Raw genomic sequence first — 43,958 nt, forward strand, 5'->3', positions numbered from 1 at the left:
CCGGGGCAGCGGAAACAGGCAGACAGGAGCGGCCGTTTGCTGCGCCATGACTGTATCACTTTCGGGTATTTCCGCTCCATTCCTCTTCCGGTCCGTCCAAAGCCGCTTCCGCCGCTTCGCGGTATATGGGTTTCAGCCTTTTGGCCTTTGCTGGCGACACAGCGCAAACTGTTGCGGATTTGGCGGGTGATGCACAATTGTACTCCGGTTTGCGGAAAGATACTGCGAACGGCTTCGTCAAAACCGGCCAAACCGTCTGCGCAGGCTATTAGCATGTCTTTGATGCCGCGGTTGTTCAGGCCGGTCAATACTTCCAACCAATAACGCGCGCCTTCGCTTTCGGACAGGTAAAGACCGGGCAGTTCTTTACAGCGGTCCGAATTTAGACCGGGTACGGTGTAAGCGGCTGTGCCGGCGTAGCGGCCTTTTACAGCGGGCGGCATCGGGCCGGATGAAGGGATATAGCGCATCCAACGGGCGTTGCCGCCATTGGCGTATCTTTCACTCATTGGATGTCAGATGACAGTAAATATAAACCTTACCATAGGGGGTTTAGGGGATTGACACAGATTTTTGAACAGTACCGAAAGAGCTGATATTCAAGATCTAATTGAAGGTGCCGGTCATACGATTTTTTGGTTACCGCCTTATCGTCCTGACTTTAACCCTGTTGAAAAATATTGGGCTCGGATTAAGAAAATACGTCAGGATTGGCGGCTTGACTGCATCGATACCCTTTTCTTTTACTTTATGCGGATTTGTACTGTTTTTTAATTTCTTTTACTATAAAGACAACAAAGCCGCCCAAAATATCTCATAAACCGGTAAGGCTTTACGCAAGTGTTTTTTGATATTTCCCCATGTCTTTTCAATCGGATTTAAATCAGGAGAATAAGGCGGCAGGGGAAGAATGATGTGTCCGAACGATTGGGCCGGTTCTTGCAAGCTGCCCATGCAGGGAAAGCGGGCATTGTCCATGATGGTGACGGTCTGTTCAGTGGTGCGGCGGCGGGCCTTCCGGTTAATGCTTGCCGTTTTTTCCAAACAGACAAGGTTGGGCGGTGCTTTTGTATGCTTCGGTAACTTTATGAATGTCTCCACATCGTTTCCGCCCATTCATGGCGCTTTGGCTGGGCTCAAGGGAATGTGCCGTCTATTTGTCTTAAATCCGGCGGGGTATGTCGGAGGGGAGTTATGGGATTTTGATTTCAACTTAAATCTGGTATATTTGATGTGGTGTGGAAAAATGATTGATACGGACATAAAAAACCCGCTTATCAAAAGCGGGCCGGAATAGTGTAAATCAACCTTTACGAGCAGGTAATTTTTCTTTAATACGGGCTGCTTTACCGGTCAGGCCACGTAAGTAGTACAGTTTTGCACGACGAACGTCACCACGACGTTTTACTTCGATTTTTTCAACGTTTGGAGAGTACAGTTGGAAAGTACGCTCAACGCCTTCGCCGCTAGAAATTTTGCGGACGATGAAGTTGCTGTTCAAGCCGCGGTTACGACGTGCAATGACTACGCCTTCGTAAGCTTGCAGACGGCTACGGGTACCCTCTACCACACGTACGGACACGACTACGGTGTCACCCGGTGCGAACTCAGGGATTTCTTTGTTCAAACGAGCAATTTCTTCTTGCTCTAACTGTTGAATCAGGTTCATTGTTTTTCCTAGGTTATGATTGGATTTTCCGTTGCTCTGCCAAGATTTCTTGTAAGAGGCGGGTTTCCTTTGGGATTAAACTGCGCTTTTCCAGAAGATCAGGTCTGCGCGCTAAAGTGCGTTGTAGCGATTGTTTCAACCGCCACTCGGCAATCAATGCATGGTTACCCGAACGTAAAACATCCGGCACGCCCATGCCTTGAAATTCTAAAGGCTTGGTGTAGTGCGGGCAGTCTAACAAGCCGTCTGAAAACGAATCCTGCTCGGCAGACTGAATATCGCCCAATACACCGGGGATAAATCTTAATACGGCATCCATCAGAATCATCGCCGGTAATTCCCCTCCGGAAACGACAAAGTCGCCCATGCTGATTTCTTCATCGACGCTGTATTGCAGCAGACGCTCGTCAATGCCTTCATAGCGGCCGCACAATAAAATCAGGTTATCCGATTGCGACAATTCAATCGCTTTTTGATGGTTGAACAATGCGCCTTGCGGGCTGAGGTAAATCACTTTGTTACGGCCTTGACTGTTTTTTTTCGCTTCATCAATCGCGGCCTGCAACGGAGGTGCCTGCAAAATCATACCCGGACCGCCGCCGAAAGGACGACCATCAATGTAGCCGAGTTTGTTGTCGGCAAACTGACGTGGATTAATGGCTTGAAACTGCCAGAGGTTTTGTTTTCTTGCCCGACCGGTCACGCCGCATTCGGTGATGCTCTCAAACATTTCCGGAAACAGGGTGATGCTTTGAATCAGCATCAGTAATCCAATCCCCAGTCAACGCTAATGGTTTGCTGTTCGCTATCCACGTTTCCGATGTATTGGGAAACAAATGGAATCAGTTTTTGGCCGTATTCGCCGTGAATGACCAAAATATCGTTGGCACCGGTTTCCATCAGGTTTTGGACGGTACCTAAAGTCAAACCTTCTTGGTTGATGACCGTCATGCCGATCAAATCCACCCAGTAGAATTCGTCTTCTTCGGCAGGAACAAATTCGGAGCGGGGGATTTCGATGGTATAGCCGCGCAGCGAAAACGCTTGGTCACGGTCGTCAATACCTTCGAATTTGACCTGTAATTCACCGCCAACGGCTTTGCCGGCTTCGATAATGACGGTAAAGGCTTCGCTGTCTTTGCGTAACTGCCATTGTGGGTAGTCCAGCAAGGAGTCGGTGTGTTCGGTGTTGGCGGCGATTTTCAGCCAGCCTTTGATGCCGAATACCCCTTTAATGTAGCCCATGGCTACCCATTGTTGCGTGTCTGTCATGGCAATATGCGGCTGGTTAGGCAGCAGCTTTTTGTTCCTTAACCAGTTTGGCAACGGCGTCGCTCAATTGCGCGCCTTGTCCGATCCAGTGGTTCAGGCGGTCAGCTTCCAAACGTACGCGTTCTTGTTTTTCGTTGGCAACAGGGTTGTAGAAGCCAACGCGTTCGATGAAACGGCCGTCACGGCGGTTACGTGAATCGGCAACCACGATGTTGAAGAAAGGGCGGTGTTTAGAGCCACTGCGAGCCAAACGGATAACTACCATTTTTGAATCCTTTTGATAAATTCGGAGGAAATGAAATATAGAAACTGTTTATTTTAGGTTAATTTGTGATGTTTAGGCAAGTATTTATTGCCTAAACTTCTAGTTCTCTTTTTCTGCTGTCGGCAAAAGGTTCAGTTTGGCTTGATAGAGATTTTTATCCTGCTCCGATTCAATCAGGCTGAAGCCTGATTTTTCGGCTAATTTCAGCATGGCGGTGTTTTCTTTTAGGATTTCTGCGCTCATGCTTTGGTAACCTTGTTGTGTTGCTAATTGGATAATCAGCTGCATCATTTCGCCGGACAAACCACTGCCGCGGGTGTCTTCGGAAAGGGTGATGCCGAATTCGCATTCGTCACGGTTAAGGCGGCTGAAACGGCTGACGGCGACAATCAGGCCGTCTGAATTTTCGGCAATCCATGCACCTTCGCTGTGGTAGTCTAGTTTGCTGAAGCGGGCAAGCGTAGGTTGCGGCAGTTGGTTGGTTTGTGTCATGAAGCGGGTGTAACGCGATTGCGGCGAGAGTCGGCGGACAAATTGTTGTTTGGCTTCGGCATCTTCGGGTTCGAACGGACGGATAAACACGGTCTGCCCGTTTTTCAGGCGGATTTCGCCGGGATAATCGGTCGGGTAGGGGGCGAGTACGTTTTCTGCTGGTTTCGGTTTGCCGGTATTGTTTTTTTGGTGCCAAAATTCGGCGGCGGCTTCGCTGGTGGTACGGATAAATTCACTGGCGCGTGCGTTGCTGTGGCGCAGGAGTTCGGCGGCGGCCTGCATTCTGAGGTTGAAACTGCCGGTTTGCGAATGGCTTGGTTTTTCTGCTTTTTTTTCAGGCGGCTTGCTGTTTTTATGGGAAGCGGACAATGGTTTGGCAGGCAGTTTGAAATTGCTGCTGATTTGGTTACTGCTGATGTTCAGAATGATTTCACCGTTGAAGATGTCAGGGTTTTGCGCCAAGGCGTTCATGCTGTGGATGAATTGCTCGATGGCATCCTGATAGCGGTTCAAATCGGCAAAACGCAGCAGCCTTGCGGTATCGAGTGTAGTAAATGGCGGCAGCACGACAATGGTGCGGTTTAAGTCGGTGACACTGATGATGACGCCGTATTGGGGATGCTGTCTGAATGCTAATTTTGTCAAAGGGTAAGTATTGCCGTTTTGATAGTCAGGCAGATGCAGTGCGGCCGCCAGGCGTTTTGCATCGCTTTGTTCGGCGGCTTCAGCAACGGCTGCGCTATCTATGTTTTTCAGACGGCCTGATTTTGCCGGTGCGATTTCATTTTGAACTTGCTGCAATCGGGCGGCTATATTTCGTAAATATAGGGTTTGCAAGGCTTGCTCTGGATTGGGGAAATGCAGCAGGCCGTCTGAAATGCTGCTGCTGATAAGCAAAGGTTTGTCGGTTTGTCGTGCCAGATGATTCAGCATTTTGCCGATGGCGGTTTCATTGTGTTCGGCACTCGGTGTGATCACGGCAAGTAAGGCTTGGGTGTAGTTTTGCTGCAATTGTTGCGCGGCTGTGCTGCGGTAATGTGCGGCAGTGGGCATGCTGCCGAGATAACCTTCTTGCAGGCTTGGTTTTTCAGACGGCAGGGTCAGTTGAATACCCAGTTTGGCGGCGGCAGGTTGCAACCAGCCGACAGGGGTGTTGCCTAGCGCGGTGAGTTGGTTGTTCGGCTTGATTTCGGACAAACAGGCATGCAGCGCGGCGGCCAATTCGTTGTGATTGAGTGTTAATAAGAAGTTGCAATGGTGGCTCAGACTTTCCAGAATGGCACGTTCGGTATCATCCACCGCATGGGTGCAATACACGATAATCGGTGTGTGGCGGGCAAAATGGCGGATGGCGCTAAAGAGTTTGCGCTGGTTTTCGGCCGGATTGTGATGCACTACGGCGATACGCGTGTGCCGGTTGTGGCCGAAGCGGTTAATCCAGTCGGAGGCAGAAGTGGGGCTGAGGTTGTAATTCAGGCTGATGTGGCGTGAAACGCCTTGCCGCATGTGGCGCAGCATGGCATTAATTTCGCTGCTGACGGCTGCTTGTCCGGTTAACAGGGCGACATGGCCGGCCGGAAAATCAGACAGTAGGCTGATGTTCAAGCCTTGAGCTGGCAATTGGATACCGGCAGGGCTGCATACACTGATGTTTAGCTTTGGGTCGTGATGCTTTTGAATGGCTTGCCGGGTGGTTTGCCAGTCTTCTTCACTCAGACTTTCCCAATCTTGAATCAAAATCAGGTGGTGAAGTTGTTTTTTTCGGCAGGCTTTAAACAGTGATTCGTAGCTGTCGGGAGGGGTAACGGCAATCACCAAATCGGCTTGCCCTTCGATTTTACTCAGATTCGTGTAGGCCGCCAAGCCGGCCACGGTTTTGTGGCGTAAATTGACTGGTGTGATTTTGCCTTGGAACGGAGAACTGATGAGCGTGGTCAGGATGCGTTCTCCCAAACTGTGCGGACGCTCGCTGGCACCAACTAAGATAATGTGCTGCGGCATGAAAAAATAGCCGGGCATGGGCTGTGTATTCATAATCGCTCTTTCGTTTGCCATCATTATAACTCAAGACGAAAAGGCTGAGACCTTTGCAGAATTCCCATTTGGGGTGCATTTCTTCGCGCCGCGCTTCTCGAACGCTTGCCTATCTATATGATATAGCTGCATGTTCTGCGATGCGCCTGTTTTAAATGGGGTTCAAATCTGAGGTTTTGCAAAAGTCTAATGCGTAGAAAATTCCAGCGGTTATATACTTTTTGTTTTTTTTTGTTTGAAGATCGGTTTCGGGATTGCCGAGTGTTGCCAAAAATGCCGGAAGGAACGGCAAAGCAGCATGGTTTTGAGAATATCCAAAAATCCTAAAACAATCGTTTCAGCAAAAAAACAAAAGCTGTTCTGTATAAAAAGTGTCAACAGTTCGACTTTTTCAACATCTCCTGCCGTCTGAAAGGCAAGTGTATTTTCAGACGGCCTTTGCCGGTTTATCCCGGTGCGGCGTTTTTGTCTTTTTCGTTGGAAGGTTTGGTTTTCGGAAAAATGAAACGCATGTTCAAACCGTTGGGTTTGATGTTTTCAGCGATGATTTTGCCGTTGTGCTGCCCGACGATATGTTTGGCCAAAGCCAAACCTAGGCCGGTACCCGGTTTGTGGGCGCTGGAGTCGGCACGGTAAAATGCGGTGAAGATATGCGGCAATTGTATTTCATTTACGCCGGGGCCGTTGTCGGTGACGTTGATAATCCAGTTTTTGCTGTCTTGGCCGATATTGATTTTGATGTCGCTGCCTTTCGGACTGTAATTCATGGCGTTACGAATCACGTTGTCAAAAGCACGGTATAAATAACTTTCATTGGCTGAAATGGTGGCAGTTTCAGGGATTTTGTCCTGAATCTGTAAAGTAACGGACTGATGGTTTTGTTGTGCCACACTTTGGCTGTCTTCCACCAAATTGCTCAAAAACGGAATCAGCTTCAGGTTTTCTTTCTCCAGCGGCATGTTGGAAGTTTCCAGACGCGACAGGGTAAGTAGCTCGCCGACCAAGGTATCTATGCGGGTCAGCTCGCCTTCCAAACGTTTCAGGTATTGCTCTTGCTTTTGCGGCTGCGCTTGAATCAGGCCGACAATAGCCTGCATGCGGGCAAGCGGAGAACGCATTTCGTGCGAAACGTGATGCAGCAAGTGGCGTTCTTTGGCAACCAGTTTTTGTAGTTTTTCCGCCATTTTGTCGAATTGCTGCGCCAGATGGGACAATTCGTCGTCACGGTTGTCAACTTGTTGCGAAATACGGGTTTCCAAGTCACCATTGGCGATTCGGTTCATGCCGTTGCCCAAAATACGGATGGGCTGGGTGATGTTGGATGCCAATATATAGGCGGTCAGTAAGCCGGCAAGAATGATGAAGGACAGGATAATGAATTCGTGCCAAATCGGCGGCAGCGACAAACCGGGAATAAACAAAGGACTTGGTAGACGCTGGGCCTGTTGGTTGTCCCAGCCGCGTACAAAAAAGAGATACTCTTCGCCGAAGCGGTCGTATTCGATGTGTGCCAAATCGGATTGCGGGTTATTGATGGCAAAGGCGCGGGCGCGTTCGACCATTTTGCTGTCGATGTCGCGGTAGAGGATATCGCGTTTGTTGTCGCCGAGAATGACAAATACGCTGTTGGAAACAGGACTGTCTTGCCATTCTATCAAAATTTCGCGTGCACCGGCATCGCCGCGTGAACGGAATGCGGAGACGATGCTGTTCATCAATGTCGTTTCGATGGTACGGCGTTGATTAAACTGGTTTTCGGCCAAAGTGTTTTGCATCAGCCAAAATGAAAAACTCGCCACAAAGATTGCACAGATAATTACTGCGCAAAATGTGGCGAATATGCGTTGAAACAGTTTCATGAGGCTGGATCTTAGTTTTTAACAAACAAATAGCCTAAGCCGCGCACGGTTTGAATCAGTGATGCATCACCCAATTTGTGGCGGATGCTCGAAATGTGTACGTCAATGCTGCGGTCGAATTTGGCCAGTTTGCGGTCTAATGCTTCTACAGACAAGGTTTCTTTGCTGACTACTTGGCCGGCATGGCGCATCAAGACTTCCAACAGGTTGAATTCGGTGCTGGTCAATTCTAAAGGTGTGTCTTTGATGGCGGCTTGACGTTTGGCCGGATATAGAACGACATCGCTCACGGCAATGCTGTTCGGGGTGTTGCTCTGTTCGGCATTGTTTTGTGCGCGGCGCAGGATGGCGTTGATACGGGCCAGCAATTCACGCGGGGTGCAGGGTTTCGGTACATAGTCGTCGGCGCCCATTTCCAAGCCGATAATGCGGTCGATGTCGTCGCCTTTGGCGGTCAGCATGATAACCGGCACGGTGCTTTGGGTGCGGACGTTTTTCAAAACGTCCAAGCCGTTCATTTTCGGCATCATGGAATCCAATACGACCACGTCGTATTGACCCGATAAGATTTCCTGCACGCCGGCTTCTCCATCCGAAACGCTTTGTACGTTCAGGCCTTCGGCAGTCAGGTATTCGGTTAACAGTTCGGTCAATAAAGCGTCGTCATCTACCAGTAGTACGCGGCTCATGAGAATTCCTTTTCGGTGGTTGTATGCGCTGCCTTTGTTTGGTTGTCAACAAAAGCAGTGAATCAAGAATAGCGCTTATCTTAACACGCATTGCATTATTGTTGATAGCTTCTTTTTCTATGCTTTTGCGCTTTTTTGCAATGAATGTAAAGGCTTTTACATTTCAGACGGCCTTGGTGGATCAATGGGTCGAAACCTTTGTAAAATCCCCGTCTTTGGCTTATTTTTTCGCGCTGCGCTTCCTGAACGCTTGCCTGGCTATGGATATATCTTCGCATTATGTGATGCTGACGCTTCGAACTGCACTCGAATCTGAGGTTTTACAAAGGTTTCTGGCTGTCTGAAAGGTGCGGACAGAGACTAATTCGCCTGGCCGCAAGGTTTGACAGTGCTGTGTTTCGGGTCGGCCTGGAAGGTTTTGCAGACAGACAAGAGCGTAGGCAGCAGCGGTTGGAATACTTTGTGTGCACGGATTTTGCCCTCGTAAAACGACATCATATACGGATAGTAGTGATACACGGCCTGCATCCATTGTTCGCCGGCCTGCGTGTTGCCTTGGCGGTAACGGTACAGGCCGACTTGATGTGCGTTGGCATAAGGGCGGTAAGTCAGTGCATTCAGTGCGGCTTTTTCTGCCCAAGGCCGGATAACCGGATCGGTCGGATCGGCTCGGCGCGTCAGGCTCAGTTCGGCATAGTAGCGCAGCATGGGCTGCTGCCCGGCTATGCGTTCGAGTCCGGCGGCTTTACGGCCGGACTCGGCGGCAGTTTCGGTTTTCGGCTGGCGGCTGTAATTGATTAAGTCGGTGTATGCCCAGCCTAAATTCAAGATGCCGCCAATCAGCAAAATGGCCGCCAAACCGCCTGAGAAATTACGGCGTTTGGCTTGAACGGGGCCGTCTGAAATATCGTGATAACGCGCAGGCGACAGTGATGCCATTAAACCGAACGGTACAAGGAAATAAATATACCAAAGCGGGTATTCCAACATGCTGTGACACAGCGATACGGTTATCAAAGCCAATAGCAGCAATGAAGCCGCATGATAAGGACGTACTAGCATGCGCCAAACGGCCGCCAGCAGACAAAGTGCAACCAGCAAGGTGCCGATGATGCCGACTTCTGCCAAAAGCTGCATGACGATATTGTGTGAATGGGTGAATAGGACGCTGAGAATGTTGTTTATAAAATATTGCTCGTTGGCATTGATTAAAAAGCTTTGTAAAGCGTAGCTGTTCCAACCGTGGCCGAGTAGGGGTGCGGATTGGAATGCAATCCATGCTTTGCGCCATTCTATTTGGCGCAATGAGCCTTCAAAACTGCTGTTGCTGGCGCGTTCGACAGCTGTTTCATAATTTGCATTGCTGAACCATTCAAGCAACATGCCCATTGAAAATTGAAATAACACCACGCAAGTGATCGCAAATGCCACAATGCCGAGCAAACGGTTGGCTTTGCGGCCGACCAACACGCGCCAAAACAGCAGCAGCACACTGACACCGATGACGTAAGTGAGGATGGTGCGCGAATTGACCAAACCGAGTATGCCGGTTACGAACACTACCAAAATCACGCCCAGCCAATCGGGCATTTTGCGTGCAGCCCACAAATAAGCGGCGCACAATACACCCCACATCAAATAATGGCCGAGATGATTGCGCTGGCCGAGTTGGCCGCTGACATTATTGCGGCCACCATAAGCCAAAATGCCTTTGAAGATTTCTTCGCCCGCCCAGCCTTTAAACTGCATAAAGGCAATCACTGCCTGAATCAGCGTGCCGAACAGCAGCGACCATGCGAACACGGTGACAATGCGTTCCTGACCGTATTCCGCTATCCAGCCGCGTACTGCCCAAGCCGCCAAGGCTAGAATGACAAACGTCCACGCCACCATGTCGTTCATGCCCGGATAAGTCAGGTCCAAGACACGCGCTTGCAGCCACCAAAAGGCGGCCAGCACTAGAAAAGCAGTACCGGCGGCAGGCAAACGTACATTGAGCAAACCGTAGCAAGCTGTTGCCAACACGAACACTACCGCGCCCAATAATGACCCTGCTTCCAAATAAAAGCTAGATAAAGGCCCGACACGGTAAAGCGACACAAACGGCGCAATGCCTATCCACAAAAAAGCCAGCCATACCGGCAGCAGGCGGACATTCCATTCGTTTTGCAGGCCGTCTGAAAAATGCTGGGACATCAGGCCACCGCCTTTCGTTGTGCATCTTTAATGAAAAACAAACAGGCAATAAAAAATACTACGCAGCATACCGCTGTTAACGCCGCACACATGCGGCTGGCAGGAACGGCATCGAAAATCCGCATGAACGCTTCGGCAAAATAAATCAGAATCAGCATACAGCCGTATTGGTAGGTATAAACCCTGCCTTTCAAAATACCGGCCAGCGGCAGACACAGAGGCAGGGCTTTTAATGCCAGCCACGAACCGCCAGGCCGCAGCGGTGCGATCCATAATTCCCATGACACGCACATGATAATCAGTACAATCAAACTGACTGACGCGGCATAATGAGACCAATGTTTGGATGAATTGTCCATGTTCCAACCACTTTAAAGCAATAGGGTAATCTAAAATCAGCTTGCCGTCAGACTGTACAAGGCCGTCTGAAAGGTCTGTGGTTTGCCTTCAGACGGCCTTTGCGATCTTTAAATATAGCGAATTATCTGAAATCAAAACGGTTGACTCGCTTTGTCGTACTGCCTGCGGCTCTCTGCCTTGTCTTGATTCGGACTTAATCCGCCATGCTAAAATCCCGGCCGATAAATTAATTTTCGCCAGCAGCCTCAATTTGGGCAGGGGATTGTGCTTCACCGCCTGAGCCGCCGCGTTTAATCGGTTTGGTAAGGCGGCTGAACAAAATGCCTGCTTCATACAGAATAATCAGCGGCACAGCCAGCAAAATCTGCGAAAGCACATCAGGCGGCGTGATGATGGCGGCAATCACGAATGCGCCCACAATCACATAAGGGCGCGCGAGTTTGAGTTGCGCCGTATTGACGATGCCCATGCGTGTCAGTAAAACCACGACTACCGGCACTTCAAACGTGGTGCCGAATGCGACGAACATTCCCAAGATAAACGACAGGTATTTGTCGATGTCGGTTGCCATATTCACGCCGACGGGGGTAACACTGGCCAAAAATTGGAAAATCACTGGAAAGACCAAGTAATAGGCAAAGGCCATGCCGACGAAAAACAGGATAAAACTGGACAACACCAAGGGTGTAATCAATCGCTTTTCATTTTGATACAGCGCCGGCGCGACAAAAGCCCAAACCTGATAAAGCGTGTGTGGCAGCGAAAGCAGAAAAGCCGCCATCAGCGTCACTTTCACCGGTACGAAAAACGGTGCAATCACATCGGTCGCGATCATGTTGGTGTCTTTGGGCAGGCTGGCCATCAGCGGCTGTGCGACAAATGAATACAGGGTTTGCGAAAACGGCATCAGCGCCAAAAAGCAGACCAATAGGCCGATGATGATCCACATCAGTCGGCGGCGCAGCTCAAGCAGGTGCTCGATTAACGGCTGGGTCGTAGGTTCGGATGGTTGGATGGGCGTATCAGACACCGTTTACTCACTTTTATGTTTTACGGACACGAAGTTTCGGTTTGGCTCGGAATTTCGGACGCATATCGCGTTTGCGCTGCATGGCCTGTTTGCGCAGGGTGGCGGTATGCATGCCGAGGGAGTAGGTAGGTGCAGTTTCCACATAGCTGACTTCCGGCGCTTGATACGGCGTGGTGGCCGAAGTCAGGTAATCGTGCCATAATTTATCGGCATCGGCGGCATCATCGTCTTGCGCTGTTTCCGTAAGGTCGGGCGCAGGTTGAGCGATTGGCTGGCCGTTTTCATCCGGAATTTCAACCGGCTCGGCGTTTGGATTCGCAATGTCGTCTTTGATTTCGGACAGTAAAATACCGTTTTCACCAACTTTGAAATCGTCAGGCACACGCTGCTCAGGCAGTCTTTCCCAAGGCTTGAGACTGTCTGAAACCGTATTCAGACTGTTTTGTGCTTCGTTACCGACTTCCTTCATTTCATGGTGTAACTGATCGGCTGCCGATTCAAATTCCTGCTTGGCTTTGCGCAACTCTTCCAGCTCAATTTGCACGCTGAGCTCCTGCTTGACGTTGCTGACCAAGTGCTGCAGTTTGCCGACCAATTGGCCGGCCGTGCGCGCGGCTTTGGGCAGACGTTCGGGTCCCAGCACAATCAACGCAATGATGCCGAGCAGTAGGAGTTCGCTTAAACCGAAATCAAACATGGATTAAGCTTTGTCTTCTTTTTTGTGCTCGATGACTTCGTCTTTGCCGGCTCTTTCGTCACCTTCGTTCAAACCTTTTTTAAAGTCGTGTACCGCACCGCCCAAGTCTTTGCCGACGTTGCGCAGTTTTTTGGTGCCGAACACCAAAACGACGATGACCAATACGATAAGCCAGTGCCAGATAGAAAAACTACCCATGGTGAATTCCTTTGATTTTTTCAGATGGTTAAGTTCAGTATTGTCGAGATTGTGCAGGGCTGCCCATGATGTGGATATGCAGGTGGAATACTTCCTGCCCGCCACCTTTGCCCGTGTTGATTAGGGTTTTGAAACCGTTGGTCAAACCCGCTTCTTGCGCGATTTTCGGCACTTTCAGCATCATTTTGCCCAACAGTGTTTCATGTTCGGCTGCAGCGTGTGCCAGCGAGTCGAAATGCAGTTTCGGAATCAGCAAGAGATGCACGGGTGCAGATGGGTTGATGTCTTTGAAGCACAACATATCGGCATCTTCATAGACGCTGGCGGAAGGGATTTGTTTATCCACGATTTTACAGAAAATGCAGTCGCTCACGGTATCACTCCAATGCGGCTGTCTGAAATTTCAGACGGCATGAAATCGAACAAGGCTGATTGTAATACAGTTTCAGCTGTCTTTGCGAGCGGCTTTTTCAACTAACCCTGACAAACCTTGACGGCGTGCAAGTTCGGCTACGACATCTTCGACACGCAAACCGTGGTGCGCCAGCAAAACCATGCTGTGAAACCACAAATCGGCGGTTTCGTAAACCAAGTGTTCCGCTTCGCCGTCTTTGGACGCCATCAACACTTCGCCCGCTTCTTCGATGACTTTTTTCAGGATTTTGTCTTTGCCATTATGCAAAAGCTGTGCGACATAAGATTCTTCGGGATTTTGACCCTTGCGCGAGTCAATCACGTTTTGAATTTCGCTTAATACGCTGCTGTTCATAAGGATTCCGTTCTGATGGGGGAATGGGGTAGGCCGTCTGAAATGCTCAGACGGCCTGCAAACTCGTCAATCGTCTGCCGCAGGCATTATTGCTGGTTGTGGCCGTAAATTTCGTTTTCGTCTTTCAACACGGCATCGGCGGTTTGCCATTGCCCGCCGTCCCATTTTTGGTAAAAACAGCTTTCGCGGCCGGTGTGGCAGGCAATACCGCCGTGTTGTTCGACCAACATTACAATTGCATCGCCGTCGCAATCCAGGCGCAGTTCGCGGACTTTTTGCGTGTGGCCGGATTCTTCGCCTTTCATCCATTGTTTTTGGCGGCTGCGGCTGTAATAGTGGGCAAAACCGGTTTCGGCGGTTTTGGCTATGGCTTCGGCGTTCATCCATGCCACCATCAACACGCGGCTGCTTTGCCAATCTTGGGCGATGGCGCACACCAAGCCTTTTTCGTCGAATTTGACGGCGGAAAGTAGTTTTTTTGTGTTCATGCCGGAATGTCCTGACAGGCCGTCTGAAAGTCTGTAGCAAGTTTTCAGACGGCCTGAAAAAATTATTTCAAAAAGGCCAACACCACGGCGGCTAAAGTCATGGCAAACAGGATTTTGCGCAGGGTTTCGGGTTGCAGCTTGATGGCGGTTTTCACGCCCAAACGCGCGCCCAGCGCGCTGGATAAAGCCAGCACCAAACCCACATCCCACATCACTTGGCCGCGAGCGACGAAAATTGCTAACGCTACGGCGGTGAAGCCCAAGGTACAGCATACTTTCAGCGCATTAGCGCGCACCAAGTCGTATTTCAGCAAACCGGCCAGCGCGGGCAGAAGCAAAAAGCCTGCCGCCGCTTGCACAAAACCGCCGTACATACCGACCAAAAACAAAGCGTAACGCGAATTGGGTTTGTCGGCAACCCGAATCGGCTGCGTACCGGGCTTGCGCAGCAATAGATTCGGTTTGAACGCCACTACTGCCGCGACGCCGAGCATGGTCAGCAGCAATAAAGGTTTCAAAATATCCATGGGCGCAAAAGAAGCAAATAAGGCACCGGCTATGCCGCCGAACATCATCGGTACCATAATGCCGCGCAAATCGTAGGTGGGCAGCTTGCCTGCTTTGTGAAAACCGTGGGTGCCGGATACGGATTGCAGCAACACGCTGACGCGGTTGGTGCCGTTGGCAACATCGGCCGGCACACCGAACATCATCAACATCGGCAAAATCAGGTTTGAGCCGCCACCCGCCATCATGTTGATGATGCCGGCAACGATGCCTAAAAAGCCGATGAGCAGATATTGCCCGATGGTGAAATCAATTTCCATAAGCTTGGTGTGGTGTGTGTTTTAAATTTCAAACTGAATGGGGTAAATGGCTGAAACTTTTTGCTTTTTGAGTTGGGGTAAGGAGCGGCGGTATGAACAGCCAACATCATACCGTGTTCAGACCGCCTTTGTCTGCCAATACCAACAGGCCGTCTGAAATCTTACAGCCGCACTTCAATTCCTGCCGCCCGCATCGCCAGCTTGGCTTCGTGAATGCTGGCTTCGCCAAAGTGGAAAATACTCGCCGCTAACACGGCATCGGCTTTGCCTTCTTTCACACCGTCGATTAAGTGTTGCACATTGCCCACGCCGCCGGAGGCAATTACCGGAATATCCACGACTTCGGAAATGGCACGGGTGAGCGGCAGGTTGAAGCCGATTTTGGTGCCGTCGCGATCCATGCTGGTGAGCAGGATTTCGCCGGCACCGCGTTTCTGCATTTCAACCGCCCATTCCACTGCATCCAAGCCGGTCGGTTTTCGGCCGCCGTGGGTGAAAATTTCCCAACGTGTGTTTTCGGGGTTGACCGCTTTGGCGTCGATAGCAACCACAATCGCTTGTGAGCCGAAAAAGCCGCTGGCTTCGTTGACCAAATCAGGATTGGTAACGGCAGCGGTATTGATGCTGGCTTTGTCGGCACCGGCATTGAGCAGGCGGCGCACATCGGCCACCGAACGCACGCCGCCGCCGACGGTGAGCGGAATAAACACTTGCGAGGCGACTTCTTCAGTCACATGCAAAATGGTGTCGCGGTTGTCGGAAGAGGCGGTGATGTCGAGAAAGGTCAGCTCGTCGGCACCTTCGTCGTTGTAGCGTTTGGCCACGTCAACGGGGTTGCCTGCGTCACGCAAGCCGAGAAAGTTTACGCCTTTGACAACGCGGCCGTTGTCAACGTCCAAACAGGGGATAATGCGTTTTGCCAATGCCATTTAAAAAGGTTCCTATAAATTAAAAGCAGTTGCGGTGTGCGCAACAGCTTTGAGGCCGTCTGAAAACGTTTTAATTTTCAGACGGCCTTTGTTTAACTCAGCCAGCCGTTGACCCAATCGGGCAGATATTGCAGCAGCTGGAAATAGCCGATACCTGCGATAGGAGCCATCACCAGCGTAGTCATGAAGCCGTTGCTGAAACGGTTGACCATCATGAATACGGCGGCGACATAAACCCACAAAATACCGTTGAGTGCCGCCCAATAGCCGTCGATTTCCGGCATGGCAAAAGCGATCAGCTGCCGTATGATGGCGGCAAGGATGGTAAACCACAGACTTTCAGTCAGCGGATAAATGTCGCGGTTGGCAGACCAAATCAACCAAAAAGCTAATACGAATGCTTCCAGCATGTTTAAACCTCTAAGTGAATTAATAAAACGGCTTTGTCTGTATGGCTTTATGTCACGGCAAAGCAATGAAATTTTTACAGAGCAGCAGCCGGAACCGGCCGAGCCCTGATTTGTGTTGGTGAAAAATCAATTAAACCAGTGAATCGGCAAGCTGTTGCGCTTCGGTGAAAGCAATGTTGCCTTCGTAAATCGCACGGCCGGTAATCGCGCCGGTTACGCCGCTTCTTTCTACCGCACACAAGGCGCGTATGTCGTTCAAATCAGTCAGACCGCCGGATGCTATTACCGGAATTTTAATGGATTCGGCCAGCTTGACGGTGGCATCGATGTTCACGCCGCTCATCATACCGTCGCGACCGATGTCGGTGTAGATAATACTGTTGACACCGTCGTCTTCAAATTGTTTCGCCAAATCAATTACGTGATGTTCGGTCACGGTTGCCCAGCCGTCGATTGCCACCATGCCTTCCTTGGCATCGAGGCCGACGATGATTCGGCCGGGGAATGCTTTGCAGGCTTCGCGCACAAACTCGGGATTTTTCACGGCTGCGGTACCGATGATGATGTCGGTCAAGCCCAAATCCAGATATTTTTCGATGGTGGCCGAATCACGGATGCCGCCACCGAGCTGCACGGGAATGTGTTGCGCCACAGCAGCCAAAATTTCTTTAATCGCCGGGAAGTTTTTCGGTTCGCCCGCAAAGGCCCCGTTCAAATCCACCAAATGCAGTCGGCGCGCGCCTTGTTTGAGCCAATGTTCGGCAGTTTGCGCCGGTGTGTCGGAGAATACGGTAGCCTTATCCATCAAGCCTTGTTTCAGGCGCACGCATTGGCCGTCTTTCAAATCAATTGCAGGAATTAATAACATAGCGTTTCCAAAGTTGGTTTCAGACGGCCTTTCAAGCACCAGGCCATCTGAAAAGAGAAAATCATGATATGTAAATCATTTTACATAATTTAGCAAATTTTAGCATATCTGTCCGGATTCGACACGGTTTGTTTTACGCCAAACGTTTACGGCTTCCAGTTTAAAAAATTGCGTAACAGCAACAAGCCGCCGTCGTGGCTTTTTTCGGTGTGGAATTGGGTGGCAAACACATTATCTTTGCCGATAATGCAGGCAAATTCCTGCGGATATTCGCTGGTGCCCAATATGATATCGTTGTTTTGTGGTGCGAAGTAATAGCTGTGTACGAAGTAAAAACGCGTATCTTGCGCGATGCCGGCAAACAAAGGATGGCTTTGGGTTTGATGTACGGCATTCCAGCCCATGTGCGGCACTTTTAATTTGTCGCCGTTAGCGTCATGGCGGTTGGCGGCAAAGCGTTTTACATCACCGGTAAACCAGCCTAAACCTGCGGTGTCGCCTTCTTCGCTGTAGTCGAACAATAATTGTGCGCCGACGCAAATGCCAAAAAACGGCTTATTCTCCAGGCCGTCTGAAACCGTTTCGCCCAAGCCGCTTTGCTGCAATGCGTTCATGCAGTCGGGCATGGCACCTTGGCCGGGGAAAATGATTTTGTCGGCGGCCAAGACTTCATCCGGTTTGTCGGTCAGAAAAATATCAGCCTGCAAACCGGCTAATTTTTGCGCGGCTTGCACGGATTTCAGCACTGAGTGCAAATTACCCATGCCGTAATCGACAACAGCTAGCTTCATGTTGATCCTTATTAATATGCATATCGTCGTACTGGGTGGTATTGTAGCAAAAAATCAGCGCGCTTTTGTTGACAATTTGAAACAAACTAACAAAAAACATCTTGAAAAAAATGATGGGTTTCAGACGGCCTTATTTGTTTATACATATCGAAACAACCACACGCAATCAGAAACAATTATGCTCAAACTATCCATGCTCAACCTTGTGCCCTTGCGCAAGGGCCAAACCCAAAAAGAAGCCATCGGATCTATGCTGACGCTGGTGCAGACTGGCGAGCGTGTCGGTTACGAACGTTATTGGGTTGCCAGACACCATAATATATCCAACCTGCTCAGTTTGGCCACGCAATTGCTGGTCAGCCATATTTTAGCCAACACGCAAACCATCCGTGTCAGTACCGGCGGCGTCATGCTGCCCAACTGCAGCCCGTTGGTCGCGGCCGAATAATACGGCACCTTGGCGACCATGTGCGGCGACCGCATTGACTTAGGTGTGGCCGCCCCCGGGCACTAACCCGCGTACCGTCATGGCCTTGCGCCGCAATGTGCAAAACATGTCGGTAAACTTCCCGCACGACATCCAAACCATCCAACGCCATTTCGGCAGCACAGGCGAGCAGGGCCACGTTAAAGCCTATTTGGCGATGGATAAAAACCTACCGCTCTATATTCTCGGTTCCAGCATCGAAAGCGCGTATCTCACTGCCAAATTTAGTATGCCGTATGTGTTCGCCAGCCACTTTGCTCCGCGCATGATGGAAATGGCAGTAAAAATATACCCCAACGGCTTTAAACCATCGAAATATTTAGACAAACTCGAAGTCATCATCTGAGTCAACATCGCCGCCGCCGGCGCCAGCGACGGAGCACATTTGCTGCATACCTCGCAACAATAACAGTTTCTCGGTGTGGTCAGCGGACAAATGAAGCCGCTGCAACTGCCGGTCGAAGACATGTCGACCATTTGGAGTTATGATCAAGAATTAGCTGTGAAACAAATGCCGGTCGAAGACATCGTCGGCAGCAAAGAGAGCGTGCGCGAGCAACTGCTCAATCTGCAAGCACGTGTTCAGGCTGATGATATTATGGCGTTGAACTATATATTTACGGCGAAGCCAAACAAGCTAACCTGTTTGAAATGTTAAAAGAAATTACCGATACGCTGTAAAGGCTGGTTAACAAAACAAGCCGTCTGAAAGAAAATACTTTCAGACGGCTTTGATGATTATTAAGCCTTACAAAATCTCATACACGAAGAAAATCAGCGTGTGCAGGATAAACAATGGCGACAGGATACCGAACGACCACACCATATAGCCGAAGAAGCTCGGCATTTTCACGCCGCGTTGTTCGGCAATGGCTTTGACCATGAAGTTCGGTGCGTTACCGATGTAAGTCAATGCACCCATAAATACCGAACCCATCGAAATAGCCAGCAGGGTATGGAACAGGGGGCCTGCCATCAAAGATTGCGCATCGCCACCTGCCATGTTGAAGAATACCAGGTAGGTCGGGGCGTTATCCAAGAAGCCCGATAATACGCCGGTCATCCAGAAATACATGGTATTGAGCGGTTCTCCGGCGGCGTTGTGGACCATCGATACCACGCCGCGCAAGGCTCCGTTTTCACCGGCTTTTAAAATGGCTAATACCGGTGCGATGGTAATGAAGATGCCGGCAAACAGTTTGCCCACCTCGGTAATCGGTTCCCAGTTGAATTCATTACCGGCACGCACTTGCTTCGGTGTGATGAGCAGAGAAACTACTGCCAAAGACAGCAAAATTATATCGCGCACCAAATTTGGCAATAAGTAATGGCTGCCAAAGATTTCAAAGCCGGGATGATCCGGTTTCCAAATGCCCGACATCAATACTGCGCCAACTACGCCCAACAGCAGAATAAAATTCACTTTGCCGAAAATCTGCAGCCTGCTGTCTGGAGACGGGTCGTGCGGCACGATTTCATCGTCTTTTGAATACAGGTGGCGGTCTAGGAAGTAGAACACGGTCAAGAGAATCACCACACTGATGAGCACTGGCGGCAACATGTGAACCACCGTCCACATAAAGTCAACGCCCTTCAAGAAACCTAAGAATAAAGGCGGGTCACCCAATGGGGTCAGACCGCCGCCGATATTGGCCACTAAGAAGATAAAGAACACGACCACGTGCACTTTATGCTTGCGGTTGTCATTGGCTTTTAACAGCGGACGAATGAGCAACATGGCTGCACCGGTGGTACCCATAACCGAAGCCAACACGGCACCGATGGCAAGCAGGGTGGTATTGAGTTTGGCCGAGCCGTGCAAGTTGCCCCAAACTAAAATGCCGCCTGAAATGGTGTACAAAGCAAACAGCAACAAGATAAACGGAATGTACTCTTCCACCATGGCGTGTACTACGACTTGAATACCGGCAGTGAAGCCGAAATAGAGTACAAACGGAACTAAAAAGAGCACCGTCCAAAAAGCGGTGATTTTACCGAAATGATGATGCCAGATTTTCGGCAACAGTAAAGGACCTAAGGCGATGGATAGCAGAATGGCTGCGAAGGGCAAACCCCAAAGCAGACTCAGCGAGTCGCCGCTGAAGTTGGCGGCTTGGGCAAACGCCGGCATCATCAGCATGGATAGGGAGAAAAGAGGTAGGCGCATATGTTTCCTTTTTCTTATCGTGGTAAAACCTCAGGGCCGTCTGAAAAATGTACGACACTGCGCGTTAAGCTTTAAAGCTTGTCGCAAACGATTGTAAAGGAAAATAGTTCTGGAAACTAGACTAAGAGTATCAGGCTGAATCAAATAAATGCGCTAAAAATTTTGCGGCAGATTGGACGCATTTTTGATATTTAAATAAAAATTATTTAAAACAGTAGCTTAATTAAATAATAAAAGACTATCGAAAAATATTAACAAATTGCTTTTAACGCTTTTTTGCATCAATCAGCCTTGAGGCCGTCTGAAAGTAAGCCGGCTATGCTTCCGGCAGGCGAATCATCCAAACCGCCACACAGGCGCAAAAGGTTGATGAAATCGCGCCAACCCACCAGCGTTCGGGAAATTGCCAGAATAAAAACAAACAAGAAAACGTCATCATGCTCACGGCCAATACTTTGGCTTTGCGCGGCACGGCGTGGTTGTGTTCCCATTTTTGCACCATCGGGCCGAAGTAGCGATGCCGGTGCAGCCAGCGGTGAAAACGCGGTGATGCTTTTGCCCAGCAGGCTGCCGCCAGTAAAACAAACGGCGTGGTCGGCAGAATCGGCAGAAATATACCGAGTATGCCCAACGTCAATGCCAGCGCGCCGCAAAGCCAGAAAAAATAACGGGTAATCATGGTGTTATTCAGGTTTTTGAAATGGGCAGCACGGGATATCCAATTGATTCCAACCTTCTTGTCCCATGTCTTCCAATAAAGCAATATTACGCTCAAAAATCGCCGCTGCCTCGGGAAATGCTTCGGTGGCTTTGGCGATGCTGTCTTCCCGAATCAGATGCAGCGTCGGGTAAGGGGAGCGGTTGGTGTAATTGCTGATGTCGTCGGCTTCAGTGCCGGCAAATTGAAAATCCGGGTGAAACGGCGCAATCTGAACCACCCCTTGCAGTTGGTTATCCGCGACTGCTTCGTCGGCAATATCGAGCATCTCGTTAAACAGCAAAAAATCGCCGAATAAGGTCGGATGCACCAATAAAGTAGTTTCCAATTCGTCGGCAGATGTCTCCCCCAAATACTGCAACTCTCGGTCCAAATCTTCCAGAAAGCCGTCTAAATGCGTGGTTTCGCTAACCACAATGCGCATGCGGTCTTTCACATACGGCGCTTTAGCAAACGGGCAGAGACTGAGACCGATCACGGCTTTTTCCAGCCATTGCTTGGTGTGGCCGATAACGGTTTGGGTTGCCGGAATATTCATCAGATTTCAATTTATTTAAGAGTAATTCTCAGTTATTATAGCAAATAACAAGGCTGTCTGAAGTAATTTCAGGCGGCCTTGTTATATTTGGTGCAAAGGATCAGTCAAAAGAAAAGGCTAATCCTGCTGCAAATGTGACAGCGGCAGGGCAGTGGTGTTTTTGATTTCTTTTAACACAAAGCTTGATTGTGCGTCTTGTACGCCATGATGGGACAATAAGGTATCCAATACAAAATGGGAGAATGCATTCATGTCAGTGAAAAACGCATGCAGCAGATAATCGGTTTCGCCGGTGAGTGCGAAGCAGCTCAACACTTCCGGCCAATTCTGCACGGCTCGGGAAAAATCGTCACGCGCATCGGCGGCTTTGCTTATGGAGACGCGGATAAATGCTTGCAAACCCAGCTCGACGGTAACGGGTGACAATAAAGCTGCATATTTGCGGATGATACCGGCATCTTCCAATTGTTTCAGACGGCGTAAGCATGGGGAGGGGGAAAGGGCGACGCGCTCGGAAAGCTCGACGTTGGTCAGTCGGCCGTTTTCCTGCAAAACCTGTAAAATTTTAAGGTCTGTTTTATCCAAAGTAATTTGAGCCATTATATTATCTCCCTTTATTTCGTGCGGCCTGAGTGTTAAAAAAATGAAGGATAACAGTTTTTTATAATCTTAAGCTAAGTAAACTTAACATACAACAGTTCAATAAATAATCTTTAGAAAAATAATCTGTGTTAAAAACGGAGATTTAAGCTAAATTAATTTGTTAATGCTATTAATATTTTAATATTAATAGGCTGTTTAAAAATAATTCCAAAGACTGCTTGCCCAAAAAAAAGATTCACGCCATAATCAGAAAACGTGCAGGAGAGCGCTGCTTCTCAACTATAAGTAGCCACCGAAGGCGCAGACGCCCTTAAATCGCTCAGGTAAAAGGACTGCCCGTTGAAATAAAACATCTGGAGAGAGGCATGATGCCACATCATGCCCACCGAAGGGGAGAAGGCCGTCTGAACCGCCATTCAGACACCCGTTGCCAAGTGGCACGCAATGAGCAGATTGCGGTCGAAACGACACGGTGCCGAAAATCTCAGGTTCAAGGACAGATAGGGCCATTCGTGCAGATAAAAACAGCAACGCACCGATGGCAACGATATATACCCAATATATACCCGGAGAACTTGATATGACTGCCCTGAACGTCACCCCTTTTCATCAAAACCATGTGGAAGCAGGCGGCAAGCTGGTTGATTTTGCCGGTTGGGAATTGCCTGTAAATTATGGTTCGCAAATCGCCGAACACGAAGCCGTACGCACTGATGCCGGTATGTTCGACGTATCCCATATGTTGGTTACCGATGCGGCCGGAGAACAAGCCAAAGCCTTTTTCCGCAAACTGTTAGCTAATGATGTCGATAAATTAGCCTTTGTCGGCAAAGCCTTATATTCTGCCTTACTCAATGACAACGGTGGTGTCATCGACGACTTAATCGTCTATCGCATGAACGAAGCAGAAACGCAATACCGCATTGTTTCCAATGGCGCGACCCGCGAAAAAGACTTTGCCCAATTCCAGAAAATCGGCCAGGATTTCGGTGTGAACTTGATGCCGCGTACCGATTTGGCGATGTTGGCCGTACAAGGTCCGAAAGCCGTAGCGAAATTATCAACCGTCAAACCCGAATGGGCGGAGCAAATCAGTGCACTCAAGCCATTCCAAGGATATGATTTCGGCGGCAATTGGTTTGTCGCCCGTACAGGCTACACCGGCGAAGACGGTGTGGAAGTGATTTTGCCGGCAACCGAGGCATACGAATTTTTCAAAGTCTTGCAAGCGGCAGGCGTGCAGCCTTGCGGTTTGGGCGCGCGCGACACCTTGCGCATGGAAGCCGGCATGAACCTTTACGGCAACGATATGGATGACGGCACAAGCCCGCTCGAAGCCGGTATGGGCTGGACGGTGGATTTGAAAGACGAAGCCCGTGATTTCGTCGGTAAAGCCGCGCTGGTTGCGTTGAAAGGAAAAGGTGTGGCAGTGAAACAAGTCGGCTTGCTGTTAGATAAAGGCGGCGTGTTGCGTGCGGGCATGGAAGTCGTGACCGGTAAAGGCCAAGGCATCACTACCAGCGGCGTATTCTCACCAAGCCTGAAACAATCCATCGCCATTGCCCGTGTGCCGAAAGATTTTGACAGTGATGTGGCTAAGGTGTTGATTCGAGGTAAAGAAGTGGACGTGCGTGTGCTGAAGTTGCCGTTTGTGCGCAATGGTCAGAAACAATTTGACTGATGGTTTATCAGACGGCCTAAAAATCAATAAGCCGTCTGAAACGATAAAATAGCCCGTTTAAATTGATTGAAACTGCTAACTTTTGACAAGACGGCAGCCTATCCCCGTCCTGCGGGCGGGAAAAGAATAAGGGAAGGCGATTTTGTTACTTTAAGGGATTTTTACAAAGGTAAGTTTTACAAACATAAAAATTTCAGATAAGCAAAGCCGCTTCCGAACAAAATATTTTTCAGACAGCATGTAAAAGGCCGTTTGAAAGCCCATTAAACCCAATAACAAACCCTATCCTTTGAGGAGTTTTTCATGAACAATATCCCAGCAGAATTGAAATATGTTGTCAGCCACGAATGGCTGCGCACTGAAGCAGACGGCACGGTAACTGTCGGCATTACCCATCACGCACAAGAATTGTTGGGCGATATTGTGTTTATTGAGTTGCCGGAAGTCGGCGTAAACCTGGCGGCTGAAGAGCAAGCCGGTGTGGTAGAGTCAGTGAAAGCCGCATCTGACGTGTATGCGCCGATTGCAGGTGAAATTGTGGCCGTGAACGACGATTTGCCGGGCGCACCGGAAACCGCCAACAGAGACCCATACGGCGAAGGCTGGTTCTTCAAAATCAAACCCGCTAATCCCGCCGATTTGGATGGTTTGCTGACTGCCGACCAATACGCTGATGAAGTGGACTAATCTGCCGTAAAAGGCCGTCTGAAAAAGATGATTCGTTTTCAGACGGCCTTTATGCTTTGAAGAATACACATGAATTATTGCGAATTTGTCCATAATCTGCCGCCCGATACCGATGACCCGAACAAATATTATCACGACCACCAGTACGGTTTTCCGGTTGACGACGATAATGCCTTATTCGGCAGGTTGGTTTTGGAAATCAACCAAGCAGGTTTGAGTTGGACGCTGATGCTGAAAAAGCAAAACGCGTTTCAGACGGCCTATGCCGGTTTCGATATTGCCAAAGTGGCAGCGTTTGATGATGAGGATGTTCAAAGGCTGCTCAGTGATGCCGGCATTGTGCGCAACCGCCTGAAAATTAACGCGGTCATTCGGAATGCGCGTACGATTTTGCGTTTGCAGGCCGAATACGGTTCGTTTAAAAACTGGCTTGATGTCCATCATCCCCGCGATAAAGCGGCTTGGGTAAAACAGTTTAAACAGCATTTTAAATTTGTCGGCGGTGAGATTGTCGGCGAATTTTTGATGAGTACGGGTTATTTGAAAGGTGCGCATAACGAGCGTTGCCCGGTTTATCAGAAGACCTTGGCGGCATGGGCGAAGCGGGCGGAGGCTGTCTGCAAGGTTAGGGTAGGAGGTGATGGATTACCTGCGGCTTTGCACTGAATATGAAAGCAGATACAAAACAATCCTGAGGCCATTTGTAACTTACACAAAGTAATCTTTACGCAACCTGTTGCCGGAAGTTTGCTGATTATCGTGACGGTGCCGTTTGTGTTTGGCCGGCTGATGCCGGGTATCTTTGATTCAGTGGCCGTTCTGAAAGGGTTCTGCCACGCAACAGCTGGTTGATATGGATGCAGTTGCCGCAAGGTATAGCCGGTTAGATGAATCATGGCGGCGCAGGTAGGTCGGATTCTTGAATCCGACACTTGCTTAAAAAGCCATGAGACCGTTTAAGTTCAAATTAAAGTTGCCCTTGCGGGCGAAGGTAGGATACGGCGCATCCGACCTGTCCCGTGTGTTTGTTTTTGAGTTAATCAGCCATAGGGTGCTGATTGATAAAACGGATTATGCGGCATTGCAGCCGTTGCAGCAGACTGCGATAGCAATACCTTATTCTACAGAAAATCAGCCGGCAGCCTTTGGTTTTACTGCTTGAAAATGTAACGGGTAAAACGGCCGTACCCGGCCGGCTCCATATCTGCTTGCCAGAACATAAAAGATTTTCCATGCAGCCTGCCAATTCGGAGCCTTATGGCTGCTGACGATTTGCTGTTTGTCGGTAACGGACGAATGATTGGGGCGGAGTGTGGCGGTACCTCAGCAACGATAATATGAAAATGAACAATCTTTTAAAAACCGCTGTTTTGCTGACCGGGATGTCTGCCTTTTTACAGGTATATTCCGTGCAGGCGGTTTTACCGGTTTTGATGGCGGATTTGCAGGCCACGGCGGTGCAGGCAGGTTTGTCGGTGGGGGCGACGGTGTTGGGCGTGGCCTTGATGTCACCGTTTATGGGTATGTTGTCGGATGCCTTCGGGCGCAAGTTGTTTGTGGTCGGGTCGTTGATTTATCTGGCTTTGCCGACCATGCTGCTGGCGTGGTCGCCGAATATTGAAATGTTTACGCTGTTGCGCTTTTTGCAGGGCCTGGCAGTGCCGGGGATTACGGTGGTGCTGATTGCTTAATCGGCGAAGAGTTTACCCAAAGCGAAGTCGTGCAGTTAATGACGATGTATGTGTCGGGCACGGTGTTGGGTGGGTTTCTCGGCCGTTTCCTGTTGGGGCATTTGGCCGATTGGTTTGACTGGCACACGGCATTTTATGTGATGGCGGTATTGAGTTTAGCTTGCGCGGTGTTTGTGTGGCAGCAGTTACCCAAATCGCAGAATTTTGTGCCCAAACCGAATTTTCAGACGGCCTTGAATACGTTGAAGTCGCATTTGCATAACCGCTATGTATTTGCCGCATGTTCGTTGGGTGGCTGTGTGCTGTTTTCTTTGGTCGGCTGCTTTACCTACATTAACCTGCATTTGGCGGATGCGCCCTATCATTTGGGCAGCAGCGCGTTGGCGAATATTTTTGCCGTGTATTTGATCGGCATGGTAATTACACCTTTGTCGGCCAGGCTGATGACGCATTTGGGCAGTGTGAAAATGATTTTGCTGGCGGCAGGCGTGTCGGTGATGGGGGTATTGCTGACTTTGTCGGCCGGTTTGCCGTTGATTATCGTCGGGTTGGTGTTGATGTCGTCAGGCATGTTCATCACGCAGGCAGCGACCATCAATTATATTGCTGCCAATGTCAAAGAAGGCCGTTCGCTGGCTTCTGGCTTGTATTACATGGCGTATTACAGCGGCGGTACGTTTGGCGCGTGGTTGTGCGGTTTGGCGTTTAAGGCCGCCGATTGGTACGGTGTGGTGTGGGCATTGCTGGCGGTGCAGGTGCTGGCCATCGGCATTGTGTTCAAAGGTATGGCAAACAGGCCGTCTGAAACCGCTGCTTGATTGAATCAAATGAATACCGCTAGGCAGTATCTGTAAAAACAATGAATAATGAATTAAAACAATAATGAATGTATTAGAACCCAATATACGCTTCCTTTCTTCTTTGCTGGTCATCGGCGTGTTGTTTGCCGTGTTGCTGCATACGGTAGAGCATATGCGTTTGGCCGCTGCTTTTGGGATGCACATATGTCGTCCCGCGAAAGGGTGGAACAAGCCATGACGTTGCGCTGTTTGTAGGTGTTGCTCGCTTGCGGCTTGGTGACCGGTGTCGGCTGGTAATGGTGACTGTTATTGCAAACCGTTGGTGGAATTGAAAAAAGCCTTGCAAGGCGGAGCCACACCTTTTCGTGCGAACACTTGGCACGCTTTGTTGCAAATTGTCACTTTAGGTATGGGTTCGCTTTTTGGGGCGAGAGGTGGTGCCGCGTGCAATGATCGTGGCTGTGGCGGAAAATGGTCAGGCTACCGAGGTTTATCGGTAGACGAAAGCCGCGTGTTTCGCCTTGATTGGTGCGGTGTCGATATATTACCTGGCCATATTGGGAAACGGCAAGGCGGCAACCAATTGAATTTTGCTGCTTTGATTGACTGCGAATACGTCACGGGCTTGCTGGCGGCAAAATGGCTGGCGGTGATTTTAGAGATGTTGGCTGATGTCTATGGAGGCAGACTGCCCCTTTGATGATGTTGGGTGGCTGAGCTTGCTGTTTGCTGTGGCATGGAATATGTATTTTCCCATGGTGCCATTGGGTATGGCGGTGTTTTTGGGTTTATCGTAAAAGATGGTGTTGAAGACGCTGGTGTTATGCTGGAAGTGTCCCGTTTCCAACGGCTTATTTGGATGCCCTTGTGTGTGCATGGTGGGTGGGTTGTTTGTGTATCAAATATTGCAAAGAAAAGTATAGTAGATTAAATATTTTTCAGAGGCTTGTGCTGATAGTAAGGCCGTCTGAACGCTGATTGACGGGCTTTTATGCCTGCCTGTTTAAAAGGAGTAAATAGATGAAATTAAACGAATTATTCGATAAAAGCGAATTTTCCGCGCGCCACATCAGCTTTCTTGACCAAGAAGCGCTGTTGGCTGCCCTCGGCGAAAAAAGCATGGCGGATTTTGTGAATCACACCGTGCCGCAATCTATCCGTATGCCGTCTGAACTTGATTTGCCCGATGCGCTGACCGAAGCCGAAGCATTGGATAAAATCAAATCAATCGCGGCGAAAAACAAAATCAACAAATCCTATATCGGCTTGGGTTATTACCCGACCCGTCTGCCGAATGTGATTGTGCGCAACGTCTTGGAAAATCCGGGTTGGTACACCGCCTATACGCCTTATCAGGCGGAAATCGCGCAAGGACGCTTGCAGGCTTTGTTGAATTTTCAGCAGGTGTGTATTGATTTGAGCGGCTTTGAAGCCGCCGGTGCGTCTTTGCTGGACGAAGCCACCGCTGCCGCCGAAGCAATGGCGATGGCCAAACGCGTGGGCAAATCCAAATCCAAACGTTTTTTTGTGGACGAGCGGGTGTATCCGCAAACGCTGGACGTCATGAAAACGCGTGCCAAGTATTTTGATTTTGAATTGGTAATCGGCGATTTTGCGACAGCGGCCGACGGCGGATATTTCGGCGCTTTATTGCAATATGTCGGCAGAGACGGCGATGTAGTTGATTTGACCGATGTTATCGACCGTCTGAAAGAAACAGGGGTGATTGTGGCGGTGGCGGCCGATGTGATGAGCTTGGTATTGCTCAAATCGCCTGCTGAAATGGGTGCCGACATTGCTTTGGGCAACACGCAGCGTTTCGGCGTGCCGATGGGTTTCGGTGGCCCGCACGCGGCTTATTTTGCCTTTAAAGACGAGTTCAAACGCTCCGCCCCCGGCCGCATTATCGGCGTATCGAAAGATGCTTCAGGCAAACCGGCCTTACGCATGGCCTTGTCAACCCGCGAGCAGCACATCCGCCGCGAAAAAGCCACGTCCAACATCTGTACCGCGCAAGCGTTGCTGGCAAATTTGGCCGGCATGTATGCGGTTTATCACGGCCCGGAAGGCGTAAAACGCATTGCGCAACGCATTCACGCGCTGGCTTCTGCCTTTGCTGATGCCTTGGTTTCAGACGGCATTGAAGTCGTGCATGAAACCTTCTTCGATACCGTTTTGGTTGGATGCGGTGATAAAGCGGCTGAAATTTATCAAAATGCCTTAAACGCCGGCTACAACCTACGCCGTGTCGGTGAAACCCGAATCGCGGTCGCTTTCAGCGAAGAATCCACAGTCGGCGAGTTGGCAGTATTGGCGGCTTTGTTTACCGGCAAAACCGCTGTGGATTGCAGCGGCGAAGTGGCAGGCCGCCTGAAAAAAAGCCTGTTGCGCAAAGATGACATTCTCACGCACGAAGTATTCAACCGCTACCACACCGAACACGAAATGCTGCGCTACCTGAAAAAATTGGAAGAGCGCGATTTGGCGATGAACCGCAGCATGATTTCCCTCGGCAGCTGCACCATGAAGCTCAACGCCACCAGTGAGATGATACCGATTACTTGGCCGGAATTTGCCAACCTGCATCCGTTTGCGCCGACCGAGCAAACCGAAGGTTACCGCGAATTGCTCCAAGGTTTGCAAACCCGGCTTGAAGCGATTACTGGTTTTGATACCGTCAGCCTGCAGCCGAATTCCGGTGCGTCGGGCGAATATACCGGCTTATTGGCCATCCGCCGCTACCACGAAGCCAACGGCGACACCGAACGCAACGTCTGCCTGATTCCGCAATCGGCACACGGCACCAATCCGGCTACCGCCGCCATGCTCGGCATGAAAATCATCGCGGTCAAAACCGATGAAAACGGTAATGTCGATGTGGCCGATTTGCAGGAAAAAGCCGAACAGCACAAAGACCATTTGGGGGCGCTGATGATTACCTATCCGTCCACCCACGGCGTGTACGAAGAAGGCATCCGCGACATTTGCCGAATCATTCACGATAACGGCGGCCAAGTGTATATGGATGGTGCCAACATGAACGCGCAAGTCGGTATCATGCAGCCGGCCGAAGTGGGTGCGGACGTGTTGCACATGAACCTGCACAAAACCTTCTGTATTCCGCACGGCGGCGGCGGCCCAGGCATGGGGCCGATTGGACTGAAAGCCCATTTGGCACCGTTTGCGCCAAGCCACGTTGTCGCCCCTGTTGAAGGCGCAACGGAAGGCATGGGTGCCGTATCCGCCGCACCGTATGGTTCGGCCGGCATTTTGCCGATTACATGGATGTACGTCACCATGATGGGCAAACAAGGCATGCGTCAGGCCACCGAATGGGCGTTGCTCAATGCCAACTACGTCGCCCGGGCCTTAAGCGGAGATTATCCGATTCTCTACACCGGCAAAAACGGCCGCGTGGCACACGAGTGCATCGTCGATTTGCGTCCGCTAAAAGCCGAAAGCGGCATTACCGAAACCGATATCGCCAAACGCCTGATGGATTATGGCTTTCACGCACCGACTGTATCTTTCCCCGTGGCCGGGACGTTGATGATTGAGCCGACCGAATCGGAAAGCAAAGCCGAACTCGACCGCTTCATCGCCGCACTCAAAGCCATCAAACAGGAAGTGTTGAAAGTGCAAAACGGCGAATGGCCGAAAGACGACAACCCGTTGGTAAACGCGCCGCATACGTCGTTTAACGTTACCGTCGGAGAATGGATGCATCCATACAGCCGCGAAGAAGCAGTGTTCCCGCTGCCGTATGTGCGCGAAAACAAATTCTGGCCGAGCGTAGGCCGCGTGGACGATGTCTATGGCGACCGCAATTTGGTTTGTTCTTGTCCGCCGATGGAGGTGTATGAAGATTGATTCGGGTAGGGCGGTTGTGAATCCGCTGCTTTAAATTGAGATGAAAGGCCGTCTGAAAGAATCTGTTTCAGACAGCCTTTAAAGGCTTATAGAGGCAGTTAATATTACTCATCAAGTCCCGTTTCATTCAGTCCAGAGATTGAAGAATTGAGAATGTTATCGGAGCTTTGTTCAATGGCAGGCATTTTGGAGTCGGTTACTATGATAGGAAGTTTCAGTACGGTCTTAGGTTATATGGGTCTTGTTGTTTTATATATGTATTAGATAATTTTTATTTTGGCGGCATCACTTCTTGATTGTTTAAGGGTTGAGATTATAATTTTTGTTCGAAAAAAATCAGAGATATAGTTATAAAGGCCGGCAGATTTGCATTTGAAGTGCAACTTTCATGAACAAAAAAGCCGGTATGCGGTGGCATACAGCCTTCCTGACAAGAAAGATACACACCTGCCCCAAGACCAACGGTACCATATCCGGCACCATCTCAACCAGCAAAGCCCCGCAGAAATTGCCAGAGCACTCAACCGCAGCAAAAACAGCATTATTCGGGAAATCAAACGACACCAAGGCAAAGATGGCGTATACAAAGCCGGTGGAGCACAAAACCGTTACACCGCCCAAAAGCAGCAAAAGCGAAAGCCTTACAAACTGACCGAAAGCCTCACAGAATACATCAATATCCTGTTCATCCTGAAACTCAGCCCCGAGCAGATTTTCGGATATCTGAAAAAGCATCACCATATCAAAACGGCACCACAGCATCATCTACTGCTATATACACGCAGATGTAGGCCAAATAGCCGGTGGAAATAAAGGCACCGTCCCCAAAAGTCCAATACGCCTAGCTGGAACGCGTCGCCGTTGCTTTTTACTACGCCTTTATCGAAAGATGCAGCCCGGACGGTACACTTCGACAACACCTGCGCATTTGCAGCAAACTCTACCGAAAAACGTATAGCAGCAAAAAACAGGTGCGCGTCAAAGTACCTGACCGGGTCGGTATCAGATACCGTACGGCCATTGTTGGAGAACGCATAAACGCATTTTCCCGGTTTGTAAAAAACCTAGAAGCAGCGCAGTTCAAGATACTTTGAATCACAGACCAAGAATAAAACACTTGGCTATGAAACACCAAATGTTTTATTCTTGAGAAAGTTTAAACCCTGCTTCCAAGTGTTGCTTTCCAAATGCGAATCTAAGGGTCTTTTGTCTTTTCAATTAATAAGTTTTACAATATGTGCCGAACCAAAAACCATTAAACCGAAAAGGACGCAAACATGGCACAATTTTTCGCCATCCATTCCGACAACCCGCAAGACCGTTTGATTAGGCAGGCCGCCGACATCGTGCGCAACGGCGGTGTGATTGTTTACCCCACCGATTCCTGCTATGCGCTTGGCTGTCGGCTTGGCGACAAAAATGCGATGGAAAAAATCCTGCATATCCGAAAAATCGACCAAAAACACCACCTTACCTTAATGTGTGGCGATTTGAGCGAGTTAGGCATATACGCCAAAGTCGACAACAGCCAGTTCCGCCAACTTAAAGCTGCCACCCCGGGCAGCTACACCTTTATTCTCGGCGCCACCAAAGAAGTACCCAACCGCACCATGCACCCCAAACGCAAAACCATTGGACTGCGCGTGCCCGATAATCAAATTGCCTTGGCCTTGCTGCAAGAATTGGGCGAACCGCTGCTGAGCTGCACTTTAATGCTGCCAGAAGATGACGAACCGCTGACCGATCCCTACGAAATCCGCGACCGTTTGGAACACAGCGTGGATTTGGTGATTGACGGCGGCTGGTGCGGCACCGAGCCGACCACAGTTATTGATATGACTGACGGGACGGAATTGATTCGTGAAGGCAAAGGCGACAAGACTTTGTTTGGTTTGTAAAACACAAAAAGTAAAGGCCGTCTGAAATATTGCAAGCGTTCCAGTTCGGCAAAAAAGTGTATCTGGCGCAGGAAAACGTGAAAGATGTGCAGGTCGATTGGAAGCTGTGCCGCTATACATTCGGAGATGTGTTCAGGTAATGAAGAACGAGGGGCTTTTTGACGAAAAACCACGAAATATAGCGGATTAACTTAAACATGGACACACAAGGCAGGTCGGCTACTCCGTATCCGGACTTTGCCCGTAAGGGCAAACTTTACCTTGAATTTAAAAGGTTTCCTGGCTTTTTAAGCAAATGTCGGATTCAAGAATCCAGCCACCCAATATGGTCGTTGTTCATTCACGCAACCATAGCAAAAGAAACAGTTTGGGCCGTCTGAAAATAGCGGTGTTTCAGACGGCCTAGTTATCTGTCCCACTGCCTTGAATCCATACTTTTGTACCCATATCTACAAAATCTGTTATATTTTTGGCTGTTCGGCATTTCAGACAGCCTGTGTTAGGGAAAACGTTGTTTCCGAAGGAAACAACGTTTCTGCGGAGCGAAAACCATGTTTCAGAATTTTAATTTAGGTATTTTTTTACTGGCGGTGCTGCCGGTGCTGTTGGCGATTACGGTACACGAAGCAGCACACGGCTATGCGGCGCGTTATTGGGGCGATCATACCGCCGAGCAAATGGGCAGGCTGACGCTGAATCCTTTGGCGCATATTGATTTGATTGGTACGGTGTTGGTGCCGGCGGTGTTGTTTTTTACTACCGGATTCATGTTCGGATGGGCGAAACCGGTACCAGTAATTTCACGTAATTTCCGCCATGCCCGTTTAGGTATGCGCACGGTGGCGATTGCCGGCCCGCTGTCCAACCTTGTGATGGCGTTCGGGTGGGGGCTGGTGGCGGTGGCAGCGGTGCATGCGCCTGAATCTTATCAATATCCGATGTCGAAAATGGCGCAATACGGCATTTCCGTCAATGCGGTATTGTTCGTGTTGAACATGCTGCCGGTTCCGCCTTTGGATGGCAGTCGCTTTGTCGACAGCTTCCTGCCTGCGAAACAATCCATGCAATACCGTAAGCTCGAACCTTACGGCACTTGGATTATCCTGATTTTGTTGGTGACCGGCGTTTTATGGTTGGTTATCGGGCCGATGGTCAATCTGATTATGTCGTTAGTGGCGGGGTTTGCAGGGTTGCTTCTGTAAGCCGTTGACAGACAGAGTGAGACCTTGGCAAAATCTCAGGTTTGAGTACGGTTCAAAGCACCGCATTGTAGAACGCGTAGACAGATGATACAGATGGGTAAGCGTTCGGGCAGTGCGGTGCGAAAAGGTGTCGCGGCAACCTCCGCCATTTCTACCTTATAGCCTTGCGATTTTAAAAAAAGCACACCCTGCTTTATTCCTCGCTATTCCTAAATAATATACCTTCTTCAAAAAAATTATGCTTTTCTTGAATTACCTTATCACGTAACACGTCTACTAATTTTCCTGTGTCTTCTTGAGTTTGCTCAGACGAATAAGAAATACTGCACGTTGGTAACGCTCAAGATGGGGTGTTGGTAAATGTCACAGGCCGTCTAAGATGTTCAGACGGCCTGATTGCATTAGAAATCAAAACTGATTTGTCCGGCAGGCGGAGAATCGGCAGGGGTGGGCAAGTCGGGTTTGCGGTTGCGGATTTTGCTTTTGCGCATACTCAGCAGGCGCATGACTTGGTGTTTTTGGTCGTCGTTCATCTGCTGCCAGTAAAGCCGCTCTTCACGACTGCGCAGGCAGCCTTTGCAATAGCCTTTGGTATTGGCTTCACATACGCCGATACAGGGGCTGGGAATAGTGAAGAAGTCGGGTTGCTGCATGATGGGGGACGAAGTATCGTTTTTCTGTCATAGTAGGGCTTTATGTTTGTAAAGTCAATGAGATATAGAGAAGCCGTCTGAAAATACGCTTGAAGCCAAGCGGAGTTTTCAGACGGCCTTGCTATGGGTATAGACGGTTAAACGGTTTGCGAATATTTCGCCGTGGTTTCCTTATGGCGCAAATGGTAGTCGAACACCATGGCGATGTTGCGAATCAGAAAGCGGCCTTTGGGGGTGACGGTCAGGCCGTGCAGTTTCAGGCGCAGCAAGCCCAGTTTGGCCAGATGCTGCAAGTCGGCCAATTCGTCGGCAAAATATTGGCGGAACGGAATACCGAACACACTTTCGTAAATTTGGAAATCTAATGAGAAGCGGCACATCAAATCTTGAATGATGTTGCGGCGCAATAAGTCGTCTTGGTTCAATTGATAGCCGCGCATAATCGGCAGACGGCCTTCGTCGATGGCGGCATAGTAGGCTTTGATGTCGCGCTCATTTTGGGTGTATGTGCTGCCGATTTTGCCGATGCCGGATACTCCGACGGCCAATAAATCGCAATCGGCATAGGTTGAGTAACCTTGGAAATTTCGTTGCAGCCAGCCTTCTTTAAGGGCGGTGGAAAGCTCGTCGTCGGGTTTGGCAAAATGATCCATGCCGATAAACACATAGCCGCGGTCGGTCAGAGTGTGCACACAGTATTGCAGCATATCGAGTTTCTCTTCGCTGTCCGGAACAGCATTGGTGTCGATGCGGCGTTGTGGTTTGAAAATATGCGGCAGGTGGGCGTAGTGATATAAGGCCAAGCGGTCAGGGCCGAGGCTTAACACGGTATCGATGGTGGCTTTCATGCTTTCAACCGATTGATGCGGCAGGCCGTAAATCAAGTCCACGCTGACAGATTTGAAACCGGCTTCGCGTGCGGCAGCAATTACTTCTCTGGTTTCTTCAAAGCTCTGGATGCGGTTGACCGCTTCTTGAACTTTCGAGTCAAAATCCTGAATGCCCACACTCATGCGGTTGAAACCGAGTTCGCCCAGTTTGTGTACCGTTTCACGGCTGACTTTGCGGGGGTCGATTTCGATGGAGTATTCGCCGTTGGACGTGAGTTGGAAATGTTTGCGGATCATCTCAAAAACGCGTTCGAGCTGGTCGTCGCTCAAGAAAGTTGGTGTGCCGCCGCCGAAATGGAGCTGTGCCAACTGATGGCGGCCGTTGAGATGCGGTGCGAGCAATTCCATTTCGCGCTTGAGATACTCAATATAGGCATCGGCACGGGTTTTGTCTTTGGTGATGATTTTATTACAACCGCAGTAGTAGCAGATGGTATTGCAAAACGGAATATGGATATAAAGTGATAAAGGTTTGTTGAGCGCGCCCATGCTGCGCAGGCGGAGGGCATGGGTATATTCGGCTTCACGGAAGCCTTCGTGGAAGCGGTCGGCAGTGGGGTAGGATGTATAGCGCGGTCCGCTTGCCGGAAGCTTGGCAATCAAATCGCGGTCAAATTCCAGTAGTTCGTTGTTTTGTATTGGAATTGTTTTCATGATGGTAGCGGTATGATTATATATTGATTAACGAATTAGTAAAATTCAATTTAATTTGCTAGAATGCCACATTATGCTAAACCTGTCTTGATATGAGTCAAGAGAAGCTCGGTCAGGAAAAAAGTTTTTATAAAAAAAGGTGTTTGTTTTATGGCCACACACAATTCTACGCATCAATTGAAAGCATTGTGTTCGACGTGTTCTTTGCGCGAACTCTGTTTGCCTGTCGGTTTGATGCCTAACGAATTTTCCCAATTAGATGCCGTCATCCGGCAGAGCCGCCGTCTGAAAAAAGGCGAATATCTGTTCCGTGCGGGCGAGCCGTTCACTTCTTTGTTTGCAATTCGTGCAGGTTTTTTCAAAACTACGGTAGCCAGTCAAGACGGGCGCGACCAAGTGACCGGTTTTTTCATGTCGGGCGAGCTGATCGGCATGGACGGTATTTGTTCTCATGTCCACAGCTGCGATGCGGTAGCGCTGGAAGACAGCGAAGTGTGTGAATTGCCGTTTGCCCACATGGAAGAATTGGGTCAAAACATCCCAAGCCTGCAAACGCACTTTTTCCGCTTAATGAGCCGAGAAATCGTGCGCGACCAAGGTGTGATGCTGCTGTTGGGCAATATGCGTGCCGAAGAACGGTTGGCAGCGTTTTTATTGAATTTGTCGAACCGTTTGTATTCACGTGGTTTTGCTGCCAATAATTTTATCTTACGCATGTCGCGTGAAGAAATCGGCAGCTATTTAGGCTTGAAGCTGGAAACCGTGAGCCGCACACTGTCGAAGTTCCATCATGAAGGCTTGATTGGCGTTGAACACAAACACATCAAGATTCTCGATTCACAGGCTTTGAAAAAAATGGTGTCCGGTTGTGCGCATGCCATGTAAGGCTTGAAGATAAAAAGGCCGTCTGAAACGTGAGTGTTTCAGACGGCCTTTTTATCTTGAGCAAAAACCGTTTAGATGGAGAAATCTTCCATAATCGGCGCATATAAAATACGGCCGACTGTTTCACGGTTCAAATGCGGCGCAAACATTTCGATGAAATCATAGGTATAGCCGCGTAAATACGTATCGGAACGGATGGCAATCTATGTAGGTGAAGGTTCGAATAAATGAGCGGCATCAATGAATTCCAAATCTTGATCAGTTTGCGGACCGTAAGCCATTTCAGCGATCAATCCCGCGCCCAAGCCGAGTTTGACATAGGTTTTAAGCACATCGGTATCTGCTGCGGCCAAGGCGACTTCCAGTTGCTCTGGCGTGGCTTTCGTAAAAGTACGCGAAATGCTGCCGCCTGAATGAAAAGAAAATTCATAAGTAATCAATGGAAAGCCCACCAAATCCCCAATGCCGATAGGATTTTTGTCATCCAGCAAAGGATGGTTTTTCGGCACGGTCACGGCATGATTCCAATCATAGCAATTTAGCTTGAGTAATTCAGGATGGCCGTCCAAGTTTTCGGTGATAATGGCAATGTCGGCTTCGCCGGTGCTGACTATTCGTGGACTGCCCTGTTTGATGGTCAAATTGACTTTCGGATAACGCTTCACAAAATCGGCCAAATATGCTGCAAGGCATGGCGTACCGCTATCGTGGTCGGTAAACTCGCTGCCGATGTTTTTGATATTTTGTACGTTGCGCAAAATGCGTTCCGAAATTTCCAAAACCACTTTGCCCGGTTCCACGCGTTTGCCGCTGCAGATGAAAATCTGAATGCCCAATTCTTCTAAATAAACGGATCTGTTTGAAAATGCCGGGCTGGGAAGTGAACAGCGCGTCGGCAGCTTCGGAAACATTCGGATTATGGCAGTATACTTCAAGCGCGTAGCGTATTGTTATAATTTCATGGTGTTTGAGCTGTGGGTATTGTGCGACAAATATAGCCTAATTTAGCACATTTTATTTAATTTTGTCGGTGGGAATCAGGTTTTTTTGGGAAGTTTTTGTTTTTTCGGGAAGTATTTAAATCAGTTATGAGAAAGTCTTAACAAAGAAAAGGGCGTGGTTTGAAATGTTGTTGCGTTTGCGCAACGATAGCGTAAAGCTTGTGGGGATTTATCCATAAATAAATGACACAAGATTGATTTTTCGGCATGATTTAAAAATAGGGAGCAGGCAGTTTTATGATCATTCAGAGGCATCGAGTATTGACAGTTTGTCCTCAGCTTCTTTATAGTGCAACCTGATATATCCGATTTGTCGCCATTTTTATATGCCGCGGCCTGTATATTGGTAAAGTTGCAGCGGCTCTTACAGTATCCGTTGCATAACAATTTGATGAGGGAATAAAATGACCAAACAGCTGAAATTAAGCGCATTGTTCGTTGCCTTGGCGGTTTCTGGCACTGCAATGGCAAGCGAAGCGCATACCAAACACGGTTACACCGTAAGCAGCCAATCTCAAGAAATCGTGCGTAACAGTTACGGCGAATGTTGGAAAAATACTTACTTCGACAAAGCAACCCAAGGCCGTGTTGAGTGTGGTGATGCCGTTGCTAAAGTTGAAGAGCCGGAATACGTTGATGAGACTGTTTCGTTGTCTGCTAAGACTCTGTTCGGCTTCGACAAAGATACTCTGCGTCCTGAAGCTCAAGAAAACCTGAACGCTTTGGCCCAACGCTTGGGCAACACCAACGTACAAACCGTACGGGTTGAAGGCCACACCGACTTTATGGGTTCGGAGCAATACAACCAAGCATTGTCTGAGCGTCGCGCTAACGTAGTGGCTAACTACTTGGTTAGCCGTGGCGTACCTTCCGGAAAAATCTCTGCTGTCGGCTTGGGTGAGTCTCAAGCTCGAATGACTGCTACTTGTGAAGCCGAAGTGGCTAACTTGGGAAAAAAAGTTTCTAAAGCGAAACGTCGTTCTGCTCTGATTGCATGTATTGAGCCAGATCGTCGCGTTGATGTGAAAATCCGCAGCGTGGTGACCAAGCAAGTTACGCCTGGTAGCGTACAAAGCGAGCGCCCTGCTGTTGATGAAGGTTGGATTCCTTCACCATATAACGGTGTACACGGTTATGCTAAACCTTAATCAGGTTTAAAGTTTAAAAAAACCCGCTTTGGCGGGTTTTTTTGTTTTTGGATTTTATCTGGCCTGTAGTTCGATGCTTATGGGAAATTTAGGTAGAAGGTTGCTTCAGGTTGTCTGAAAAAATAGATATGATGATTTATCAGTAAACGCATACATCGATTTTTGGGATAAAATGATGCAGTTTTAGATTAAGCTATTTGATCACTTGTATAAAATAATTTCTTGAAATTTGGTTTAAAGTTATTTCCTTTTTAATAATGTGGTTTACTTTTTCAGGAAGCTTGGATGACGGAATTTGATTTCATTCGAAAATATCTTCAAAATCAGCAGCAAGATCATCAAGTCGTACTGGGTATTGGCGATGATGCAGCAATTGTGCGTCCGAAAAGTGGTTATGATTTGTGTTTTAGCGCAGATATGTTGCTGAAAAACAAGCATTTTTTTGAAAATGTTTTGCCTGAGGATTTGGCTTGGAAGGTGTTGGCGGTGAATATTTCCGATATGGCGGCCATGGGTGCAAAACCAAAATGGGTGTTATTGAGTGCTGGCTTGCCTGAATTGGATGAGAATTGGTTGCGTCGTTTTTGCAACAGTCTTTTTGACTTGGCACAACGCTTTGGTATGATTTTAATCGGTGGCGATACCACACGCGGCGATTTGGTTTTTAATGTTACGATTATCGGCGAACTGCCACAAGGACAGGCACTTCGGCGTGAGGCGGCAAAAATCGGCGACGATATTTGGGTTTCAGGAAAAATCGGTTTGGCAGCTTCGGCATTAAATTGCCTGTTAAAACGATGTGAATTGCCATCGGAAGTATTTCAGCAATGTGAGGCGGAATTGTTAAGGCCAATGCCGCGTGTCGCGTTGGGACAGGCAATATTGAATTTGGCGCATGCCGCGCAAGATGTTTCAGACGGCTTGGCACAAGATATCGGCCATATTTTGACGGCATCGAATGTAGGGGCGGAAATTTGGGCAGAACAAGTGCCGACTTTGCCGCAATTGAAAGAATCGTTGTCGCGCGGACAGTGGTTGCAATATACTCTGGCAGGCGGCGATGATTATGAATTAGTGTTTACCGCACCGGAAAGCTGCCGTGGGGCATTGGAAGCTGCTTCGCAACAAACCGACACACTGATTACGCGTATCGGTAAAATTACCGATTCAGGCCGTCTGAAAGTGGTTAACTCTGTTTCCGACGGCTTGGAAATTGCATTAACTTCTTTAGGGTTTGATCATTTTGGCTGACTTTAAACCAACTTTTTCATGGTTGAAACAAAGGCCGCTATGCTTTTTGGCATTCGGTTTCGGCAGCGGCCTAGCACCGGTTGCGCCGGGTACATTCGGCACGCTCCCTGCCTTACCGATTGCATTTGTATTGTCTTTGCTCGGTATTTCCGGCTGGTGGCTGGCGTTGGTTTGTGTAGGTCTGTTTGTATGGGGTATTCAGATTTGCAGCCATGCCGAGAAAGAATTGGGTATTCAGGATTGCGGCGGCATTGTTTGGGACGAAATCGTTGCTATACTGCTGATTTTGGCATTTGTGCCGTTTAAATGGCATTGGTGGCTGGCGGCGTTTGTCGTGTTCCGTTTATTCGATGCTGTCAAACCTTGGCCGATAAAATGGTTTGATGCGCGCGTGCATGGTGGCTTTGGCATCATGCTTGACGATATCATCGCGGCATTCATGACGTTGATTGTTTTGAATATCGCGGCGTGGGTTGTGTAAACAATCCGATGTTTTGACCGGAAGAATATCACGGCAAAATACTTAGTCATCTGATGATGGTTTTTTATTAAACTCACAAAAAATATTACCATACGGGGTAAACAACATGAATCAAATCGAAATCAATGTCCGGTCACGTTATGTGGCCGGACAAAGCGACGTCTATCGCGACCGTTATGCCTTCAACTATGTGATTACCATCTGTAATCGGAGCGACGAGGTAGTGACCTTGCGCCAGCGTTTTTGGGAAATCACTGACGGGCATGGTGAAACCGAATCGGTAGGCCATCCGGGCTTGGTGGAAGAGCAGCCGGTTTTGTATCCGGGAGAAGAATATGAATACAACAGTGGTTCGCAAATCAGCACGCCTTGGGGCAGCATCGAAGGGGCGTATGAATTTGAAACCAGTATCGGCAAACGCTTTATTGTCGGTGTGCCGAAATTGGATTTCAAAGCGGGCTTCACCCTGCAATAATTAACATTTAAATGCCGTCTGAAACGTGTTTCAGATGGCATTTTGATAAATTGTTGACAATTTCAATGGTATTTTTTAAAAAATAAAGTAAAATTGGAAAAATTATAATGGCTTTAATATTTTATTTTAAATTTAAAAATAAGGAGTTAAGTTGATAAAAGTACAAATGTGTCATTATTTTCGATATAAATTGTATACATAACATTGCGAGAATTAACGATTTGTGCTGAAATAAATCTGTCTTAATACAAATACAGAGGATAAATGCAGATGGAGATATTAAAATCATTTTTCGACGTCGTCAGCGGATGGGTCTGGGGGCCGGTTATGCTGGTGTTGCTGGTCGGTACCGGCGTGGTGATGACCGTATTGCTCAAAGGCTTACAGTTCAGCATGCTGGGCTACGCATTGAAACAGGTGTTCCACCCGCATTCTAAAAAAGACGGCAAAGACCATGAAGGCGATATTTCCCATTTCGGTGCGTTGATGACGGCTTTATCGGCTACCATCGGTACGGGTAATATTGCCGGTGTGGCCACTGCGGTGGTGGTTGGCGGTCCGGGTGCGGTATTCTGGATGTGGATTACCGCCATTTTCGGTATGGCCACTAAATACGGTGAAGGCGTGTTAGCAGTGAAATACCGCGTGCAAAACAATAAAGGCGAGATGTCCGGCGGCCCGATGTATTACATTGAAAAAGGCTTGGGCAGCAAGTGGAAATGGATGGCGTATGCGTTTGCGCTGTTCGGTATGTTTGCCTCGTTCGGTATCGGCAGCTCGGTACAGTCGAATTCCGTAGCGCAAGCCGTACAAACCAGCTTTAACATTACGCCAAGCTTGACCGGTGCGGTGTTGACTTTGCTGACTGCGATTGTGATTTTGGGCGGTATCCGTGGCATTGCCAAAGCAGCTTCGGTGATTGTGCCGGTGATGGCGGTATTGTATGTATTGGGCGGTCTGATTATTATGCTGATGCATTTGGATATGGTTGCACCGGCGGTGGGTCTGATTTTGCGTGACGCGTTTACTGGCGAAGCGGTTGCAGGTGGCACACTCGGTATGGTGATTCGCTACGGCGTGGCACGAGGGGTGTTCTCGAATGAGGCCGGTATGGGTTCGGCACCGATTGCAGCTGCCGCGGCGAAAACCGACCACCCTGTGCGTCAGGCTTTGGTTTCAATGACCGGTACTTTCTTGGATACCGTCGTGGTGTGTTCAATTACCGGGATCGTGTTGGTAATAGGCTTGATGGACGTGGCCGGTGAGTTTGTAAAACCGGAATTGAGTGGCGCTGCCCTGACTACTGTTACCTTCCGGCAACTGCTGCCGGGTGTGGGTGGTTGGATTGTGACCATCGGCTTGATTTTCTTTGCCTACTCAACGATTTTGGGCTGGTGTTACTACGGCGAAAAATGTGCGACTTACGTATTCGGCGACAGTTTTGCCAATATTTACCGTGTATTCTATGTCGTTACCGTGATGCTCGGCACCGTATTGAGCTTGGATTTGGTTTGGCTGGCTGCCGACACCTTCAACGGCCTGATGGCGATCCCGAACCTGATTGCCTTGCTGCTGTTGTCTAAAGTGATTGTCAGTGAAACACGCGACTTCAAGCAAAAAATAAAAAGTGGTGAATTACCGCACTAACAGGTATGATAAATTAAAGGTTCTTACATTCGTATTTCAAGTGCAACACTCAAATGCCGGCGGCAAGAGCCGCTAAAAACAAACCAGCCGGCATCTCATAATCCCGTGTTTTTCCCGGTCGGTGGTTGAGGGCGGCCCCAACCGCCTTAACCCATTTGCCGCCCAATTTTATAAAAGGGGCTGTATTGGATTATCAGTTATGCTACCTTTAAAAATGAAGATAACAAACTGTAAATTATCAAAAAAAGTACAAAAGAAACGCATTGAATTTTTGTACTGGAAGTTACCGCCCGCGCAGCTGCCAATTTATTAGACATCCCCCCTGATTCGGCAGCATTGTTTTACCGTAAAATCCGCCAAGTGATTGCTTACCATTTGGAACTTCAGGCAGATGAAGTTTTTGACGGTTCTGTCGGATTGGGCGGGGGTTGTTTTGGCAGGCAGCGTAAAGGTTAAACGCGGTTGCGGAGCAGCCGGCAAAGTAGCTGTTTTCGGTATCTTAAAACGACAAGGTAAGGTTGATACCGTTGTGGTTGGGAATACCAAGCAAGATACTTTATTGCCCGTTAAAAAGAAAAGGAGCTGAAGTAGATTAGTAGTCATGTCAGACGGCAAAAATTAAGATAACCAATTGTAAATTAACAAATAATCCACAAAGAAAACTCCTCCAGTTTTTCGTACCGGAAGC

Annotated in this window: 48 protein-coding genes, 4 pseudogenes and 2 riboswitches; of the genes and pseudogenes, 22 read left to right on the forward strand and 30 right to left on the reverse strand. The window is 49.0% G+C overall.

The genetic code is table 11. From position 1 onward, the window contains the following. A partial coding sequence (locus tag C7N83_RS03240; protein ID WP_211296565.1) for a transposase occupies window positions 1-509 on the reverse strand: 509 nt, incomplete at its 3' end. Window positions 510-573: 64 nt separating this feature from the next. On the opposite strand from C7N83_RS03240, the gene C7N83_RS16900 reads away from it, so the two are divergent. Next, complete coding sequence (locus C7N83_RS16900) at window positions 574-774, forward strand: transposase (protein WP_146135082.1); 201 nt, start codon at window positions 574-576, stop codon at window positions 772-774. A gap of 9 nt (window positions 775-783) precedes the next feature. On the opposite strand, the pseudogene C7N83_RS14530 reads toward C7N83_RS16900, so the two are convergent. Beyond that, a pseudogene (locus C7N83_RS14530) lies at window positions 784-996 on the reverse strand (transposase); the annotation flags it as partial. Between C7N83_RS14530 and C7N83_RS15145 the strand changes: the two are divergent. Further along, window positions 977-1,297: a hypothetical protein gene (locus C7N83_RS15145; RefSeq protein ID WP_211296566.1), complete on the forward strand. Its 321-nt coding sequence runs from the start codon at window positions 977-979 to the stop codon at window positions 1,295-1,297. The pseudogene C7N83_RS14530 and the gene C7N83_RS15145 overlap by 20 nt on opposite strands. A gap of 6 nt (window positions 1,298-1,303) precedes the next feature. Here C7N83_RS15145 and rplS read toward each other — a convergent pair whose 3' ends face one another. From rplS to hisH, 20 genes are all read right to left on the reverse strand, one after another. After that, window positions 1,304-1,669: a 50S ribosomal protein L19 gene (rplS, locus tag C7N83_RS03255; protein ID WP_095503711.1), complete on the reverse strand. Its 366-nt coding sequence runs from the start codon at window positions 1,667-1,669 to the stop codon at window positions 1,304-1,306. A gap of 13 nt (window positions 1,670-1,682) precedes the next feature. After that, window positions 1,683-2,432 carry a tRNA (guanosine(37)-N1)-methyltransferase TrmD gene (trmD, locus tag C7N83_RS03260; protein ID WP_106740603.1) on the reverse strand — a complete coding sequence of 250 codons (750 nt, stop codon included), beginning with the start codon at window positions 2,430-2,432 and terminating at the stop codon, window positions 1,683-1,685. Beyond that, on the reverse strand, window positions 2,432-2,941 hold the full coding sequence (rimM, locus tag C7N83_RS03265) for a ribosome maturation factor RimM (protein ID WP_106740605.1): 510 nt from the start codon (window positions 2,939-2,941) through the stop codon (window positions 2,432-2,434). The genes trmD and rimM overlap by 1 nt, the downstream gene beginning before the upstream one ends. Window positions 2,942-2,957: 16 nt before the next feature. Beyond that, on the reverse strand, window positions 2,958-3,206 hold the full coding sequence (gene rpsP / locus C7N83_RS03270) for a 30S ribosomal protein S16 (protein ID WP_106740606.1): 249 nt from the start codon (window positions 3,204-3,206) through the stop codon (window positions 2,958-2,960). A gap of 99 nt (window positions 3,207-3,305) precedes the next feature. Then, on the reverse strand, window positions 3,306-5,732 hold the full coding sequence (locus C7N83_RS03275) for a bifunctional acetate--CoA ligase family protein/GNAT family N-acetyltransferase (RefSeq protein WP_106740608.1): 2,427 nt from the start codon (window positions 5,730-5,732) through the stop codon (window positions 3,306-3,308). A 446-nt stretch (window positions 5,733-6,178) separates the two neighbouring features. Next, on the reverse strand, window positions 6,179-7,591 hold the full coding sequence (locus C7N83_RS03280; protein ID WP_106740609.1) for a HAMP domain-containing sensor histidine kinase: 1,413 nt from the start codon (window positions 7,589-7,591) through the stop codon (window positions 6,179-6,181). An 11-nt stretch (window positions 7,592-7,602) separates the two neighbouring features. After that, window positions 7,603-8,280 carry a response regulator transcription factor gene (locus C7N83_RS03285; RefSeq protein WP_106740611.1) on the reverse strand — a complete coding sequence of 226 codons (678 nt, stop codon included), beginning with the start codon at window positions 8,278-8,280 and terminating at the stop codon, window positions 7,603-7,605. A 360-nt stretch (window positions 8,281-8,640) separates the two neighbouring features. Beyond that, a complete protein-coding gene (locus C7N83_RS03295; RefSeq protein ID WP_106740614.1) occupies window positions 8,641-10,476 on the reverse strand; it encodes a PglL family O-oligosaccharyltransferase in 1,836 nt (611 codons plus the stop codon). Further along, the gene (locus C7N83_RS03300; RefSeq protein ID WP_106740615.1) at window positions 10,476-10,835 is read right to left on the reverse strand and encodes a DUF2069 domain-containing protein; all 360 of its coding nucleotides are present in this window, start codon (window positions 10,833-10,835) and stop codon (window positions 10,476-10,478) included. The genes C7N83_RS03295 and C7N83_RS03300 overlap by 1 nt, the downstream gene beginning before the upstream one ends. Before the next feature lie 227 nt (window positions 10,836-11,062). Next, complete coding sequence (gene tatC, locus C7N83_RS03305; protein WP_106740617.1) at window positions 11,063-11,866, reverse strand: twin-arginine translocase subunit TatC; 804 nt, start codon at window positions 11,864-11,866, stop codon at window positions 11,063-11,065. A 13-nt stretch (window positions 11,867-11,879) separates the two neighbouring features. Further along, complete coding sequence (gene tatB, locus C7N83_RS03310) at window positions 11,880-12,563, reverse strand: Sec-independent protein translocase protein TatB (RefSeq protein ID WP_106740619.1); 684 nt, start codon at window positions 12,561-12,563, stop codon at window positions 11,880-11,882. A gap of 3 nt (window positions 12,564-12,566) precedes the next feature. Continuing rightward, window positions 12,567-12,761: a Sec-independent protein translocase subunit TatA gene (tatA, locus tag C7N83_RS03315; RefSeq protein WP_106740621.1), complete on the reverse strand. Its 195-nt coding sequence runs from the start codon at window positions 12,759-12,761 to the stop codon at window positions 12,567-12,569. A gap of 34 nt (window positions 12,762-12,795) precedes the next feature. Next, a complete protein-coding gene (locus C7N83_RS03320; protein WP_106740622.1) occupies window positions 12,796-13,134 on the reverse strand; it encodes a histidine triad nucleotide-binding protein in 339 nt (112 codons plus the stop codon). 72 nt (window positions 13,135-13,206) lie between these two features. Continuing rightward, window positions 13,207-13,530, reverse strand: a complete 324-nt coding sequence (locus C7N83_RS03325) for a phosphoribosyl-ATP diphosphatase (RefSeq protein ID WP_106740624.1) — start codon at window positions 13,528-13,530, stop codon at window positions 13,207-13,209. Window positions 13,531-13,616: 86 nt separating this feature from the next. After that, a complete protein-coding gene (hisI, locus tag C7N83_RS03330; RefSeq protein WP_106740626.1) occupies window positions 13,617-14,018 on the reverse strand; it encodes a phosphoribosyl-AMP cyclohydrolase in 402 nt (133 codons plus the stop codon). Window positions 14,019-14,080: 62 nt separating this feature from the next. Beyond that, complete coding sequence (locus tag C7N83_RS03335; protein WP_106740628.1) at window positions 14,081-14,845, reverse strand: sulfite exporter TauE/SafE family protein; 765 nt, start codon at window positions 14,843-14,845, stop codon at window positions 14,081-14,083. 161 nt (window positions 14,846-15,006) lie between these two features. Next, window positions 15,007-15,774 carry an imidazole glycerol phosphate synthase subunit HisF gene (gene hisF / locus C7N83_RS03340; RefSeq protein ID WP_106740629.1) on the reverse strand — a complete coding sequence of 256 codons (768 nt, stop codon included), beginning with the start codon at window positions 15,772-15,774 and terminating at the stop codon, window positions 15,007-15,009. 92 nt (window positions 15,775-15,866) lie between these two features. Then, window positions 15,867-16,184, reverse strand: a complete 318-nt coding sequence (locus C7N83_RS03345; protein ID WP_106740631.1) for a multidrug transporter MatE — start codon at window positions 16,182-16,184, stop codon at window positions 15,867-15,869. Window positions 16,185-16,314: 130 nt separating this feature from the next. After that, on the reverse strand, window positions 16,315-17,052 hold the full coding sequence (gene hisA, locus C7N83_RS03350; protein ID WP_106740633.1) for a 1-(5-phosphoribosyl)-5-[(5-phosphoribosylamino)methylideneamino]imidazole-4-carboxamide isomerase: 738 nt from the start codon (window positions 17,050-17,052) through the stop codon (window positions 16,315-16,317). Window positions 17,053-17,198: 146 nt separating this feature from the next. Then, entirely contained in the window at window positions 17,199-17,843 is a 645-nt protein-coding gene (hisH, locus tag C7N83_RS03355; RefSeq protein ID WP_106740634.1) for an imidazole glycerol phosphate synthase subunit HisH, read from the reverse strand. Between the two features lie 178 nt (window positions 17,844-18,021). Between hisH and C7N83_RS15675 the strand changes: the two genes are divergently transcribed. The 3 genes from C7N83_RS15675 (at window position 18,022) to C7N83_RS15685 (ending at window position 18,988) form a co-directional block, all read left to right on the forward strand. Next, window positions 18,022-18,291: an LLM class flavin-dependent oxidoreductase gene (locus C7N83_RS15675; RefSeq protein ID WP_245911111.1), complete on the forward strand. Its 270-nt coding sequence runs from the start codon at window positions 18,022-18,024 to the stop codon at window positions 18,289-18,291. Window positions 18,292-18,334: 43 nt separating this feature from the next. Further along, entirely contained in the window at window positions 18,335-18,676 is a 342-nt protein-coding gene (locus tag C7N83_RS15680) for an LLM class oxidoreductase (RefSeq protein WP_245911112.1), read from the forward strand. 90 nt (window positions 18,677-18,766) lie between these two features. Beyond that, window positions 18,767-18,988 carry a hypothetical protein gene (locus C7N83_RS15685; RefSeq protein WP_170064785.1) on the forward strand — a complete coding sequence of 74 codons (222 nt, stop codon included), beginning with the start codon at window positions 18,767-18,769 and terminating at the stop codon, window positions 18,986-18,988. 90 nt (window positions 18,989-19,078) lie between these two features. On the opposite strand, the gene C7N83_RS03365 is transcribed toward C7N83_RS15685, so the two are convergent. The 4 genes from C7N83_RS03365 to C7N83_RS03380 form a co-directional block, all read right to left on the reverse strand. After that, complete coding sequence (locus tag C7N83_RS03365; RefSeq protein WP_106740636.1) at window positions 19,079-20,497, reverse strand: sodium:proton antiporter; 1,419 nt, start codon at window positions 20,495-20,497, stop codon at window positions 19,079-19,081. 316 nt (window positions 20,498-20,813) lie between these two features. Next, window positions 20,814-21,176, reverse strand: a complete 363-nt coding sequence (locus C7N83_RS03370) for a YbaN family protein (RefSeq protein ID WP_106740638.1) — start codon at window positions 21,174-21,176, stop codon at window positions 20,814-20,816. A gap of 4 nt (window positions 21,177-21,180) precedes the next feature. Next, entirely contained in the window at window positions 21,181-21,753 is a 573-nt protein-coding gene (locus C7N83_RS03375) for a DUF1415 domain-containing protein (protein WP_106740640.1), read from the reverse strand. Between the two features lie 117 nt (window positions 21,754-21,870). Further along, a complete protein-coding gene (locus C7N83_RS03380) occupies window positions 21,871-22,353 on the reverse strand; it encodes an Lrp/AsnC family transcriptional regulator (RefSeq protein WP_106740641.1) in 483 nt (160 codons plus the stop codon). Between the two features lie 251 nt (window positions 22,354-22,604). Beyond that, window positions 22,605-22,701: riboswitch (glycine riboswitch) on the forward strand. Then, window positions 22,702-22,866: riboswitch (glycine riboswitch) on the forward strand. A 70-nt stretch (window positions 22,867-22,936) separates the two neighbouring features. On the opposite strand from C7N83_RS03380, the gene gcvT reads away from it, so the two are divergent. The 10 genes and pseudogenes from gcvT (at window position 22,937) to C7N83_RS03435 (ending at window position 34,185) form a co-directional block, all read left to right on the forward strand. Further along, window positions 22,937-24,037, forward strand: coding sequence for a glycine cleavage system aminomethyltransferase GcvT (gene gcvT, locus C7N83_RS03390; RefSeq protein WP_106740643.1), 1,101 nt, complete (start codon window positions 22,937-22,939; stop codon window positions 24,035-24,037). Between the two features lie 303 nt (window positions 24,038-24,340). Continuing rightward, the gene (gcvH, locus tag C7N83_RS03395) at window positions 24,341-24,724 is read left to right on the forward strand and encodes a glycine cleavage system protein GcvH (protein ID WP_106740644.1); all 384 of its coding nucleotides are present in this window, start codon (window positions 24,341-24,343) and stop codon (window positions 24,722-24,724) included. A gap of 69 nt (window positions 24,725-24,793) precedes the next feature. Beyond that, window positions 24,794-25,390 (forward strand): DNA-3-methyladenine glycosylase I, encoded by a 597-nt coding sequence (locus C7N83_RS03400; RefSeq protein WP_106740646.1) that lies wholly within the window; start codon window positions 24,794-24,796, stop codon window positions 25,388-25,390. A gap of 716 nt (window positions 25,391-26,106) precedes the next feature. Beyond that, window positions 26,107-27,233: pseudogene (locus tag C7N83_RS03410) on the forward strand (MFS transporter). A 304-nt stretch (window positions 27,234-27,537) separates the two neighbouring features. Beyond that, a complete protein-coding gene (locus tag C7N83_RS03415) occupies window positions 27,538-27,915 on the forward strand; it encodes a hypothetical protein (RefSeq protein WP_146135083.1) in 378 nt (125 codons plus the stop codon). Between the two features lie 9 nt (window positions 27,916-27,924). Beyond that, window positions 27,925-28,146 carry a hypothetical protein gene (locus C7N83_RS14160; RefSeq protein ID WP_146135084.1) on the forward strand — a complete coding sequence of 74 codons (222 nt, stop codon included), beginning with the start codon at window positions 27,925-27,927 and terminating at the stop codon, window positions 28,144-28,146. Between the two features lie 89 nt (window positions 28,147-28,235). After that, a complete protein-coding gene (gcvP, locus tag C7N83_RS03420; protein WP_106740650.1) occupies window positions 28,236-31,085 on the forward strand; it encodes an aminomethyl-transferring glycine dehydrogenase in 2,850 nt (949 codons plus the stop codon). 411 nt (window positions 31,086-31,496) lie between these two features. Next, window positions 31,497-31,898 carry a helix-turn-helix domain-containing protein gene (locus C7N83_RS16905; RefSeq protein WP_170064786.1) on the forward strand — a complete coding sequence of 134 codons (402 nt, stop codon included), beginning with the start codon at window positions 31,497-31,499 and terminating at the stop codon, window positions 31,896-31,898. 464 nt (window positions 31,899-32,362) lie between these two features. Then, window positions 32,363-32,983: an L-threonylcarbamoyladenylate synthase gene (locus C7N83_RS03430; RefSeq protein ID WP_106740653.1), complete on the forward strand. Its 621-nt coding sequence runs from the start codon at window positions 32,363-32,365 to the stop codon at window positions 32,981-32,983. A 551-nt stretch (window positions 32,984-33,534) separates the two neighbouring features. After that, window positions 33,535-34,185: a site-2 protease family protein gene (locus C7N83_RS03435; protein ID WP_106740655.1), complete on the forward strand. Its 651-nt coding sequence runs from the start codon at window positions 33,535-33,537 to the stop codon at window positions 34,183-34,185. Window positions 34,186-34,220: 35 nt separating this feature from the next. Here C7N83_RS03435 and C7N83_RS14540 read toward each other — a convergent pair whose 3' ends face one another. The 3 genes from C7N83_RS14540 to hemN form a co-directional block, all read right to left on the reverse strand. Beyond that, entirely contained in the window at window positions 34,221-34,370 is a 150-nt protein-coding gene (locus C7N83_RS14540) for a hypothetical protein (RefSeq protein WP_170064787.1), read from the reverse strand. Window positions 34,371-34,586: 216 nt separating this feature from the next. Continuing rightward, window positions 34,587-34,838 (reverse strand): DUF1289 domain-containing protein, encoded by a 252-nt coding sequence (locus C7N83_RS03440; RefSeq protein ID WP_106740657.1) that lies wholly within the window; start codon window positions 34,836-34,838, stop codon window positions 34,587-34,589. A 137-nt stretch (window positions 34,839-34,975) separates the two neighbouring features. Continuing rightward, window positions 34,976-36,382 (reverse strand): oxygen-independent coproporphyrinogen III oxidase, encoded by a 1,407-nt coding sequence (gene hemN / locus C7N83_RS03445; protein WP_106740658.1) that lies wholly within the window; start codon window positions 36,380-36,382, stop codon window positions 34,976-34,978. Window positions 36,383-36,532: 150 nt separating this feature from the next. On the opposite strand from hemN, the gene fnr reads away from it, so the two are divergent. Beyond that, a complete protein-coding gene (fnr, locus tag C7N83_RS03450) occupies window positions 36,533-37,267 on the forward strand; it encodes a fumarate/nitrate reduction transcriptional regulator Fnr (RefSeq protein ID WP_106740660.1) in 735 nt (244 codons plus the stop codon). Between the two features lie 71 nt (window positions 37,268-37,338). Here fnr and C7N83_RS03455 read toward each other — a convergent pair. Beyond that, window positions 37,339-38,224 (reverse strand): annotated as a pseudogene (locus C7N83_RS03455) (LysR substrate-binding domain-containing protein). Between the two features lie 448 nt (window positions 38,225-38,672). On the opposite strand from C7N83_RS03455, the gene C7N83_RS03465 reads away from it, so the two are divergent. The 6 genes and pseudogenes from C7N83_RS03465 to C7N83_RS15695 form a co-directional block, all read left to right on the forward strand. Continuing rightward, a complete protein-coding gene (locus tag C7N83_RS03465) occupies window positions 38,673-39,416 on the forward strand; it encodes an OmpA family protein (protein ID WP_106740662.1) in 744 nt (247 codons plus the stop codon). A gap of 285 nt (window positions 39,417-39,701) precedes the next feature. Beyond that, on the forward strand, window positions 39,702-40,667 hold the full coding sequence (gene thiL, locus C7N83_RS03470; protein ID WP_106740663.1) for a thiamine-phosphate kinase: 966 nt from the start codon (window positions 39,702-39,704) through the stop codon (window positions 40,665-40,667). Beyond that, window positions 40,660-41,148, forward strand: coding sequence for a phosphatidylglycerophosphatase A family protein (locus C7N83_RS03475; RefSeq protein ID WP_106740670.1), 489 nt, complete (start codon window positions 40,660-40,662; stop codon window positions 41,146-41,148). The genes thiL and C7N83_RS03475 overlap by 8 nt, the downstream gene beginning before the upstream one ends. 106 nt (window positions 41,149-41,254) lie before the next feature. After that, window positions 41,255-41,623, forward strand: a complete 369-nt coding sequence (apaG, locus tag C7N83_RS03480; RefSeq protein WP_106740665.1) for a Co2+/Mg2+ efflux protein ApaG — start codon at window positions 41,255-41,257, stop codon at window positions 41,621-41,623. A gap of 270 nt (window positions 41,624-41,893) precedes the next feature. After that, on the forward strand, window positions 41,894-43,270 hold the full coding sequence (locus C7N83_RS03485; protein ID WP_483869977.1) for an alanine/glycine:cation symporter family protein: 1,377 nt from the start codon (window positions 41,894-41,896) through the stop codon (window positions 43,268-43,270). A gap of 214 nt (window positions 43,271-43,484) precedes the next feature. Continuing rightward, window positions 43,485-43,838 (forward strand): annotated as a pseudogene (locus tag C7N83_RS15695) (IS1595 family transposase); the annotation flags it as partial. Window positions 43,839-43,958 lie beyond the last annotated feature (120 nt).

Source organism: Neisseria iguanae (genome assembly GCF_003013245.1).
GTDB classification, from domain to species: domain Bacteria; phylum Pseudomonadota; class Gammaproteobacteria; order Burkholderiales; family Neisseriaceae; genus Neisseria; species Neisseria iguanae.

Coding starts and splice junctions, on each gene's coding strand:
- apaG (WP_106740665.1), top strand. CDS start 41,255: ATGAATCAAATCGAAATCAATGTCCGGTCACGTTATGTGGCCGGACAA.
- hisI (WP_106740626.1), bottom strand. CDS start 14,018: ATGAACACAAAAAAACTACTTTCCGCCGTCAAATTCGACGAAAAAGGC.
- tatB (WP_106740619.1), bottom strand. CDS start 12,563: ATGTTTGATTTCGGTTTAAGCGAACTCCTACTGCTCGGCATCATTGCG.
- rpsP (WP_106740606.1), bottom strand. CDS start 3,206: ATGGTAGTTATCCGTTTGGCTCGCAGTGGCTCTAAACACCGCCCTTTC.
- C7N83_RS03285 (WP_106740611.1), bottom strand. CDS start 8,280: ATGAGCCGCGTACTACTGGTAGATGACGACGCTTTATTGACCGAACTG.
- C7N83_RS03295 (WP_106740614.1), bottom strand. CDS start 10,476: ATGTCCCAGCATTTTTCAGACGGCCTGCAAAACGAATGGAATGTCCGC.
- C7N83_RS03465 (WP_106740662.1), top strand. CDS start 38,673: ATGACCAAACAGCTGAAATTAAGCGCATTGTTCGTTGCCTTGGCGGTT.
- C7N83_RS03430 (WP_106740653.1), top strand. CDS start 32,363: ATGGCACAATTTTTCGCCATCCATTCCGACAACCCGCAAGACCGTTTG.
- gcvH (WP_106740644.1), top strand. CDS start 24,341: ATGAACAATATCCCAGCAGAATTGAAATATGTTGTCAGCCACGAATGG.
- C7N83_RS03345 (WP_106740631.1), bottom strand. CDS start 16,184: ATGCTGGAAGCATTCGTATTAGCTTTTTGGTTGATTTGGTCTGCCAAC.
- trmD (WP_106740603.1), bottom strand. CDS start 2,432: ATGCTGATTCAAAGCATCACCCTGTTTCCGGAAATGTTTGAGAGCATC.
- hisF (WP_106740629.1), bottom strand. CDS start 15,774: ATGGCATTGGCAAAACGCATTATCCCCTGTTTGGACGTTGACAACGGC.
- C7N83_RS15685 (WP_170064785.1), top strand. CDS start 18,767: ATGAAGCCGCTGCAACTGCCGGTCGAAGACATGTCGACCATTTGGAGT.
- hisH (WP_106740634.1), bottom strand. CDS start 17,843: ATGAAGCTAGCTGTTGTCGATTACGGCATGGGTAATTTGCACTCAGTG.
- C7N83_RS03300 (WP_106740615.1), bottom strand. CDS start 10,835: ATGGACAATTCATCCAAACATTGGTCTCATTATGCCGCGTCAGTCAGT.
- hemN (WP_106740658.1), bottom strand. CDS start 36,382: ATGAAAACAATTCCAATACAAAACAACGAACTACTGGAATTTGACCGC.
- C7N83_RS03325 (WP_106740624.1), bottom strand. CDS start 13,530: ATGAACAGCAGCGTATTAAGCGAAATTCAAAACGTGATTGACTCGCGC.
- gcvP (WP_106740650.1), top strand. CDS start 28,236: ATGAAATTAAACGAATTATTCGATAAAAGCGAATTTTCCGCGCGCCAC.
- hisA (WP_106740633.1), bottom strand. CDS start 17,052: ATGTTATTAATTCCTGCAATTGATTTGAAAGACGGCCAATGCGTGCGC.
- C7N83_RS03280 (WP_106740609.1), bottom strand. CDS start 7,591: ATGAAACTGTTTCAACGCATATTCGCCACATTTTGCGCAGTAATTATC.
- fnr (WP_106740660.1), top strand. CDS start 36,533: ATGGCCACACACAATTCTACGCATCAATTGAAAGCATTGTGTTCGACG.
- C7N83_RS03440 (WP_106740657.1), bottom strand. CDS start 34,838: ATGCAGCAACCCGACTTCTTCACTATTCCCAGCCCCTGTATCGGCGTA.
- gcvT (WP_106740643.1), top strand. CDS start 22,937: ATGACTGCCCTGAACGTCACCCCTTTTCATCAAAACCATGTGGAAGCA.
- C7N83_RS15675 (WP_245911111.1), top strand. CDS start 18,022: ATGCTCAAACTATCCATGCTCAACCTTGTGCCCTTGCGCAAGGGCCAA.
- C7N83_RS03380 (WP_106740641.1), bottom strand. CDS start 22,353: ATGGCTCAAATTACTTTGGATAAAACAGACCTTAAAATTTTACAGGTT.
- C7N83_RS03275 (WP_106740608.1), bottom strand. CDS start 5,732: ATGAATACACAGCCCATGCCCGGCTATTTTTTCATGCCGCAGCACATT.
- C7N83_RS03335 (WP_106740628.1), bottom strand. CDS start 14,845: ATGGAAATTGATTTCACCATCGGGCAATATCTGCTCATCGGCTTTTTA.
- C7N83_RS03485 (WP_483869977.1), top strand. CDS start 41,894: ATGGAGATATTAAAATCATTTTTCGACGTCGTCAGCGGATGGGTCTGG.
- rplS (WP_095503711.1), bottom strand. CDS start 1,669: ATGAACCTGATTCAACAGTTAGAGCAAGAAGAAATTGCTCGTTTGAAC.
- tatA (WP_106740621.1), bottom strand. CDS start 12,761: ATGGGTAGTTTTTCTATCTGGCACTGGCTTATCGTATTGGTCATCGTC.
- C7N83_RS03370 (WP_106740638.1), bottom strand. CDS start 21,176: ATGATTACCCGTTATTTTTTCTGGCTTTGCGGCGCGCTGGCATTGACG.
- rimM (WP_106740605.1), bottom strand. CDS start 2,941: ATGACAGACACGCAACAATGGGTAGCCATGGGCTACATTAAAGGGGTA.
- C7N83_RS03365 (WP_106740636.1), bottom strand. CDS start 20,497: ATGCGCCTACCTCTTTTCTCCCTATCCATGCTGATGATGCCGGCGTTT.
- C7N83_RS15145 (WP_211296566.1), top strand. CDS start 977: ATGATGGTGACGGTCTGTTCAGTGGTGCGGCGGCGGGCCTTCCGGTTA.
- C7N83_RS03375 (WP_106740640.1), bottom strand. CDS start 21,753: ATGAATATTCCGGCAACCCAAACCGTTATCGGCCACACCAAGCAATGG.
- thiL (WP_106740663.1), top strand. CDS start 39,702: ATGACGGAATTTGATTTCATTCGAAAATATCTTCAAAATCAGCAGCAA.
- C7N83_RS03435 (WP_106740655.1), top strand. CDS start 33,535: ATGTTTCAGAATTTTAATTTAGGTATTTTTTTACTGGCGGTGCTGCCG.
- C7N83_RS03400 (WP_106740646.1), top strand. CDS start 24,794: ATGAATTATTGCGAATTTGTCCATAATCTGCCGCCCGATACCGATGAC.